This window comes from Dapis purpurea BLCC-M126 (genome assembly GCF_050015975.1).
In the GTDB taxonomy this organism is placed as follows: domain Bacteria; phylum Cyanobacteriota; class Cyanobacteriia; order Cyanobacteriales; family Microcoleaceae; genus Trichodesmium.
Map to the genome: position 1 here is coordinate 1 of NZ_JBNHER010000309.1, position 57,671 is coordinate 57,671.

General features: G+C 34.7%; 35 protein-coding genes, 1 tRNA gene and 3 pseudogenes (1 of these 39 running past the window's edge). 15 read left to right on the top strand and 24 right to left on the bottom strand.

The features are described 5' to 3' along the window. Positions 1 to 880: 880 nt before the first annotated feature. Entirely contained in the window at positions 881 to 1,870 is a 990-nt protein-coding gene (locus ACP6PL_RS28035; protein ID WP_426548625.1) for a hypothetical protein, read from the top strand. 705 nt (positions 1,871 to 2,575) lie between these two features. Here ACP6PL_RS28035 and ACP6PL_RS28040 read toward each other — a convergent pair. Beyond that, a complete protein-coding gene (locus tag ACP6PL_RS28040; RefSeq protein WP_426548626.1) occupies positions 2,576 to 4,501 on the bottom strand; it encodes an N-acetylmuramoyl-L-alanine amidase in 1,926 nt (641 codons plus the stop codon). A 1,003-nt stretch (positions 4,502 to 5,504) separates the two neighbouring features. Beyond that, positions 5,505 to 7,205, bottom strand: a complete 1,701-nt coding sequence (locus tag ACP6PL_RS28045; RefSeq protein ID WP_426548628.1) for a potassium channel family protein — start codon at positions 7,203 to 7,205, stop codon at positions 5,505 to 5,507. Between the two features lie 1,406 nt (positions 7,206 to 8,611). Here ACP6PL_RS28045 and thiL point away from each other — a divergent pair. Next, positions 8,612 to 9,637 carry a thiamine-phosphate kinase gene (gene thiL / locus ACP6PL_RS28050; protein WP_426548629.1) on the top strand — a complete coding sequence of 342 codons (1,026 nt, stop codon included), beginning with the start codon at positions 8,612 to 8,614 and terminating at the stop codon, positions 9,635 to 9,637. 253 nt (positions 9,638 to 9,890) lie between these two features. Here the strand turns inward: thiL and ACP6PL_RS28055 are convergent. After that, a pseudogene (locus ACP6PL_RS28055) lies at positions 9,891 to 10,049 on the bottom strand (RNA-guided endonuclease TnpB family protein); the annotation flags it as partial. A gap of 453 nt (positions 10,050 to 10,502) precedes the next feature. Next, positions 10,503 to 11,522 carry a type I glyceraldehyde-3-phosphate dehydrogenase gene (locus tag ACP6PL_RS28060; RefSeq protein WP_426548630.1) on the bottom strand — a complete coding sequence of 340 codons (1,020 nt, stop codon included), beginning with the start codon at positions 11,520 to 11,522 and terminating at the stop codon, positions 10,503 to 10,505. A 953-nt stretch (positions 11,523 to 12,475) separates the two neighbouring features. On the opposite strand from ACP6PL_RS28060, the gene murC reads away from it, so the two are divergent. The 4 genes from murC to ACP6PL_RS28080 all read left to right on the top strand — a co-directional run bounded on the left by murC (position 12,476) and on the right by ACP6PL_RS28080 (position 16,886). Further along, positions 12,476 to 14,080 carry a UDP-N-acetylmuramate--L-alanine ligase gene (murC, locus tag ACP6PL_RS28065; protein ID WP_426548631.1) on the top strand — a complete coding sequence of 535 codons (1,605 nt, stop codon included), beginning with the start codon at positions 12,476 to 12,478 and terminating at the stop codon, positions 14,078 to 14,080. A gap of 259 nt (positions 14,081 to 14,339) precedes the next feature. Continuing rightward, positions 14,340 to 15,311 (top strand): UDP-N-acetylmuramate dehydrogenase, encoded by a 972-nt coding sequence (murB, locus tag ACP6PL_RS28070; protein WP_426548632.1) that lies wholly within the window; start codon positions 14,340 to 14,342, stop codon positions 15,309 to 15,311. A gap of 520 nt (positions 15,312 to 15,831) precedes the next feature. Then, a complete protein-coding gene (locus ACP6PL_RS28075) occupies positions 15,832 to 16,176 on the top strand; it encodes a YbaB/EbfC family nucleoid-associated protein (protein WP_426548633.1) in 345 nt (114 codons plus the stop codon). A 215-nt stretch (positions 16,177 to 16,391) separates the two neighbouring features. Beyond that, entirely contained in the window at positions 16,392 to 16,886 is a 495-nt protein-coding gene (locus tag ACP6PL_RS28080; protein WP_426548634.1) for a low molecular weight protein-tyrosine-phosphatase, read from the top strand. A gap of 52 nt (positions 16,887 to 16,938) precedes the next feature. Here ACP6PL_RS28080 and ACP6PL_RS28085 read toward each other — a convergent pair whose 3' ends face one another. The 5 genes from ACP6PL_RS28085 to ACP6PL_RS28105 all read right to left on the bottom strand — a co-directional run bounded on the left by ACP6PL_RS28085 (position 16,939) and on the right by ACP6PL_RS28105 (position 21,078). After that, positions 16,939 to 17,634 (bottom strand): response regulator transcription factor, encoded by a 696-nt coding sequence (locus ACP6PL_RS28085; RefSeq protein ID WP_426548635.1) that lies wholly within the window; start codon positions 17,632 to 17,634, stop codon positions 16,939 to 16,941. A gap of 524 nt (positions 17,635 to 18,158) precedes the next feature. Further along, positions 18,159 to 19,745 (bottom strand): glucose-6-phosphate isomerase, encoded by a 1,587-nt coding sequence (locus ACP6PL_RS28090; RefSeq protein ID WP_426548636.1) that lies wholly within the window; start codon positions 19,743 to 19,745, stop codon positions 18,159 to 18,161. 53 nt (positions 19,746 to 19,798) lie between these two features. Continuing rightward, complete coding sequence (locus ACP6PL_RS28095) at positions 19,799 to 20,056, bottom strand: cytotoxic translational repressor of toxin-antitoxin stability system (RefSeq protein WP_426548637.1); 258 nt, start codon at positions 20,054 to 20,056, stop codon at positions 19,799 to 19,801. Between the two features lie 197 nt (positions 20,057 to 20,253). Further along, complete coding sequence (locus tag ACP6PL_RS28100; RefSeq protein WP_426548638.1) at positions 20,254 to 20,478, bottom strand: hypothetical protein; 225 nt, start codon at positions 20,476 to 20,478, stop codon at positions 20,254 to 20,256. Between the two features lie 354 nt (positions 20,479 to 20,832). Further along, on the bottom strand, positions 20,833 to 21,078 hold the full coding sequence (locus tag ACP6PL_RS28105; protein WP_426548639.1) for an HNH endonuclease: 246 nt from the start codon (positions 21,076 to 21,078) through the stop codon (positions 20,833 to 20,835). A gap of 221 nt (positions 21,079 to 21,299) precedes the next feature. On the opposite strand from ACP6PL_RS28105, the gene ACP6PL_RS28110 reads away from it, so the two are divergent. Then, positions 21,300 to 21,434: a hypothetical protein gene (locus ACP6PL_RS28110; RefSeq protein WP_426548640.1), complete on the top strand. Its 135-nt coding sequence runs from the start codon at positions 21,300 to 21,302 to the stop codon at positions 21,432 to 21,434. 76 nt (positions 21,435 to 21,510) lie between these two features. Continuing rightward, positions 21,511 to 21,816, top strand: coding sequence for a small RNA NsiR4-regulated ssr1528 family protein (locus ACP6PL_RS28115; RefSeq protein WP_426548641.1), 306 nt, complete (start codon positions 21,511 to 21,513; stop codon positions 21,814 to 21,816). A 315-nt stretch (positions 21,817 to 22,131) separates the two neighbouring features. Here the strand turns inward: ACP6PL_RS28115 and ACP6PL_RS28120 are convergent. The 3 genes and pseudogenes from ACP6PL_RS28120 to ACP6PL_RS28130 all read right to left on the bottom strand — a co-directional run. Next, positions 22,132 to 22,281: pseudogene (locus ACP6PL_RS28120) on the bottom strand (KGK domain-containing protein); the annotation flags it as partial. 331 nt (positions 22,282 to 22,612) lie between these two features. Continuing rightward, positions 22,613 to 23,062, bottom strand: coding sequence for a KGK domain-containing protein (locus ACP6PL_RS28125; RefSeq protein WP_426548642.1), 450 nt, complete (start codon positions 23,060 to 23,062; stop codon positions 22,613 to 22,615). A gap of 311 nt (positions 23,063 to 23,373) precedes the next feature. Continuing rightward, positions 23,374 to 25,866 (bottom strand): dynamin family protein, encoded by a 2,493-nt coding sequence (locus ACP6PL_RS28130; RefSeq protein WP_426548666.1) that lies wholly within the window; start codon positions 25,864 to 25,866, stop codon positions 23,374 to 23,376. A gap of 378 nt (positions 25,867 to 26,244) precedes the next feature. Between ACP6PL_RS28130 and ACP6PL_RS28135 the strand changes: the two genes are divergently transcribed. The 4 genes from ACP6PL_RS28135 to ACP6PL_RS28150 all read left to right on the top strand — a co-directional run bounded on the left by ACP6PL_RS28135 (position 26,245) and on the right by ACP6PL_RS28150 (position 29,539). Continuing rightward, positions 26,245 to 26,943, top strand: a complete 699-nt coding sequence (locus tag ACP6PL_RS28135; RefSeq protein ID WP_426548643.1) for a glutathione S-transferase family protein — start codon at positions 26,245 to 26,247, stop codon at positions 26,941 to 26,943. Between the two features lie 231 nt (positions 26,944 to 27,174). Then, on the top strand, positions 27,175 to 27,864 hold the full coding sequence (locus tag ACP6PL_RS28140) for a glutathione S-transferase N-terminal domain-containing protein (RefSeq protein WP_426548644.1): 690 nt from the start codon (positions 27,175 to 27,177) through the stop codon (positions 27,862 to 27,864). A 257-nt stretch (positions 27,865 to 28,121) separates the two neighbouring features. Beyond that, positions 28,122 to 28,247: a hypothetical protein gene (locus ACP6PL_RS28145; protein WP_426548645.1), complete on the top strand. Its 126-nt coding sequence runs from the start codon at positions 28,122 to 28,124 to the stop codon at positions 28,245 to 28,247. A gap of 122 nt (positions 28,248 to 28,369) precedes the next feature. Then, positions 28,370 to 29,539 carry an SUMF1/EgtB/PvdO family nonheme iron enzyme gene (locus tag ACP6PL_RS28150; protein ID WP_426548646.1) on the top strand — a complete coding sequence of 390 codons (1,170 nt, stop codon included), beginning with the start codon at positions 28,370 to 28,372 and terminating at the stop codon, positions 29,537 to 29,539. Between the two features lie 242 nt (positions 29,540 to 29,781). Here the strand turns inward: ACP6PL_RS28150 and ACP6PL_RS28155 are convergent, their stop codons facing one another. Together ACP6PL_RS28155 and dnaK are read right to left on the bottom strand one after the other, a co-directional pair. Further along, on the bottom strand, positions 29,782 to 30,786 hold the full coding sequence (locus tag ACP6PL_RS28155; RefSeq protein ID WP_426548647.1) for a DnaJ C-terminal domain-containing protein: 1,005 nt from the start codon (positions 30,784 to 30,786) through the stop codon (positions 29,782 to 29,784). Positions 30,787 to 31,175: 389 nt separating this feature from the next. Beyond that, complete coding sequence (gene dnaK, locus ACP6PL_RS28160) at positions 31,176 to 33,179, bottom strand: molecular chaperone DnaK (protein WP_426548648.1); 2,004 nt, start codon at positions 33,177 to 33,179, stop codon at positions 31,176 to 31,178. A gap of 1,236 nt (positions 33,180 to 34,415) precedes the next feature. Here dnaK and pds point away from each other — a divergent pair. Together pds and crtB are read left to right on the top strand one after the other, a co-directional pair. Beyond that, positions 34,416 to 35,861, top strand: a complete 1,446-nt coding sequence (gene pds, locus ACP6PL_RS28165; protein WP_426548649.1) for a 15-cis-phytoene desaturase — start codon at positions 34,416 to 34,418, stop codon at positions 35,859 to 35,861. Beyond that, positions 35,845 to 36,783, top strand: a complete 939-nt coding sequence (gene crtB, locus ACP6PL_RS28170; RefSeq protein ID WP_426548667.1) for a 15-cis-phytoene synthase CrtB — start codon at positions 35,845 to 35,847, stop codon at positions 36,781 to 36,783. Before pds ends, crtB begins: the two co-directional genes overlap by 17 nt. Before the next feature lie 729 nt (positions 36,784 to 37,512). Here crtB and ACP6PL_RS28175 read toward each other — a convergent pair. From ACP6PL_RS28175 to ACP6PL_RS28190, 4 genes are all read right to left on the bottom strand, one after another. Further along, positions 37,513 to 37,989: an RNA recognition motif domain-containing protein gene (locus ACP6PL_RS28175; protein WP_426548650.1), complete on the bottom strand. Its 477-nt coding sequence runs from the start codon at positions 37,987 to 37,989 to the stop codon at positions 37,513 to 37,515. Positions 37,990 to 38,972: 983 nt separating this feature from the next. Beyond that, complete coding sequence (locus ACP6PL_RS28180; protein WP_426548651.1) at positions 38,973 to 41,552, bottom strand: M48 family metalloprotease; 2,580 nt, start codon at positions 41,550 to 41,552, stop codon at positions 38,973 to 38,975. Between the two features lie 316 nt (positions 41,553 to 41,868). Then, a complete protein-coding gene (locus tag ACP6PL_RS28185; RefSeq protein ID WP_426548652.1) occupies positions 41,869 to 42,678 on the bottom strand; it encodes a hypothetical protein in 810 nt (269 codons plus the stop codon). Positions 42,679 to 42,838: 160 nt separating this feature from the next. Next, positions 42,839 to 43,672, bottom strand: coding sequence for a sulfotransferase family protein (locus ACP6PL_RS28190; RefSeq protein ID WP_426548653.1), 834 nt, complete (start codon positions 43,670 to 43,672; stop codon positions 42,839 to 42,841). 880 nt (positions 43,673 to 44,552) lie between these two features. Here ACP6PL_RS28190 and ACP6PL_RS28195 point away from each other — a divergent pair. Next, positions 44,553 to 45,260: pseudogene (locus ACP6PL_RS28195) on the top strand (transposase); the annotation flags it as partial. A gap of 1,126 nt (positions 45,261 to 46,386) precedes the next feature. Here ACP6PL_RS28195 and ACP6PL_RS28200 read toward each other — a convergent pair. The 6 genes from ACP6PL_RS28200 to ACP6PL_RS28225 form a co-directional block, all read right to left on the bottom strand. Further along, a tRNA-Leu gene (locus ACP6PL_RS28200) sits at positions 46,387 to 46,468 on the bottom strand. Positions 46,469 to 46,686: 218 nt separating this feature from the next. Beyond that, the gene (gene amt / locus ACP6PL_RS28205; RefSeq protein WP_426548654.1) at positions 46,687 to 50,322 is read right to left on the bottom strand and encodes an ammonium transporter; all 3,636 of its coding nucleotides are present in this window, start codon (positions 50,320 to 50,322) and stop codon (positions 46,687 to 46,689) included. Between the two features lie 734 nt (positions 50,323 to 51,056). After that, positions 51,057 to 51,857: a peptidoglycan-binding domain-containing protein gene (locus ACP6PL_RS28210; protein WP_426548655.1), complete on the bottom strand. Its 801-nt coding sequence runs from the start codon at positions 51,855 to 51,857 to the stop codon at positions 51,057 to 51,059. Positions 51,858 to 53,851: 1,994 nt separating this feature from the next. Then, positions 53,852 to 55,390 carry a carboxypeptidase M32 gene (locus ACP6PL_RS28215; protein WP_426548656.1) on the bottom strand — a complete coding sequence of 513 codons (1,539 nt, stop codon included), beginning with the start codon at positions 55,388 to 55,390 and terminating at the stop codon, positions 53,852 to 53,854. A gap of 559 nt (positions 55,391 to 55,949) precedes the next feature. Further along, positions 55,950 to 56,306, bottom strand: a complete 357-nt coding sequence (locus tag ACP6PL_RS28220) for a type II toxin-antitoxin system PemK/MazF family toxin (protein WP_426548657.1) — start codon at positions 56,304 to 56,306, stop codon at positions 55,950 to 55,952. Next, a protein-coding gene (locus ACP6PL_RS28225) for a Z1 domain-containing protein (RefSeq protein ID WP_426548658.1) crosses the window boundary here: on the bottom strand, positions 56,284 to 57,671 show its 3' portion. The gene runs 928 nt beyond the window's last position; 1,388 of the gene's 2,316 nt are visible here — the last part of the coding sequence; the start codon falls outside the window, past its right edge — the gene reads right to left on this strand; it ends in the stop codon at positions 56,284 to 56,286. Before ACP6PL_RS28225 ends, ACP6PL_RS28220 begins: the two co-directional genes overlap by 23 nt.

The following is a 57,671-nucleotide window of genomic DNA, read 5'->3' on the forward strand; positions in this document are numbered from 1 at the left end:
CCTCTCGGTTTTAACCAGAGGTAATTATCAATTATCCATTATCAATTATCAATTATCAATTAATGAACTCTCCTTGAAAAGAAGAGGATTGACGAACAGGAAAATTTTGATTTATTATCCCCTTAAAAGGGGAGGCTTTAAACTACAATATTTCGGTAATACCGTTTCACGAAAGTCATGCATCGAATGCGTAATTCTGAGGTTCCCTCAGAATTACGCACTTAAGACAGTTAAAAGTAAGATTTTTTTTGCTGCAAAAATTTGACGCTACATTAATTTCAGGGAATTATTTTAAATTTTGGGATAAGATTACTAATTTACCCTAAGTTGATTAAATTTGTATAACTACTTCTTGGGTATTTAATTAAACGAAAAAAGACTAAAAAATTCACTCTTTTTCGAGGAGTTGAATATTCGTGTTTCAAAATTACTCAATAGATTTAAAACTTCACTTTAGAGATTATAGTAAATAGGGAATAGGCAATATTAATTAGTATTAAACTGTAGCTCATCATCTTAAAAATTGCTGTACAAAAATAGTCATATTCACAACTATAGGTATGGTCAACAATTCGTCAAAAATCCACAAATATAGAAAAGCTCTGAAACTATCATCCTACTTAACTTTTCCCTGTTCCCTGTTCCCTGTTTTCTAATTCCAAGAGAATTTTATTCATAACCCAAATATGACTTCTATCTCAACTATTGAATTTATGGCAAATAGGGTGTACAATCAGCCAGAGCCACCAGACAAACTCAGAACAAGTTCCGAGCAAAACAACTGTAGCTATATTTAAGTTGTTCTTCATAAACTTTGATAAAATATTTTGAGTGTTAATTGATTGAGCCAGGATAATATTTTGGCATTTTTTGAATAATTATGGTATTACCAATAGTTAATTTCTATATTCCAAAATGTTATTTTCCTGTAGTAACTCCTAGGAATGTTGAGGATGAATGGATTGGATTTAATTTAGGAATTTATGCCTGGACTTTTCAAACTTATTTGCGTTTACAAGCTGATGGTTTTCCTTGTAAATTAGTTAGTGAACTACCATCTGAAGGAATAATTATTTTTCATCATCAAGCCTTAGAAGCTCATAAAATACCCATTAAACCAGGAAAAAATCAACTATTTATTTTCCTCAAAGCTGAATCAAAGTCTTATGGTTATGCTCAACTTCATGTAGTACAAAATCCCACAGAAGTGCAGAAAGTTAAAGACAGTTATTATCTGCCCCATTGGCCACAACCTGGATTAATTCCCCGTGACCCTTTAAGAGGCGATCGCTTTGAAAATATTGCTTTTTTTGGTTCTCAAGAAAATCTAGCTCCTGAACTGTTTCAACCAGCTTGGGAAAAACAATTAAATAACTTAGGTTTACGTTGGTATCCTGTTGTACATAGTTATCATTGGTCAGATTATTTGCACATCAAAAATCGGTGGAGTAATTATCAAGAAATTGATGGAGTTGTAGCGGTTAGAAGTTTTAAAAATATACCAGATTATTACAATCAACCAGCGACTCAACTTTTTAATGCTTGGTTAGCTGGAGTGCCAGCTATATTAGGTTGTGAGTCAGCTTACCAAACGGAGGGGAAAAAAAATATTGATTATTTAGAGGTAAATACTTCAGAAGATTTATTATCAGCTATTAAGCGGTTAAAAGCAGATATTAATCTTAGACAAAAATTAGTTAGCAATGGTTATAAAAGCAGCTTAAGTATTCACCCAAAAATTATTACTCGTAAATGGCGTGACTTTTTGATGCAAGTTGCTTTACCTGCCTTTGGAGAATGGTGCAATACTCCTCGATTTTTACAAAAAACAATTTTAAATAAAAGGTATATTTCCCTAATGTTTAAATAAAATGAAATAGAGATAATTTTAAGCAATATAAACGTCAATTTTATAAAGGTCAATTTTGTCAATTCAGTTATTAGTTAATACTTAGGGGTTGCTGATTAAATCTAAAAGTATTAACATATCAAGGCTTTATCCTTTGCATATTCTCTAAAAGTGCAAGGTTTTTGCGAAGCATAGCTCAAAATACTTATAGCAGTTTTCATTAATATAGAGTACAGAGATTTGGGTTTAAAGGAAGAAGGAATAAGGAAGAAGGAATAAATTTTGTAGTCTACCTTTGTGAAAACCGCTATAGATTTTGAGCAAGAGTTGCCGGGAAAAATTGAGGAACAAATGTATCCGACTACATCCTCGTGTCATTCCCATTTATCCTGACTCCTGTAGGGGCGATTTCCTAGATCATACTCCTAATTACACATTTACGACAGCATTCGGAACGAAATCGCCCCTACGAATCCTGGTTCCTACCCTCATCCATCAGACTTTTTTAGCAGCAAACCCTACTTAGCCTCTTCCCGAGAAACTTCGTTAACAGTATCTCCTGGAATAGGGAGACTTGAAATACTTAATTTTCTTTTTTTATCCCCTTCAAAGGGGAGGATTGAGACTTTATTTTATCGTGAAAATTTTTCAAAGATCAAAATTTAGGACTAATATTATGTCCAGTTGAATACTTATAAAGTAAGCATTCAGTATCACTATTTCAATTTATTCAGAATTTTTTACCCATTCCACAATTCCATCTGCTAATGCTTTTGCTAACTTCTTTTGTTCTTGAGAATTCATAATCCATTCAAACTCATAAGGATTAATCATAAACCCTAATTCCAATAACACAGAAGGAGCGATCGCCGGACGAGTTAAGGCTAAATTATTCCAAAATACCCCATAGGAAGGTCGGTCTAATTTTTCCACTAAATAATTATGTAAAAAAACTGCCAAACTATGAGCTTGAGGATGATACCAAAAAGTACCAATTCCCTGAGTTTTTAGGGCATTTCCATAATCAGGTAAAGCATTATAATGAACAGAAAGTGCTAAATCTGGCACTTGTTGATTAATCATTTCTACACGGTCTTTAGGATATAAATCCTCCTCCGCTTTCCGTGTCATATAGACCGAAGCTCCCCGATTAATTAACTCATCCTGTAATAGCTTTGACACAATTAATGTCACATTTTTTTCAGGATAACCATTCGGACCTCTTGCCCCTAAATCATTCTCACTCCCATGTCCGGCATCAATTAAAATTTTCATTCCAGTTAAAGGTTTATATGTAGAACTAATTCCACTTTTTACTGCCGGAGGATGTCGTAAAGTTAATAGTAAAGTTGTACCAACATATTGCAATTTATAACCCCATTGTTGGTCTGTTTTTAAATAAAATTTATATTGAACTGCCTGTTCATTTTCCACTGTTGAAGTTAGAATTGGTTGCCAGTCTAATCGCTCAATTAAGGGGTCATCATCTAAACGAATAGTATCAGTTTGAGCCGTAGTATTATGCAGAGTTAAAGTTAAATAGCGATCGCCTTGTTCGACTGTTATTGGCACTGGTACTTGCAAAGGAAATCTAATTTCCGTTGCACCTTGAACCTGGCGAGCAATAGCACTCCGAATTACCGAACGGGGTGGTGCTGCATCTGTAAATATCTTAGTCTCATTTGCTCTGATCCACCCCCCATAGTCAAGGCGTAAATAGTCTCCTTCTTTCCCTGTAATCAAAGCTTTAGTACCTTTTGGTAAGGGTGTCAAGCGGGAATAAGTGGTACTTGGTCCAGTTCTCGCAACTCCCTCTTCTACTGTTACTTCCGCTACCTCAAATACAGTTGGAGAAAGAATAGTCACTTTTCCCGGTGCTTTTTGAGTCACCGTTTTACCCCTCACACTTAGTTTAAACTCAGGTTGACCTAACTCTCCTGGTTTCTCTACTTTTGCACAACCTTGATAATATTCTCCCGCAGAAGGAACAGGTTGATTATCTCCTGTTAATACTGCTAAATTTCCTGGTAAATTTACTACTTGAAACTGAGAAAGTAAAGGAATAGTTTGTGCAGCTAATAATACAGAAATATTAGCATTTGGAGGAGCGATCGCCTGAAAACAAATTAATTCCCCTGGCATTCTGGCAATATCTTTTGTCGGAGTCAAAGAGTCTTGACTAAAAGCTATTCCTACTGGTAAAGGTGGTTGATTTGAATTGCGTGTTATTTTGAAAATAATCTCCTCATTTTGATGGCGTACAGTAAATATATTTTCCCCTATTTGTAATGGAAAACTAGGGGCAAAATGACCAGAACTACTACGCTCATTAATTGGTTTTCCATTAACAGTAACTTCCGCCTCTGGAGAAGCTGTACCAATTAAGAAAATTCGGTCGGAAGTAGTTTTATGATTTGGTGAAGGATAGGCAATAAATAGAGACTTTTCTGTTGATTCCGAGTTTGGTTGAAGTTGATTATTATCTTCATTATTTTGTGACATTGCATCATGTGACATTGCATCGGGAGAAATGGTAGTTATTACTCCTAAAAATATCATTAATCCTAAAGTTGATAAGCCAATAACTTTGCTAATTTTTTTTGGATTAATTGTTTGTTTTGTCGCCATTAGTAGTAGATTAAAATTTGCCATATTACTTTTTTCTTTTTACTAAATTTTTCTGGTTTGCAGTTTTAGTTATAGCAGTTTTTATTAAAATAGACTACAGAGATTTGGGTTTAAAGCAACAAGTTTTATCGCCTATTTTTGTGAAAAATACTATAAATTAATATTTTTTTTAGCTTTTTAGGAAAAAGTAGTAGTTAGAATATAATTTATCCTTTTTATTCATAACAAACCAGGGAAAGTATTAGATATCTCAAAATACTAACATCTACTCATACAAACCCGGTTTATGTACCTTTTTATAAAAATGATACTACTTAATTTAATATAATAAAATGAAAAATGCAGCACCCATATAAAAAGTACCACATTGTTTTATAGTAGATAGTTGAATTTACTTAGGGTTTGCTGAATAAATATGAAAGTGTTTACAGATAAAGATTTTGGCATTTTTAAGTCTGGAAAAAGTACGCTCGCTTTGAGTTGAAAAGCCTCAAAAAGTTAGTATTAACAGCAAGATTTGGACAGAGCAATTGAGGGATAATTCTTCCGATTGCCTTCTCTAAATTCGTTACTCCTCCTGTCTCCTGTCTTCCCCTCCTGGGAGGGGCAGGGGTGGGTTGTCTCCTGACTCCTACCCTCACCCATAAGACTTTTGAGCGCAAACCCTACCTAGAGGTTGATAAAATCAATCCAAATATTCTGTGATGTATGGTTGACAAAATCCTGAGTAATTCTTATTTTTTTCTATAAATAAAATAGACAATATTTCTAGATTGTCACTGAAATTATCTGACTTTTCAACTTATTTGAGAAATTTATAAGTTTACATAATATCATGTCTGGATAATTAGTGAATAATAAAATTTAAGAATTGACTGCTTCCTGCACCTGTAATTTTTTCTGTTCTTCTCTCCTGAATCCTGACGTTAGTCTACTCAACTAAAATATAGAAATTATAGATAAAAGTAAAATTGAAGTCATCGAAAGTAAATGTAAACCCCTAAAATTTATTTATGGGGTTTTCTGTCTATTCAACTACATTGCTTATTAGTTGTATGGGCGCATTTCTCCAAAGTTGATCTAGTCTATTTGCTGGCATCGTTAAGTACAAGACATCACCTGAATTAAGAGTCGCCGCCAACAAATCCCAACCATGGATTTCTTTGCCATTGCTTTCTATATACAAGGGTACAAAGTCAGCACTATGAGCCACGTCTTGAGTAACTTTGCCACAGAAAGGATGTCCTGGTGTAATTAAAGTGGCTAATGCTACCCACAAACTATCTGCTGTAATTCCATTGCCAAGAATCCTACCACCGATCGCTGCAGCAGCAAAAGCAGGAGCAGCTAATTCTGTGGGACTAAGTACAGACTCAAATTCAAATACTTGTTGTACCATTAAGGCCAAATGCGGGTCTTGATTTCTCACGACAACAGGTATTTTCGCCATCAGACCTTTAGCACTCAGAGCAATTTCTAAGTTAACAATATCATTACCTGTTACAGCTAATAGAGCTTCAGCTTTTTCAATATTGGCAACTTCTAACGTCGTAGATAAACTTGCATCTCCCTCAATCACAGGAATTTTCATCGATCTGGCAGTATTGAGAAATCGACACTTACAAGGATCGCGTTCTATTATTACTACTTCATAACCACTAGCAACAAGTTGCTGGGCAATATGTAAACCAATTCCACCAAACCCACAGATAATATAATGATTACGCAGAGGAATGCGAGCAGCATCCCAATATTCTTGGAAACGAGTACCTAATACAAAGTCATTTAGAAGTGCATAGCAAATACCTACGATCGCTGTACCTACAAGCATCATTATGGAAGTAAATATTTTAATACTACCTGGTGCTTGCTCTGCTATTTTTTCATTTCCCCCTGCTCCTGTAATCATACCAACAGTAAAGTATAGGGAATCAACAAAACTATTATTGAGATTAATACTTATATAAGTAATAGTACAAACTAAGACAGTTACTAAAAGAGCTAAATTGAGGATTACTGCTGATTTACTATGTCTCTGAAACTGTCTGAGTCTGGCAAATATTTTGAAGAAGTTATGAATCAAACTTTGTCTGCGGGTTCGCACACTAGGTTTGCTGGCAATAATCAGGCGGTCTCCTACTCGTAACTCTCGATCTTTTACTACTGCAGATACTAGATCGATTGGATCTGTGACTGGTATATAGTAAATTAACATCAGAGAACGATCGTCCCAAAGCGAACTAATCTTACGACCTAACCAAGGATGATCCCGATCGATCAATTCTTCGTGCATTGGCCAGGTCTGATTGTATAGACGTAGCTGACCAATAGCATGATTACCCAAGGCTGCAAAAGCAAATACTGGAGCTGCTAAAGCTGACACACTCATGGTTGTGTGGTCAGTTAGGGTATGGTCTAAGCGATCGCCCAAACTGGTGTTGAATAGACGGTTGATAATCCGAATTTTCGGATTTAGAATCCTTGCTAACATTAAGACGGCCAAATTAACAGACTCTTCTTTCCCTGCTAAAACCAGAGTATGGGCACTTTGAATGCCTGCTGCTAATAATGTAGATGCTGAACGAAAGTTGCCGACGATAATTTCTGAACCCTCTCCACGGAGTGGGCGGTCACTTATGCCAACAACTGTTGCACCCTGCTGTCTTAATAGACGAAATATTTTGTAGCCGGTACGACCCAAGCCACAGACTATGATTCTTGGTTTCATGGATCAGGAAAGTTATTAAAGTAATGTTAAGAAGTCGTCTTTTACCTTGTACTGTAAACTATCATTTATTATTTACACTGAAAAAAATGTAGCTTACAACACTATTTCTTCCGAATAGTTGTCTTGATTTTTGCCAATAACTCTGCTTTACAATGAACTTTTATTAATCTTTTACATAATTCTTAATATTTGTTAATTTGATTTATTAAAAATTAAACTTGGACTAATATTACAGTTACTTAATTTAAGATTTGCAGTATCTCAACTATTCTCTCAACTAACGATATACTTAGTTTATATAATAACAAAAAACAAATAAATATGCAAAAGTAATATTTATTTTTCCGACAGCAAAAATAAACATTTTAATTATATTGTTTTTACCAAAGTATCCTGTATAATTATTGCCTAAGATGATACTAAAAAATCCTAACATACTATAAGTATATTTCTGAATTATGGTGTAAAACTTATTGCTAAATCTAATATTTTTGTTTCTAGATATCTAGATGAATAAGAGTTCATTGTATTAATTATTAGTTTTGCTCCAGAATTTACCAGCCAAGTAAGATAATTTCTGGATTCTCTAAACCTAGATTCTGGTGAAATTGGCTAATTAACAAACTACCTATAAATAATCAAACCTCCCATAAATATAGTAGTTAATAGTAGTTAAAAAATCATTAATTGTGGGTAAGTAGCGATTATGAAATGATATGCAGCACTACGACTCCCTTTTGCAACTCTGCTCTCAACAAAAACCTATCCTACATACCGCAGGTTAATAGTGCTGTTAGAAGTTTTTTAAAGGCTATAGTGCTTATTATTTCATTATAATACTATATGGCGAACCCTAGTTCGAGTGTTTGTTAACTCTGTAATTGAATAGTCTGAAGATATGTCAAGTGGCTCAATGATTCCATTTGAAGTAGCAGTCAGCACTTAGTTAGCCTCTTGCTGAGGAACTGCGTTAACAGCTATCAGCTTCTCTGGTGTCTTTTAATTGAGTCCCCCCATTAACAAACACCACGCGCTTTTCCAAATATAGTGGGGGACTTATAGCTCTTTGCGCGGATAGTGAGGTACAGTTTAATACTAATTTTTTCCCTATTTCCAAAGTCCTAAAACTTTGTACCTCATCAACTACAAAACTGGTGTAAATCCTTGTATTTTTAGCTGATAGCTAAACGCTGGCAAGCAGAACATTCTGTAAGGAAAAGCTAATAGCTAGTTAATAGATTGATCGCGTTATTTACTGCGATCACAATGTAGCGTTTAGAAAGTTTCATCGATACGATTAGCTGAAAGAGAAGAATTGCCTTTTTTCCCATCTAGAAATTTTAAGGTTGCTTTATATACCTTACTGTAACTAAGATGAAAAAAGCGATAATTACGGATACATTCTGATGCTCAAAGTTAAAGATATTAGTGAACAAGGACTTTTAAAAAGATTACACCGTTTTTGCCCAGAGGATATTATCGGGGATGATGCTGCTATTTTACCAACTCAACCCAATAAATCATTAGTAGTAACAACTGATACACTTGTTGATGGAATACATTTTAGCGATCGCACAACTTCCCCCGAAGATGTAGGTTGGCGCAGTGCTGCTGCTAACTTATCCGATCTTGCAGCAATGGGAGCTTTTCCCATTGGAATTACGATCGCTCTTGGTTTAACTGGGGATACACCTGTTACTTGGGTTGAAAAACTCTACAAAGGTATTTCTGAATGCTTAGAGCCATACAATACCCCTATAGTTGGTGGAGATATTGTGCGATCGTCAGTTTCTACTATCTCAATTACTGCTTTTGGAGAAGTTGATCCTTTTTTTACTATTCTTCGTTCCAATTGTCAACCCCAAAATGTGATAGTGACTACTGGAGTCCATGGAGCATCAAGGGCTGGATTAGAACTATTACTTGCTCCAGAAGTAGGTGCATCTCTCACAGAAGCAGAACGTTCTGGCCTAATTTTAGCTCACCAACGTCCCAAACCAAGATTTGATATTTTAACAATTTTATGGGAATGTTTATCTTTAAATAGTTTTAGTAGGGAAGAGGATAGCAAAAACCCGATCCTAGTAGGAGGAATGGATAGTAGTGATGGCCTAGGAGATGCAATTATTCAAATTTGTCAAGCATCTCAGGTGGGGGCTAGAATTGACAGAAATCAAATTTCTATTCCCTCTTCTTTGACTAAATTTGTCTCATCTAAAAAAGCATTAAACTGGGCACTATATGGAGGTGAAGATTTCGAGCTAGTTTTATGTTTACCACCAGTTTATGGGCAAAAATTAGTTCAAAAAATTGGAGTAGGTGCGGCTATAGTTGGTACAACCACAAATGATACAGATATCTTATTAGTAGATAGCCAAGGAATATACCCAAATGAGCAACTTACACTTAGCCAAGGATTTCAACATTTTTGACATATTCCTGACGTTGCGCTTATGCGACGAAACTGGAATCTTCATTCACTGAGTACAGTTTTGATAAAGGTGATGTTTTCCCCCTGTATTGACCCGAATCATAATAAAATACTTCATGCTTGTCAAGGAGAGAAGAACGTTTTATTTGTAGAGATACCAGACTAAAGTTATTGATTGTGATGTTATAGTTCATAAAACTGAAATTATGTGAAACATTTAACCTACTCAAATCAGTCAAATCAACTAATCAGAACTATAGTATAAAATTACCTTTGACAGTGAAGACAGTTGCCTGCAAAGTATGAACCATAATATTTCGTAGGCCATTTATATCTCTAGGAATTACGGCCTTATATTCAGGACATTTGAAAACTTTTGAGCCTCCCAGTTTTTCATAAACATGACAACAATTAGTACAAGTTTTTCAGGTATGGGATTCATTACAAATAACAACAATTACACATCTACAAACAGATACTTGAATAAAGTGTTGTCCAAATTTGTAATGAATCCACAAGACCATATTTCTGACCAACTTACCATTAATTTTTCTAGTTTACTTTACCACCATATTTAATGTTTCAAAAGTAGGTAGAAAAATTAATTTATAGCTATTTAGAAGCAAAAAAGTAGCTTTATTATGTAAATCCTTACTTTTTTTAAAAGTTGTGCAAAATTAATTGGATATAAAATTCACCCTAAAAAATTGTTTAACAAGAGCTAAATATACAATTAATTTTGCCTAAGTAGTTATATCACAAGCTTGGTATTGATTGGTATTTATCCCCACCTAAAATTAAAAATTTTTAGGTGAAGATTTCTGCCAATATTCTGTTAAAACTCAGAAAATCAACACTCAAAAATACTATGCAGGCCAATTTTGTGCTACAACTTCAGCCAAGTCTACAACACGCTGACTATAACCCCACTCATTATCATACCAAGCAATAACTTTTACCATATCGCCATCCATAACCATTGTTAGACTAGCATCAACAATCGAAGAACAATCATGCCCACGATAGTCAATGGAAACCAGAGGTAGATCGCTGTATTCAATGATTCCCTTCATTGGTCCATTAGCAGCTGCTTCTATAACTTCATTTACCTGTTCAGTAAAGGTATTTTTCTCAACTTGAGCCACTAAGTCTACAACAGAAACGTTAGGAGTAGGAACACGCATCGCGATACCATTTAACTTACCTTTCATTTCTGGAATTACTAGAGCCACTGCTTTAGCTGCACCTGTAGAAGTTGGCACAATATTTACCGCTGCAGCTCTGGCCCGTCGTAGATCTCTGTGACTAGCATCCAAAATACGTTGGTCCCCAGTATAACTATGAGTTGTGGTCATTGTACCTTTGATAATACCAAAGTTATCGTTTATCACCTTAACAACAGGAGCTAGGCAGTTTGTTGTGCAGCTAGCATTACTGATAACATTGTAATCTTCATGCTTATAATCCTGGTGATTAACACCTACCACAAAAGTCCCAATTTGTCCACCCTTACCAGGAGCAGTAATTAAAACCTTCTTAGCTCCTGCCTGTAAATGCTTAGAAGCTCCTTCTTCAGTCACAAATACACCTGTAGACTCAATGATTAAATCAATACCCCAGTCTCCCCATGGTAAATTTAAAGGATTACGGTCAGAAACACATTTAATTGTTTTGCCGTTAACTGTAAGAGAATTTTCATCCGCACTAATATCCACACCTTTTAAAGTGCCCAACATTGAATCGTACTTTAGTAGATGAGCATTAGTTTTGGGGTCGGAAGTATCGTTGATAGCTACAAGATCGAGTTGGCTATCTGTACGAGTGAGCAAGCAACGTAAAAAATTCCGTCCAATCCGTCCAAAACCATTTATGGCAACTCTAATCACTTTTTTACCTCCTAACAAAAGCTTGTAAAATTTCAATTTTTAGACAGTTCCACACACTGATAAAAAAAGTTTCAGTATGGGTTTTTCGGTAAATCTATCCATTTAAGTGGATATATTCCGAGTTAATCGATTGATTCCCCCTGCTGCCCCACTGGTTACTTATTGATAGTTTGAGCAGTTTCAGATATTTATTTCAGATTTAAACTCTGCTATAGCTTGATTCCACATCCCTTACTTTTAGAGAAGTGATATGAATTTCAGCCAGGAGAGCTTAAAAGAAAATTAACCTTGAGCATTATCATACAGCAAAATGGTAATGTGGTAATTTTTTTGTAGGTTAATTACGATCCCAAGTAATTTATTAAAGTAAATATTAAGTTGATTTAAAGATCAATTTAATGAAAATTATACGAAGCGTCATAAACTAACAGTTTGAATTTGTATAGCAGCCGCCAGGGCGGTTAGGACATTCTCAAAACTCTCCAAATTAGTCACGGTAAGAATTTAACTTCTGACTTATCACTTCAGCGATAGAAACATTCTATAGAATCTCCCTATAACTCCAACCAATGTCCTAGATTTTAACAAGCAAATGTTGCTCAAGTTAAATAATAAGTAAGGATTTTTCATCATACTACATTCTTCAACGGTTTGTTGTCCAACTACTAACCTTGAATAGTAATTTTTTTGGTCTGATTAGTTAGGATAAATATTTGTTTTTTTGGAAAAAAATCCTGATGATTAATCCTCGATCTGTTTTTCAGATATGTCCGGAAAAATATTGGCCAGTAGGTAAATATTTGATATAAAACAAACTAATCACGAGAGATAGAGACTATTCACGAAGCTAACGAGTGTTTTTGCGAAATTACTGCTAAACTCTATCTAAAAAAAAAAATTCCTGGTATGATGTCGCGTGTTAAGGACGCGGTGTGGTGTGTAAGGAGCAATTAATGAGTAAATATGTTGATTTAAGTGGTAAACCATTTCATTTTATTGGTATTGGTGGTATTGGAATGTCGGCTCTTGCTTACATTTTAGCTAAACGTAAGTTGCCTACTTATGGCTCCGATCTCAAATCAAGCCATATAACAAGGCGCTTAGAAGCAATAGGAGCGCACATATTTTGGTCTCAAGAAGCCAAAAATTTAGAGTTATTTCAACAAACTATTGAAGAACAAAATTTATATCTGTCAAACAATTCTAACTCCCATTTATCTCATACTGATCTCCGTGTAAATACAGGAGAAGTAATGACAAAAAAACACAATCTTAGAGTAGGAAATAACCAAGAAATTGATCAACTACCACAAGTAGTTTGTTCAACAGCAATTAATACTACAAACTCCGAGTATAAAGCAGCCGTTGAACTTGGATGTCCAATCTTCCATCGCTCAGATTTATTGGCAGCTCTAATTCATGATTATCAAAGCATTGCTGTAGCTGGAACCCATGGCAAAACGACAACTAGCAGTTTAATTGGGTTTATGCTTTTAGAAGCTGGTTTAGACCCCACTATTGTTATTGGTGGAGAAGTAGACGCTTGGGAAGGCAATGCTCGTTTAGGTAAAAGTCCTTATCTGGTGGCAGAAGCAGATGAGTCAGATGGCTCTTTAGTTAAATTATCTGCCCACATTGGTGTAGTCACTAATATTGAGTTAGACCATCCAGACCATTATGAAAGTTTAGAACAAGTTGTTGAAACTTTCCAAGTGTTTAAAGGAAACTGTGAGAGTCTAGTCGGTTGTATCGACTGCTCAACAGTTAAAGATCAACTTCAACCAACTATTAGTTACAGTATTAATCCCGAAAGTGAGGCTGACTATACAGTAGATTGTGTAGATTATCAAGCTAATCTTACCTTGGCTCGTGTTTGGGAAAGAGGCCAATTTTTGGGAAAATTACAATTGGGGTTATTGGGTAAACATAACTTAAGTAATGCTTTGGCTGCTGTGGCAGTGGGTAGGTTATTAGGTCTAGAATTTACAGCTATTGCTACAGCGATCGCTAAATTTGAAGGTGCTCATCGTCGGTTTGAAAATCGGGGAGAATATAACGGTATTGTATTTATTGATGACTATGCTCATCATCCTAGTGAAATTAATGCAACTCTGGCTGCAGCTCGCTTACGGAAAACTCAGGAATCAAATCCAAAGTCTGATATATTCACAACAAATTTACCCCTCATTAAACCAAATAACTTATTGCCAATCGAAAGAGTGATTGCTATATTCCAACCTCATCGTTATAGTCGTACTCAGAGTTTTATTTCAGAGTTTGCTAAGTCATTTAATGACGCTGACATGGTGATTGTTACTGATATTTACAGTGCCGGAGAATCATCTGATGGTCAAATTGATGGCCAACAAGTAGCTGAAGCAATTTCTAGTTACCACCAACAGGTTTATTATCAACCATCTTTAGAGTTAGTGAGTAAATTTTTGCATGAAGTTCTACAACCAGGGGATATGGCAATATTTCTGAGTGCTGGCAACCTGAATCACATTATCCCAGAACTCATGGAATATTATCAACTACCTCACTACCAGGTCGTGTAAGCATGAAATAGCTTAATACAAAAGATTAAGTTGAGTTAAATAGTACCAATTTGATCAAAGAATGTTACAGGCTAAAGGTTTATTGCAGAATTAGGAAGCAGCGATAGTGACAATTCCTGAATATATCTTCACTGTACTATATGACTTATAGTACCGATAGGATAGCTCGTCCTCCTAGCCGACTACCAATATGTAGCAAATATTTATCTAATTGGTATAACTCTAAAACAGTAAATTAGGATAATTCAAGTTATTAGTTATGACCATGACTCTCTCTTATCACATAGCTAGTTCAGCTCAAAGACCACAGTATAAATCTATCCCATTATTAGGAACAGATTGTGTAATTAGGTCTAATGTTCCTCTGGCTCCTCTAACTTCTTTCCGAGTCGGAGGGCCTGCTCAATGGTATGTTACACCAAAAAAATTGGATCAACTACAAGCAAGTTTTCAGTTTGCTAACTCTGAAGAATTACCAATAACTCTCCTAGGAGCAGGTTCTAATATGCTAGTCAGCGATAGTGGTTTATCTGGATTAGTGATTGGTAGTCGTAATCTCCGTCAAATCTCTTTTGAACAAGAAACAGGTCTTCTAAGTGTGGGAGCAGGTGAATCATTACCACGTCTTGCTTGGAAAGCAGCAAAAATGGGCTGGCAAGGTTTGGAGTGGGCTGTTGGTATCCCTGGCACTGTTGGTGGTGCTGTGGTAATGAATGCCGGGGCACAAGGTAAATGTATGGCTGATATATTGGTGAATGCCCATGTTGTTTTGCCTAATGGTCAGATAAATATTTTGTCTGCTCAAGATTTGGAATATAGTTATCGCTATTCTAAGCTGCAAGGTAAATCTATTTTTGTGGCTCAAGCTACTTTCCAGTTACAACCAGGAGAAAAGCCTGCTCTACTAACAGCTATAACTTCTGAAAATTTTCACAAGAGAAGAACTACTCAACCTTATCACTTACCAAGTTGTGGTAGTGTTTTTCGGAATCCTGGACCAAAACCTGCTGGTTGGTTAATCGAACAAGCTGGACTTAAGGGCTATCAAATAGGTATGGCCCAAGTTGCTCACCGCCATGCTAACTTTATTCTTAACTGTGGAGGAGCTACAGCTAACGAGATTTTACAACTGATTTACCATGTTCAAGAACAGGTGGAAAAGCAGTGGTCTTTGTTATTAAAACCAGAGGTAAAAGTTATAGGAGATTTTTCAGAAGTAGCAAGTTTTTAATACTAATAAAGGATAGCTTGAGTTTGATAGTAGTTGCATAATTTAAAGGTACAAATAAAATAGAGAAAATGAAGGAATTATCGTTGCCAAGATGATTTTTATGCCAATAACTTCAGATCCCCAACAAAAAATCAATTATGATCGTTTTTTTATTGGTTAAAGTATCTGAAATAAGTAGCATTTTCAGATTCCCCACCTTCTGGAACCATTAATTACTAGGCTTAAGGCAGTTGAACAACAATAAAGAGCTTTTGGTTAAGATTATTAATGAATTATCTGAGAAAATCTTGGATAAATTAGGAAAATAAATGTCAATTTATTCATTATAATCAAGCGCTAAAAATCTATATGTAGTGTTATGATTTTTATGATAGATGCTATGATGCTATAGCTGTGTAGGTTAGCATTTTAATCAGCTCCTACTCAAGCACAAAATAAAATTAGATTCTGTATCAATGATTGAGAATCTATCAATGGCAACAAACAAATACCAAATAAGACTTACCATAGAAGAGTAATTATGTCACAAGGAAAAGGTTTTGGCTTCGGCTTAGGTAAAATGAAAGAACTAACTGAAGCTTTTAAAAAAGCTCAACAAGTTCAGGAAGGAGCCAAACAACTTCAGGAAGAACTCGATCAATTAGAAGTTGAAGGGGTAGCAGGTGGCGGCTTGGTAAAGGTTTTTTTGAGTGGGAACCAAGAGCCAAGGCGAGTAGAAATTTCACCAGATGCACTGGGGGAAGGAGCAGAGGTAATTTCTGAATTGGTGACAGCAGCAATGCTAGATGCTTATACTAAATCTACTGCTACTATGCGTGAACGTATGGAAGATTTGACAGGTGGTTTAAATATTCCTGGATTATAGTTTAAATAGTAATAATGGCTAGGACAGTTTTTAAGTTAGGTAACTACAAAATATTGTAAACTAACTGATAAGCTATATCCTAGTCTTTTCAATTTCTGAAGAATTAAGAATTAAGAATTAAGAACTAAAAAAGGTTAATTTGTTAATTTAATAATTCTGGATTCTAAATTAATTTAATAATTCTACATTCTGGATTCTAAATTCTAAATTAATTTATGTCTTATCAACTATTATTTGTTTGCCTTGGTAATATCTGTCGTTCTCCCTCGGCAGAAAATATTATGAATCATCTGATAGAAAAAGCTAATTTGAGTGAAGGTGTAATTTGTGATTCTGCTGGTACTGGAGGTTATCATATAGGTAGTCCTCCTGATTCTAGAATGACTTATGCAGCTAAGATGAGAGGTATTAATCTGAAAGGTTCAGCTCGTAAATTTCAAGTAGAAGATTTTGATAATTTTGATTTAATTCTCACAATGGATAAGGAAAATTATCGGGACGTACTTCGCTTAGATAGCGCTAGTAAATATGGGGATAAAGTAAAGTTAATGTGTGAGTTTTGTCGATATTTTGATGTTAAAGAAGTACCCGATCCTTACTATGGTGGTTCAGATGGATTTGATTATGTGATTGAGATACTCTTAGATGCTTGTGAAGGACTATTAGATTATTTGATAAATCAAAAGAAAATAGTGGTTAGCGATCGGTGAATTTCAGATAAATAATCTGGAAAATTATTGACTAAATTTGTTTTGATTAAGATTAATTAGACAAGTAATTTTCCATAGTAAAACGGACTAATTCAGCCCGATTGTTAGTATCAGTTTTTCTGAATAAACTACTCACATATTTTTCAATAGTCCTCGGACTTAAATGTAGGCGATCGCCAATTTTAACATTAGAAAGACCATTAAGTAAGAGACTTAAAACTTCCTGTTCTCTAGCTGTCAAACTAATCTGAGAATTTATAATAATTGACTGAGATACTGCTTCTGAATAATCTGATTTTGATAGCTTTTCTGTTACTAAAGATTGATTATTAGTAGATAAAGAATTAGGTATAGGTGAACCTTGGGTGAGCAGAACATATCGCTCTAATAAAGAGCGGACTACTGCTCCTAACTCTACTAATTCAAAAGGCTTTGGTAAATAAATATCACAACCCAATTGATAACCTTTCACTCGATCCTGTGTACTTGTATGAGCAGTTAGAAAAATCACAGGAGGAAAGAGACGAAAATTTGGACGTGCCCGAACTCGTCTTACCAGTTCATAACCGTCCATTTTTGGCATAGCAATATCAGTAATAATCAGATGAGGCTGAGATTTCTCGACTACATCCAAAGCTTGTTGACCATTTTCAGCTTTTACAACTAAGTAACCAGATACCTCTAGGTAGTCACTGAGACATAACCTAGTTCCCAAGTCATCATCAACAACAAGAATTGTTAAGGGCATTGTTTCATTTAAAAACCTTCTTTAGTTTGGAAATCACTCATTTCAGTTATCAGTTAGCCTCCTGGAGAGGAACTATTAACACAGTTTTTCTGGCTGAACTAGGAGGCTTTAAATACTGAAGTTGATTTTTTTATCTCCTTAAAACGAGAGGCTATTGACCTGATTTTTTTAGTCAGCTTTAGCTAGGCGATAAAATTGGAGACCTACTTCCTGATTCACTGAAGAGCAATGCTCTTCTTCCACAAACTTATAATCAGTGTGAATTCCACAGTCTTTTTAGGGTAAAATAAGCTTAAGTATATACAACTATAGGTTTGAAAATATATATAAGTATATTTTAGGTAATACAGCAAATTCCAAGTATGTGAGGTACAAATATTAACCTTTATACTTTTGTAGTGCGGGTATATTGCCCGCTAGTAGTGTACCTGACTGAGATGAAATTTGCTATATTTAAGCTTATTTTTTTACTCCCTACCGCTAATGCTCAATGCTAAGAGACAAATTTATTATTTACTATTCTATTAAGTATAACTTACGGCTAAACTAGCTGGTTGCCCAAGATTTCCATCAAAAACAATACCTCGCTCGTTAGCTGCCAAATGACGCAAAATCTTGTAAATGGTTTCTATTTTATCAGCAGCTCCTGCTTTTTGAGCTAATTCTTCTAAAGATAGAGGAGATCCCTCTTGCTTGAGAATATTTATTACCTGTTGTTGTAATTCTAGAACTGTAGCTGCAGCTTTTTTACCAGCTTCTACTCCTGGTTGGTGATAGGCATTAATATTAACTAGAGATCCATAAAAACCAACTGCTCTCTCATAAAGGGCAATTAATGCTCCTACATTATAAGGATTAACTTTAGGAATAGTGACTGTAATAGAATCTCGCTCATTTTCATAGAGTGCTTGTCTAGTACCTTGCAGAAAACCGGATAAGTAATCTCCAGAAGTTACCCCTGCTTCTACTTCAGGTGAAGTACCTTGACGATCTTCTAGAACTTCGATAAAAGTGACAAAGAAATTAGATACACCGTCTCGCAACTGTTGTACATATGCGTGTTGGTCTGTGGAACCTTTGTTACCATATACTGCAATACCTTGATTGACTACCTTGCCATCTAGGTCTTTTTCTTTACCTAAAGATTCCATAACTAACTGCTGTAGATAACGACTGAATAGCAGTAGGCTATCTTTATATGGTAGAACTACCATATCTTTTTCCCCATGACCGTTACCTACAGCGTACCAACTCAAGGCTAATAAAGCAGAGGGGTTGGCTTTGATTTCATGTTTGCGAGTAACTGCGTCCATTTCTTTTGCCCCAGCAAGCATTGCCCGGATATCAATTCCTTGCAGTGCTGCGGGTAGCAAACCAACGGAGGAGAGTTCGGAAGTACGTCCACCTACCCAGTCTGCCATGGGGATAACATCTATCCATCCTTCAGATTTAGCAATTTTACCTAGTTTACTATTAGGGGTGGTGGTGGCGACGGCTTGATTGGCAAAGTTTAAGTTTTGAGATGCAAAGGCTGCTTTAATTTCCATCATACCATTGCGAGGTTCTGGAGTCCCTCCAGATTTGGAGATGACTATAACTAGGGTGCTTTTGAGGCGATCGCCTAGTTTGTGGAGTACTCGATCTATACCTGCTGGATCTGTGTTGTCTATGAAGTGTATTGCCATTGGTGGGTCATCAAGACCAAGAGCTTCTGCGACAAATTGGGGGCCTAGAGCTGAACCACCGATACCAATGGACAGAATATCTGTAAATTTGGCAGCATTGGATGGTTTAATTTCTCCACTATGGACTTTCTTGGCAAAAGTTTCAATTTGTTCAATAGTTTGGACAATTTCTTGTTTGATTTCGGGAGTAGGAGCAATATCAATATCTCTGAGCCAATAGTGGCCAACCATCCGGTTTTCGTCTGGGTTAGCGATCGCACCTTTTTCTAAAGCTTCCATATCTTGGAAAGCTTTTTCAAGTTTAGGCTTCATTGTCTCAACAAAAGAGTCGTCAAATTTAATGCGACTTATGTCAACGTAAAATCCTAATCCTTCGTGGTAGTAAAGCCAGTCAATATAGCGTTCCCAGAGTGCTTTTGATTCCATAAAAATTAGTGTATTTAGTATTTTTTCTAGTTTCCCATCTGTAGTTTAGAAGACTAGATTTCTGGCTTTGGTAAAATACGGATAAATTTAACAATTTGGCCTGTTACTTCTATACCAATCAGATAATTGTCCACAGTAAATCTGTAGAAAATACCACTAGTTCCAAGTTGTCTTAGTTCTGGCAATTCTTGTAAATAATTTATTTTACTAAATTTGATAAAAACAAAATCATATACTTGCTGGTAGGCAACAGATTCTATGACTTTAAGGTCTTCGATAAAAGACCTAGCATAACGAACTTCTAGGGTCATTTCAGTTATCAATTATCAGTTATCAGTTAGCCTTCTACGGAGGAACTTTGTTAACAGTATCTTTGGCTAAAATTGGAGACTTTAAAACTAAGTTTACTTTTTTCGTTACCTTCAAAAAAGACGCTCGATACCCTATATTTTTGTCACAATAATATTATTTTTCTATTCTAGTTTAATAAATAATGCTTGTTTTTAGTTTAACTATCTTCTTTGTCAAAGTATAATATTTGCAAGGCTTCTTCTTTAGTGAATATATCTCCTGGTTTATGACTTTTTTTAGATTTTTGAATGGCTGTCATAATGAAGCTGTCATAATGAAGTGTTTGTAAATATTCCCAAGCTTTTTCTAATTCTACATCAGACATTTTTTCAATTAAAGAATACATCTTTATTTTTAGAAGACCGATAGTTTTTGATTTCACTATATGTTTCTCCTCTATAGCAATCCTATTTTAGTTGTAATATTTTGTGGTAGTTAAGAGTCAGGATTCAGGAGTCGGAAGTTAGAATTCAGGAGTCAGAAGTTAGAAGTTAGAATTTTAAAGGTTTTGGGTTAAAATCAACTGTTATAATAATTTTTATAACCAATTTAGGATTGGTATATTTATTTTATAGCAGTTTATTACTTAATGAAGTAAATATTTTAATAGTTTTAGGGAATAGGTAAAATGGGGAATAAGCAAAAAATATTTACCCTATCAGTTGTACCACATTAATCACTGAATCTACTATATATTTTACTAATAAATTAAATTTTTTCTGAATGCCAATTTGCTTTAATTACTAAACTTTCGTTGAAAGCGGGGATCGAAATGATGTTTCTTTTTTGAGTTGCATTTGTAACAGAGGGTTTGTAGATTACTAATATCATTACTACCGCTTCTAGCGATGGGGATAATATGATCTATAGTAAGTTTTGTTTCCGTTGAATTTTTACCACAACTTTGACAGTGGTAGTTGTCCCGCTCAAAGACATATTTTTTAACTGCTAAAGGAATTTTTATCCGTGGTGTTTTGTTCATAATTCATTTCCCAGAAAATTAATGAAATTAAATAATTTGATTATAGCGTTGATCAGTAAGCTTGAGGTATAATTGTCTTTTTTCTTTCCTTTTCCCTGTTTCAAACCCAGATTTTTTGAGTTCACTAGAATGAGAATTACTATATATCACTAATTAATCAATTATCATAATGTTAGATTTATTCAAAATATATCGCATTTGTAAATAAGTAATGCTTTTTTATGTCAAAAAAATTAGTAATTTCAATAGCAAGTATAGCTAATGAGTCGATCAAGTTGCATTTTCCTAAGAGTGAAATTGTTTTAGCTTGTCAATCTCCAGATATGAAAAAATTGACGGAGTTTGCTATTGCTTAAATTTAGATTGAATGGATTTGAAAAAATTACTCCTTGACCAGATAAAATAATTATGTAAACTCAATAATTCATGGCTATGTCTTCGGAAATAAATTCTACACCTACATCAACTACTGGAGCAGATGCGGTTGATGAGGCGATCGCTAAAGGAATAGATTTAGATGGGTCTCCTATTCCATCAGCAAAGCTTGACCTTTATCATCAGGTTATGGCATTAGAAGGTCAACGACAAAGGAGCGGGGTTAGTAATACAATGCGCTCTCGTATTGTGCGTATTGGGGCGAAGCACATTTCCCAAGACGAGTTAAATAATATGTTGAAAAATGCAGATTTTGCTGAATTGAAGGAAAAGGAAATTGCCTTTTATTATGCTGGGAAATAGAAATAGTTTCTAGATAGAAAGTAGGGGTTTGGTCTCCAAACCCAAAAGTATTTGTTAGTAGTTGTGCTTTAGTACGAGAAATTTACCAGCGCTAAAGCGCAACTACTAACTAGGAAAAAAATTTCCTACATAAATTAATTTTTCTTCAGAAAGTTTCTACTAATTTTTTTGACTAAATTTTTGCCGTAAGTCATCAAGTGGAGATACTTCAGGTTCAAGATATTCTGAATTATTATTGTCAGAATTTTCTGCTTCATTCTCTGACTGACTTGATTCATTTTCTTCTGTTTCTTCTTCAGGTTCATCAGGGCAAAATTATACAGTAACTTTGATTCTAATTCTTCCCTTTTCCCAACCTTTTGCACCGATTTTTAATACTTCATTTTTACACCAATCCCTAAATAGATTTTTTCTAAATTCTTGGTAATCTCTAAAAGAATATATTAAGTATTTTACGATCCGCTCTTCTACTTCTTGACTCTGGAATGTTAATGGTAAGTCAAATAGTTATGACCAAAAGACCCAACTTCCCCTGGTTTTAGTGGTTCAAATTTAGGTTCTATATCAGTTATAATTTCCTGATTGCTATCTAAATTTTCTTCAGTCATGTTTATCTCCTATTTCACTGAAAAAGTTTCTACTAATTTTCCTGAATAAACTTCTGTCGTAAGTCATCAAGTGGGGATACTTCAGTTTAATTTTCCATGTTAACTTATTCTTTCTTATCTTTGACAGAATAACAAATATGTATGGCGAGAAGATATCTTACACAAATCAATTTTACTCCAAAAAGTTTCTACTGATTTTCCTGATTAAACTTCTGTCGTAAGTCATCAAGTGGGGATACTTCAGTTTCCACTTCTTCTGAATTATTATCGCCAGAATTTTCTCCTTGATTCTCTGACTGACTTGATTCATTTTCTTTTATTTCTTCTTCAGATTCATCAGGGTAAAACTTGACATTAAGTTCCACCTTGATTTTCCCTTTTTGCCAACTTTTAGCGCCCGGTTTTAAAACTTCACACTCTAGACCATCATAATCATCATAAAATAGTTTATTTTTTATTTCATTGTTCCGAATATCTACTCTTCTCTGAATTACAGATATTAATTGATAATTGATTAGATATAAATATTTAAAGTTGTTTCCATCTAAACCTAAATATTTGTATATCTGTTCATCAAGTTCAACAACCTCTTCTCCCTTTAAAACAACAAACTCTTGATTATCTGAATTTTCTACCATTTTTAATTCCTCCGTTTCCAATAAATTATTTAGCGAGTAATTGTAGGATGCCTCAAAAAAACATCCTACACTTTTCTGAGATAAAAAAATTACCGAAAATTTAAGGTATAAAGCCTCTCCTTTTAAGGAGAAAAAAGCGGTAGAGGGATGGCGAGGTCTCCCGCTCTTGCAGAGCCGCTAACGCTTTTCATGTCGGCTCTTAGCCGAAACGCCATATCCAATCTACCAAGAGAAGAAATAATATTTCCTTAATTCAATCCTCTCGGTTTTAATAATAGGTAATTATCAATTATCCATTATCCATTAATGAACTAACTATTCAAATTCATCTGCCGACGTAAATCATCAAGAGGCGACACTTCCTGACTCTCCAATAATTTCTCATCCTCACTATTTACCACTTCTAAATTTTCCTCACTTTTGCCAAAATCAAACCCAGAAATAATTGGCAACTGTCGCTCATTCAAAAACATAGTCTGTAGACAACTATTAATATAATAAACTGCCCGATGATAAACCTTAATCTTCTCCTCAACTTCAGCTTGTAAACGCAAATTTCTTTGAATTTTTTCCCCAGCTTCCGTCTCCAAACTTTGCTCTAAATATTCCCGCGCTTGATTATATTGCTGCATAATATCTTCCCCTTGTTTTTCAGCCATCGGTAATAAATTAGTCTTCAAAGTTTGATTCACAGTTTGTCGGAAAGTTTGCCGAATAGTCTGAGAAACTTTTGGCTCAAAATCCAACTTTAACAATTGTCTAATTGCTGGTTCCGCCTCTACCATAGTGCTACAGTCAAAACTTTGAGAAGTCTGTAATAAAGTCTGCCGAAACTGATAGATAGAAAAAGTTCCTTCATCATAAAAACGCGGACTTTCTCGCACAAACCTGTCACATTCTATTCGCGCTGCACTTATTAATGCTGTGGCAACTACTTTTTCTACTTCTTTTAAATGTTTTTCAATTCCTCCATCATTCCCTAACAAACGATAGAGTTGTCGATAATATTCTGACTTGCGAACTCCGTCAATTAAACTTTGGAAAAATCCAGTTACTACTGACTGGGTAGAGTCAACTAAAATATCCTCTAATTGATTAGCTAAATAATAAAGTGCTTCGACTAAAACTGCTAATAAAGGTGCCGTTGCATTTCGTGGATGATTAATAGTTGCCCGACTATAAGCAGCTTCTACAGAAAAAGTATCTAACAGTTCATCTAAACGGCGAATCATGCGAGATTGGAGTTGATTAAAATCTGCTTCAAAACCATCACATTTATTTGTAACTAGCAAATTTACTTCCTCAGTAATATGTTGATTAAATCCTTCACCCACCTCCTGGAGTTGAGAATTTAATAATGATAATTCCTGAGCTTTCATAGCTTCTATTTCTTGAGGTTGACTTGCCAAGTCTCGTTGAGTTGCTAAATAATTTTTCTGTAACTGTATACAGATACTTTGTAAGTCATCTGCCAAATTTGCAAATAATTGTGGGCGTTTTTCCTCCTTGAGATAGCGAGTAATTCCATCCCGAAATTCTTCTATTCCACTATCAATAATTAATTGTTCGATTAATGGTTTACCCCACTCCTCTAAAATCCTGACATAATTTTCATTAGGTGACTCAAAACCATTAATACTTACCCGAAAATTACTAGGAAGTTTCCGAGAAGTTCCACAATAATTATTAAAAGCATAAACAAATTGTGGTGTTTCTTCCTCTCCATCTAAACCTTTAACACTATTGGCAAAAATACTATCTAAACCAAAGCGATCCCCCTTACTTGTTTCTTTAAGTAAGCTGCCATAAAAACCTAATAACCCACTGGTTTTATAAATCCTTTCGGTATCTCGAAAATCAGAAATAATCAAACTTTCTAATCGCTGCCTAAGTTGAGAATTGTACCAAGTTTCATCTATACGATTAAAGACATAAAAAACCCGGTCTCTAATACCAGGATTTTCTCGCATTTTTTCCAATAATTCTGTTTCCTCAGTTGTCATATCTCCCGCAGCAGCAGGTTTTAAAACACAAACAACTGCCGAAGTTTCTGAGTTTTCTATTTTGTCATAAGTAACTTGAGCATCTTTCTCTACAGGAGCATCAATTCCTGGGGTGTCAATAATGACATTTCCATCTTCTAATAAAGGATGATGACAATAATATTCTACCTTCTTCAACACAGCACTATTCATTCCTCTTCTGGCATAACTCGCTGCTTCTTTGAGATTGGAAAAGTTAAACTGTTCCATTGAATAAATAGAATTTTGAGTCAGATGAATAAATTCTTGATTTGCCTCAAAACCATCCACTAATAATTTTAATGCTTTTGCTTGTTTAGCACGTTCTGATTTATTTTCCCCTCCTTCATTTTTAATAATTGCATTGCATTGTTCCCGAATAATTCCAATTACTTCTGATTTTTCAATATTCGCACTGGGATCTAAATCTAATTGCTTTCGTAAAATTCCTACTTGTTCCTGAATTTCAGCAATACTTAAAAATGTCAAAACTACTCGTTCTTTTTCAGGTTCGGCATATTCGATATAACATTCTGTTCCTGTGGCGTGACCTTCCGCACTATAAAGTAATTCTCTCCCTAATAAAGCATTGATTAACATCGACTTTCCTGCACTAAAAGCTCCAGCAAATACTATTTCAAATTTTGGGGAAATTACTTTATTTAAGGAAGAGCGAACTGCTGTTGTATCTTGTTGTCTAAGAGTAGGTTCTTGATGTAATAATTTAAGTAGGTTTTCTACCTGATTTTGCAAGTCTTGATATTGAGTAGGAATTAGGTTCATTTTTGCCTGATGGTCTTGGTAATCCCCTACTATTTTAGTATATAAGTTCAAGCAAAATATCAGCATTCAGCTATCAGCTTTTGAACGTAATAACTTACTAAGGTTAGCTGATGACTAATTTCATTTACTGCGGAATGTTTCGCAAACATATTTCAGTCTTTGGAGACTAATTCCTTACTTCCAAGATAATTAGTTAATAACTTATAGCTGACCGCTTAATGCTGACAATTATTCATTGCTAAAAAGTAGCAAATTATTGTTATAATAGTAATTTTATTTATCAATTTATTTATTTTGATAAATAAATAAGTTTACTCAAAAACAAAGATGCTGATAGAGTTAATCATGTAGTTACAATTTCTCAAGGTCAAAGAATCTATGGCAATTAAACTGTACGACCTAGTTACTGCAGAAGAAAACAGAGCTTTTAGTCCCTTCTGCTGGAGAAGTCGCATGGCTATAGCCCACAAAAATTTAGAAGTAGAAATTATTCCCTGGCGACTGACAGAAAAAGAGGCGATCGCTTTCTCTAATCAGGAAAAAGTTCCTGTAATTGTCGATGAAAATAAGGGAGATAAAGTAGTTACTGACTCTTGGAACATTGCTAACTACTTAGAGGAAACTTATCCAGATAAACCTTCTTTATTTGGCAGTGCTGAAGCTAAAGCTGAAACTATGTTTATCGACTCTTGGAATGGCAGTTTATTGGGAGTTTTAGTGCCAATAATTATATACGATGTATTTGAAAATCTTGACCCTAAAGACAAGCCTTATTTTCGAGAAAGTCGTGAAAGTGTTTTTGGTAAGTCTCTAGAAGAATTTAAAGATGTGACAGAAGACCAAATAAATAATTTCAGAACTTTTATAGAGCCTTTAAGAAATACAATCAATCAGCAACCTTTCTTAGCAGGAGAAAAACCAAATTATGCAGATTATCTAGTATTTTCAAATTTTCAATTTGCTCGTGCTATATCTCCAAAAAAACTCTTAGAAACTAGCGACCCAGTTTATACTTGGCGAGAAAAAATGCTAGATTTATTTGATGGAATAGGACGCAAAAATCTGGGTTTTAATTAGCAGTTATACCTTGATTTAGAAGCTGTCTAAACATCTATACTATAAGTCAGGAGTGAAATCGTTAATAATTTAACTTCAGACTTCTGGCTTCATTAATCAGTTATGAGTTAAATCTTTTTTCTAGCTTGCTGAAAATAATATAGATAGAATTTAACTTCAGACTTCAGAATAGCTGTCTCTTGACTTCTTTTTGAATATAAAATTAGACAAAAATTGGAGATTTTTTAAATTATGACTCTTGATTTATATTACTGGCGGACTCCTAATGGTTGGAAAGTGAGTATTATGCTCGAAGAAACAGAAACTCCCTATAATTTAATTCCTGTTAATATTATGGCTGGAGACCAATTTAAACCAGAATTTCTCAAAATTAGTCCTAACAATAAAATGCCCGCTATTGTTGACCCCAAAGGTCTTGATGGTAATCCTATTTCTATCTTTGAATCAGGAGCTATTTTGCTTTATTTAGCAGAAAAGACAGGTCGCTTTATTCCTAAAAACCCACGAGAACGCTACACAGTGATTCAATGGTTAATGTTTCAAATGGGTGGTGTTGGACCGATGTTAGGGCAAACTCATCATTTTCGCCAATATGCACCTGAAAAAATTCCTTATGCTATTGAAAGATATACAAATGAAACATCTCGTTTATATCGAGTATTAGATCAACAACTATCCCAAGTTGAATATGTAGCAGGAGATTATTCTATTGCCGATATCGCAATATATCCTTGGATAGTACCCCATGAAAAGCAAGGGCAAAATTTAGCAGACTTTCCTAATTTAAAGCGATGGTTTGAAACTGTTGGTCAGCGACCTGCGGTGACTCGTGGTTTAGCAGTTTTAAGTGATAGTCCGGTGCAAAATATGGATGATAAAGCAAGAGAAAATCTATTTGGCGCTCGTCAGTTTCAGCAGTAATTTATAACTATCAATTTTTATTGGGTGGGAATACCATTTCACGGAAGTCAAAAGTTAAAATCTAAGATTTTATAGGATCAAAACTTTAACGTGCTGGGTAATTTCAATAAATTATTTTACATTTAAAGTGTGAAACTATTTTTGACATCTTTAAGGTCAATTGGTATTAGTATTTTTCTGCCCTAAAAATTATGTAGAGACGTTAGATGAAGCGTATATACAAATTTAATTCAGACTGCTAAATTTTCTGTGAACAAATGAAAAAAACTTCTACTTCAGGATTTCCTAAAGTAGAAAAACGCCTTTCCTATCACTTACGAAACTTCCTCGAAAAATACTATCCCCTAGAAAATAAACAACGATTCACAGATTTAAAATGGTAGTTGAAAGTTATATAGGTACTCTCATATCTATGCAGATAGAACGTTCAGAATTAGTACCAGAATTTGCTGCGGATATAGCTGTTGCTTTGAATGGTTTATAAAATCATAGTTGTGCAGAACAAATGTTAGATTTTGTCCAAGAATCTTGGCTAAGTTCCCGTTATATTTCGGTAGATAATGACCTGGAAAAATTGGATGTAGTAGCTGAGAGTTTACTACCTCTGGATGTGGAATTTATTACTCAAATTAATTGGTGTATCGTTAGTTTGGGTAAAGATCAAAAATTGAGTATAATAGACTCTTGTTATCAACGGAAAATTCATAAATTTAATCAAGAAAAATGTCAGGATGCTGTTATTTATTTTGGTTATGTTGTAGATTTTAATCCCGAATTTATTCATGCTTATTATCATCGAGGTTTGACTTATATTAAGTTGCAAAATTATCTAAAGGCAGTTGTAGATTTTACTAAGGTTCTAGAGTTAGATTATAGTCACGCTCTAGCATATAATTATCGTGGTAATACTTATTATAAATTGGCAGAATATCAACAGGAAATTGATAATTATGACCAGGCAGTAAAGTTAGGTTTGACTGAAGCAGTTAAACACCGAGATGTTGCTTTGAATATTTGGCAAGAAAAACAATGGGAAGCTGAGGAAAAAAGACAGCGTGAAAAAATTAAGCAACAACAACAAGCTCAAGAAAAAATGCGCCTCGAAAAAATCAGGCGACAACAACAACAAGCTCAGGAAAAAATATTACCTGAAGAAATAGGAGAAGTGTTTACTTTTGAGGTAGTTACTGTCAACAACTCTGGTACAATAATTAATCGCACCTCCGGTAGTGCCAGACAAAAAATAGAAGATTTAGATAATGGTATTAAATTAGAAATGGTTTATATTCCGCAGGAGAGTTTTCTAATGGGTTCCCTAGAAGATGAAAAGGGAAGAAATAATAATCAAAGTCCGCAACATCAAGTTATTCTTCAACCTTTTTATATGTGTAAATATCCTATTACTCAAGACCAATACCAAGCCATTATAGGAAAAAATCCTTCTCACTTTAAAAGAGGAAACCGTCCAGTAGAAAGGGTAAAATGGTATAATACTATAGATTTTTGTCAAAGACTATCTGAGAAAACAAGAAAAACTTACACATTACTCAGTGAGAGTCAATGGGAATATGCTTGTCGTGCAGGTATGACTACTCCTTTCTATTTTGGCCTAACTATTACTCCTAATTTAGTTAACTACGACAGCAACAATACTTATGGCAACGTCCCCATATGATGATTATGAGCGATCGCCTCAAATTAGAAATTAATTGATTAATTATCATTTTATGGAGCTTTAAAAAGCATCCCAATAACCCAATAAAGAGATTAGTCAGTTTAGGTCTCCGAAAAAATCGTGATATAGTGAATAAGTTTGATTTAACTTGTACCTATACATGATTATTTATTCAACTTAAAAAATGTCCTAGATTATAACCTAGAATAGAGATGATGAGATTTAGAAAGTCTAAAGCCAAATCAAATAGGCAAATCTTTCCGTGGTTTAAACCTCTCAATCTCCCGTAACTTCTGATATATCTCCAACTCCTCTTCGGTAGGTTCCTTCGGAGTGACAATCTTAATCTCTACTAACTGATCCCCACGCTCGCCCCTCCCATCAGGATACCCCTTACTAGCAAGTCGTAAACGTTGGCCAGAAACAACCCCAGCGGGCAACTTCATCTTCACCCAACCATCCAAAGTCGGGACTTCAATATCACCACCTAAAACAGCCTCGACAGGAGTAATAGGCAACTCACAAAAAATATCTGCACCTTGCAACTGATAGAAACCATGAGGAGCGACCGTAATCTTTAGATACAAATCTCCCCCACCAAGACCTTGATTTTTCAGACGAATTCTTTGACCACTAATCATAGCTGCTGGCATATTTACCTCTATCGAACGCCCATCTTCCAAGCGTATTTTCTCAATCCCTCCCACATAAGCCTTTTCCAAAGGCAAAGTCAATCTAGCCTCAATATCCTTTTTTGGTTCCCGTTCCGTTGCCTTATAAACAGCCTTTTTCTGACCAGGGCGATAAACACTTGATGCCTGAGTTCTTCTTGGTTTTGTTGCTGTCGCTGGAGTTCTAACTTCCCGACGACGACCCAATAATTGGTCTACAAAAGTATTAAAATCTGAAAAATCACTAACATCAACATCTTTGTCTGACTTACCTCCATTTCCAGAAAGATTATCTCCCCAATTTCTAAAATCAGGAACCCGCACCCCCATCCTATTAGCAATTCCCTTCGGTTTCCAATATCGAATAAACTTATCGTACTCTATCCGTTTCTCTTCATCTGATAAGATATCGTAGGCTTCATTGATATCCTTAAACTTTTCCTCTGCCTCTTTACTCCCTGGATTTACATCTGGATGAAATTGTCGCGCTAGTCTCCTATATGCTTTCTTAATTTCATCCACTGAAGCATCTTTAGAAACATCTAGAATCTGATAATAATTCCGAAAGTTTTGCATCTACTAACTTAAACTTATAAATAGTTTTAACTATAAATATTTTCTCTGACTCCTTCAACCAAAATGGTAACAGATGTTAGAATTCTCACTTAAAAGCCAAAATATAGCAATTACAGCACTACACAAATAGTATAGGACATTGGTCAATCCTGTTGGCGGATCATTGAACTAGGAAAAACTCACTCAGAGATTACTTTTAACTCTCTTGATGCCCATTCCCTTAAGTCTTACGCCAACGCGAGGTCGTACCGCTCTTGACTTACCCCTAGCGCTATACCAATTCATTTAGGAAACTCTAAAATATAGTCACAGTAAGAATTTAACTTCTAAATTCTGAATTATAAATTCTAAATTCTGCTATCCCCTGTCCAATCTAATATCTACAATGTTTAGAGCCAATCATCATCATCGTCCCAATCTTTACTTTGATAAGAACGACTAGGGCGATTAGAACTGACTCGATCAGGAGGACGACTGTAAACTCTAGTTTCATAATCATAACGTTCCCTGGGTTTACGATCATCACCAGATATTGTCCGGCGCACAGAGCCAAAGAAATCATCATCACCTTCTTCGGAGGTGTAAATTGAAATCTCACGCTTCAAATCATAGAGAGCATCTTGTAAATCAACCCCCACCTGATCGATACCCCGCTCATCATCCTGTTCCAAACTATCCCGCAGTTCCCTAATCAACATCTCAATTCGTTGACGACTTCTAGCCGCAAACTGCATCCCATAATCTAAGGCCACCTCTCGGAGTTGTCGTTCCGCCTGAAAGGCTAAAGCCTCAGCCCGGTTACGCTTATCTACCCGCTCCCGTTTAAGTCGATCTGCTTCAGCAAATTTTTCCGCATCCCGAATCATCTGAGTAATTTCCTGCTGACTTAAAGTAGAAGCCCCCTGAATAGTAATACTTTGAGACCTACCAGTAGTTTTATCCATTGCCGTTACCTGCAAAATTCCATTTGCATCAACATCAAAAGCTACTTGCACCTGGGGCACACCACGTGGTGCAGGCGGGATACCAGTAAGCTTAAATTTTCCCAGAGACTTATTATCAGAAGCTATTTCTCGTTCTCCCTGAATAACATGAATCTCAACTAAAGTCTGATTATTTTCTGAAGTAGAAAATATATCAGAACGTCGCACTGGAATAGTAGTATTCCGAGGAATGAGTTTTTTCATCACTCCCCCAATAGTTTCTAAGCCCACAGACAATGGAGTGACATCCAAAAGTAACACATCTCGTACATCACCACCTAAAATGCCAGCCTGAATAGCTGCTCCTACTGCCACAACTTCATCAGGGTTAACTCCCTGATTTGGTTCTCTATCTATCAGAGAGTAAACTAAATCTTGAACAAAAGGAATCCGAGTTGAACCACCTACTAATACTACCTCATCAATCATAGAGGGACTAATACCAGCATCTTTTAAGGCCATTTTTACAGGACGTCGGATTCTAGGAATTAAATCTCCACAAAGCCCTTCAAATTGGGATCTAGTCAGCCTGGTTTCCAGATGTTTAGGGCCGTCTTCTGTGGCAGTAATAAACGGGAGATTAATTTCTGTTACACCGACCCCAGATAATTCAATTTTGGCTTTTTCTGCAGATTCAGTCAGCCTTTGTAGAGCTTGACGGTCATTCCTTAAGTCTATTCCTTCTGCTTCTAGAAATTGTTCAGCTAACCAGTCAACTATTCTTTGATCAAAGTCGTTACCACCCAATTGGGTATCTCCGCTGGTAGCTTTAACTTCAAATACTCCATCTCCTACTTCCAAGATTGAAACATCAAATGTACCTCCCCCCAAGTCAAAGACCAGAATTACCTGATTTTCTGTATTTTCTAATCCATAAGCCAGAGATGCTGCTGTTGGTTCATTCAGAATACGTTTAACTTCTAGGCCCGCAATAGTCCCTGCATCACGAGTGGCTTGTCTTTGAGAGTCATTAAAATAGGCTGGTACGGTAATTACTGCTCCTGTTACCTCCTCTCCCAGATAGCGACTTGCTTCGTCTGCTAGTTTCCGCAGTATCATAGCGGATACTTCTTCTGGAGCAAAATCTCGTTTCATTCGAGGACATTTGATTTTGATGTTGCCAAATTCATCCCGACGAATGGTATAGGGAACACGCTTTGACTCTGGGGATAGTTCAGAGTATTTACGTCCGATGTATCGTTTGACTCCGTAGAAGGTATTCTGAGGATTCAGAACTGTTTGCCTTCTGGCCATTTGGCCCACTATTCTTTCTCCTTCCTTCGTGAAGCCAACTACAGATGATGTTGTCCGCATTCCTTCTGAATTAGCTATCACGATTGGTTTTCCGCCTTCCATGACGGATACTACGGAGTTTGTTGTACCCAGGTCTATGCCGACTACTTTACCCATGCCTTAGTTTATTGTTCTGTCCTTTTATTAATTATTTTATCTTGTCAAATTCTCTGGTCTTTTGAGGATTGCCTCACCATCTCCATTATTCAAGGCACTCTCAGAATAGGGAAGACATATAATGGAGAATTTAAAAATGCCATCCTATAGTTTACCACTAATACTATCTATCTATAATACATAGATGTGGGACAACCAAACTTCTCGTAACCATTGGTAGATAAATCAGTCAAATTTTACCCTCTTGACATCTTCCCGATACTGCTATTAGAAAACAAGTGGTCTTCCATTTTCATGTCGCTTTGCGTTTTCCTTTCCTGCGGAATGCTACGCAAAAGGAACATGAAAAACGAAATTGTAAGTTAGCAAAACATAACTGATAGGGCATTTATGCTTCCATACACCTGCCTCCAAGGTCTAACCTCTTTTTGGTGGTCTTATGGTCACTCCACAGTACCTCGCCAATCTGATGCCTCCTCTAGACACTGCTAACCCAGCAAACTTATGGCCTTTAGTTTAGAACATTACTGTAAAAACCACAATATTGATTTGTTTTCATCCCGATACTCCCCTCCCTTCCAGGACAGGGCGGGTCTTCAAGCAACGTTATCAAGATTTACGCACTACCGCTATATATAGCGTATAAATTCGTCATTATTCCGTATACAATTACTACAATTAGTACCGTTGCGTAAGTCCTGATTATGATAAGCAACAAAAAATTAACTACACATTTATACAAGCTGAATTCCTGGTCTTCTAAAGATCGCAGAGAATTAAAATAGGTAAATAACTTTGTTTAAGTACTTGGATCTACATATTGCCTATTGCTTCTTCCCTATTGCCCCGACTAAAGGGACTTAAATCTGACTTGGCCTTTTGTTTTTGCCTGCTGTTAGGTAATAAAAAATACTAATTTATTTATAGATTTGTAGATTTATTTTTTGGGGATCGACTCTTTAAACCTTTGTCTGTTAATCTTAATCTGTTATTAATTGTTAAACAGCCAACTCAAGTATTCTTACATTTTATTAAGATAACACAATTCTATTACTAATTTCGCTGTACTATTACCACACTTAAACTATTTTGTCAAAATTTAGAGGCAGAAGGAAATTTATGTTCAGAAAAATCAAAAATAACTTAATTAGGTCTTGCTGAATTTTGTAACAACTTGTAAAGTTATAATAATAAAAAAATAAGTAAATTTAATTTAAGAGGTTTAAACCCAAGCAAATGCGAGTAGCGATCGCCGGAGCAGGTCTAGCAGGTCTTTCCTGTGCTAAATATTTGACAGACATGGGTCATACTCCAATAGTCCTCGAAAGGCGGGACATACTCGGAGGTAAGGTGGCAGCGTGGAAGGATGAAGAGGGAGACTGGTATGAAACTGGTCTACATATATTCTTTGGTGCTTATCCAAATATGTTGCAGTTATTCAAAGAATTGAATATAGAGGATAGATTGCAATGGAAACAGCACACAATGATTTTTAATCAGCCAGAAAAACCAGGAACATACTCTAGATTCGATTTTCCCAATATTCCAGCGCCTTTAAATGGGATAGTAGCTATTCTCCGCAATAATGATATGCTAACCTGGCCAGAAAAAATCCGGTTCGGTATAGGTCTGATCCCAGCAATAGTCCAAGGCCAAAAATATGTGGAGAAAATGGACAAATACAGTTTTTCAGAATGGCTGAAAAAACAAAATGTTCCTCCAAGAGTGGAAAAAGAAGTATTCATCGCCATGTCAAAAGCGTTGAACTTTATCGGTCCAGAAGCAATATCCTCGACTGTAATTCTCACAGCTCTTAACCGTTTTCTCCAAGAGAAAAATGGATCTAAAATGGCATTTTTAGATGGTTCTCCCACAGAACGATTATGTCAACCACTGGTAGAATATATTACAAAGGGAGGCGGGGAAGTACATTTAAACGCACCGATAAAGGAATTTCTGCTAAACGATGATGCCACAGTCAGTGGATTTCTAATTAGAGGATTAGATGGAGCAGAAGATAAAGTTCTGACAGTTGATGCTTATGTGTCAGCAATGCCAGTCGATCCTCTAAAGGTAATGTTGCCAAAACCTTGGCAGCAGATGGAATATTTCCAAAAGCTCAACGGTTTGGAAGGGGTACCAGTAATAAATCTCCATCTGTGGTTTGATCGTAAGCTTACAGATATAGACCATTTACTGTTTTCCAGATCGCCCCTACTAAGTGTCTATGCAGACATGAGTAACACTTGTCGCGAATATGCTAATCCCAACCGTTCGATGTTGGAATTGGTACTAGCACCAGCCAAAGATTGGATTAGTAAATCCGATCAAGAAATAGTCGCAGCAACAATGGCGGAGTTGGAAAAATTATTTCCGGCTCACTTTACAGGAGAATCTCCAGCTAAGTTGTTGAAATATCATGTTGTAAAAACGCCCCGCTCTGTATATAAAGCTACTCCTGGTCGCCAAGACTGTCGCCCTTCCCAGGTAACACCAATTGCAAATTTCTTCCTAACAGGAGATTATACAATGCAGCGTTATCTAGCTAGCATGGAAGGAGCCGTACTTTCTGGCAAGCTGACAGCGCAGGCGATCGCTAAAGCAGCTTCTACTCACCTTGAATCTCATGCAAACCTGCAACGAACAACTCCAAAGCCAGCAAAGAATGCTGCAACGGTCTAAATCTTCCCAACGCATGACTCGTTCACCCCTGGTATCTCTAGAAGAATCTTATGAGCTGTGTCGTCAAGTCACAGCCAAATATTCTAAAACTTTTTACATGGGTACTCAGTTAATGCCAGAGGCTAAAAGTAAGGCGATCTGGGCAATCTATGTCTGGTGTCGTCGTACAGATGAATTGGTAGATGGACCAATGTCAAATACCACAACCACAGAAACCCTGCAAGAGTGGGAACAACATCTTGAATCTATCTTTGCTGGCTATCCGTTAGAAGATGCAGATGTAGCATTGGTAGATACCTTATCTCGATTTCCCATAGATATACAACCGTTTCGTGATATGATTGCAGGTCAGCAAATGGATCTCTACCGCAGTCGTTATCAAACATTTGAGGAACTGAAACTTTACTGTTATCGAGTCGCAGGTACCGTTGGTTTAATGACTATGCCAGTCATGGGAGTAGAAACATCAAGTTTTGCCACTCCCTGGAACCCCAGCCCAAAAATGCAGTCTCCTGTATCGGAAGCGATCGCCTTGGGAATTGCTAATCAACTTACAAATATTTTAAGAGATGTAGGAGAAGATGCTCGTCGAGGTCGGATTTATCTTCCTTTACAAGAATTAGCTTTGTTTGATTATACCGAAGAGGATTTATTGAATGGTGTAATTGATGATCGTTGGCGAGAGTTAATGAAATTTCAGATTCACAGGGCGCGTAAGTTTTTTGTTGATGCAGAAAGAGGTATTAAGCGTTTGAACGCTGATATTCGTTGGCCTGTTTGGTCAGCTTCTATGCTTTATAGTAAGATTTTAGATGCTATTGAGCGGAATCAATATGATGTATTTAATCGTCGAGCTTACGTTTCTACTCCTCGCAAGTTAGTATGTTTGCCCATAGCATTTCTGAGGTCAAAAGTCTTATAAGTTCTAGGAATGTATTGTTGAACAAACAGCTAGTGGGAAAATGTTTAAATTTGCATATTTGCGCAATTGATAAGCTATTTAATTCAACTTCGGATTAATAGTTACAGAAATTAAACAACCCATGAATTTTTAAAACTACATAGGACTCGATCAAAAGGTCTTTTGGTGAGGGAAAGGAATTGGGAATAGTTTTACTATTGACTTTTCTGCATTTTTCCTTCACTTGACTGGAAGTTATGACTTTTTTTTGATTTTTATTTAGTCTTGTATCTTAGTCTTTCTTTCAAGCTAATTCAGCACTTAAACCTCTGATACATATAGGTTCTAGATTTATTCAACAGACTCTACATGTTATATAATACGTTTAGTTTTGGTTTAGTATATATGGTTTCTTTGCGTAAGTTATGAGTTATATATGTTAGGAAATGTTAGGGAAAAAGCCTTTGATTTATTAAATTGAAGGCTTTTTCACTTATCAGTTAACTGTTAAGTGTTTCAATATTAGATTAATACTAAATCTGGTTTAGGGCTTGGGTAGTCCTAAAGATATCAGGATCTGGGTTACTAGATCCCTTCAATTTTCATCAGGTAGACGAGTAAAATCATTACTTGTTTACCATACCTAAATTTGGATCGCAATTTTGTAGATATAGCTCTAGGCATAGTTACAAAACTATATCTACAATAATCTCAGCTTGATAATATTTTTGAGTTTACTCAACTGAATTCCTAAGAATTAGTGCTAGCTGCCAAACGTTGCTTCAACTCTGCTAAAGCATCAGCCCAACGGGGATCGGGTTGAACTGCATCATTACCACTAGAGCTAGAACTACTAGCAGTTTTAGACGATCCTCCTTTGTCCTTGTCACGACGGGATTTTTTACTCTTGCTAGTATTGTTTTTGCTGATTGGTTTAGGTTCAGCTTCAGTATTTTCAGACTCACCCTTATTCTTAGCGCGAGGTAATGCTTTTTCAATCTTTAAAGGAGTTTCTTTAAACTGATAACCGTTATACTTTTCAATAATTTGGTCAGCTTGTTCATCATTTTTAACTGTCACAAAACCAAAACCACGACATTTACCTGTTTTACGATCTGTGATCAGTTTAGTAGTAACACTATCGCCTTCTTCTTTAAAAACTTCTTGAAGTTCTTGACGTTCCATTACCTCTTTAGGCAAATTACCAATATACAAACGAATTGACATACGAAAATTCCTCCAGACTTTGAATTTTACTTGTTTAAATTACAACAAACGAAAACTTAGTCAACTGAGATTGACTGAACACAAAACAAGAGCAGAATCAAAAAAACTGCTCTGGACTTTGGAAATGTGAAGAACTTTGACAAATACCTCTATTCACCTTTACTACAGATAAAATTATTTCCAATTTTCCATTTTGGTCAACTGTGCCAAATAATTTTATTTTGTCAGGTTGTTCTTTAGACTTTTTGATCATCACTCAACAAACAAAACTATAGGCATTACTCAATTACTTCTTTTTGATATTGATTTGCTAAACACTTATCGCCCCAACTTTTAAATATAACTTCAAAGCCTGCTAAACTCAAACAACCTAATTGCTAATATGATATTAATTTCAAGTGTACTCCCTACTTGGTAAGGGCTAAAACTTAATCATAATATTTGACTTATTTTTCAACCAAACTGGAAATGCTTACAGCTTATCTTTCCTTTGTTAACAGGCTAGTATCTTAACTACTATAAACTTACCATAATCCTAAGTCAATATCTACTATTTTTCTTAAATTTAACTATTTACTTGTATCTATTTACTTGTATCTTTGAATAGTCAGATTAAACTGTTCAGTAATCCCTACTTTTCCGATCACAAAATTTATGAATCGCTAAAAAACCAGCCGACAGTTGTGGCTGGTAGAACTTGCTGTGTTGGGAGATTGACACTTGCCACTCAAAAAGTCTGATCTGTTATGACTTCAGTAGAGGTTTTCTGTATATTAACAGACCATATTTACTAGGGTGATGCTTACTTTTAACAGCATACCTTTACCTTATTCAATATGTAATATCTCTACTAATTTGGCTCTATCAGACTAAAACTTCTGAGGTAGGCAAAATTATGAGGTCGCTTGGGTTAAGCTGCTCAGTGTAAATAAATGTAACATAGTCAATTCAAGAATGCAACTTTTCTTTACATAATCTGATAATTAAAATCTGCCCGTATAAACCATATAAGCTCCCCATATAGCAAGAGTAAAAGCTACAATTGTTGACCAGATAGGATGATTACTGTTAATAGATTGACCATTTTCAGATTTTAGAGCATTGATATCTATCCAAGGAGTAGCTCCTCGCCTCCACCAACCAGTGACAGTTATAGACTTACCAACAAAATCACTAGGACGATCGATATTAGGCCATAAGTTACCAATAGGACCAAAGTTATTAGAATAATGCAATCTGACCAGACCTTTTGTTGTTTTTAGAACCAAATCTTGTCCCAACCAATTAATCATTCCCCTCTTGCCCAGAAGCTGACCTTTCAACTGAATTCCTTGACTATCTAATGGCAAAGCTTCTGGATCGGTTAACAATTCTAACAAGTCAGGATTTTGCCAAAGTTCAGTCCGCTTTATATCAGGAAAAAAGTAATTAATCCTTATCAAAATACCAATACTAAAACCAATAGCTAAACAACCAACTAAAATGGAAATATCTCCAAATAACCAATCTAAACGCCAAAGACCAATAGTAGATAAAATTACACCTATCAACCACAAAAAAATAGCAAAACCTAAGCCTATTAACGTACCATAAAATGGCGCTCCCTGAAGCAAAAGTTTCTGCCAATTAAGATTTTGTGGAGTTGAAATCTTATTTTCCTGAGTAGTAATTAATCGATCTTTTGTAGTTACATCACCATTTATATTTCCTAAATTCAACTCTGTTTCTAGTTTCCAGAAATTAGCATAGGAACCTAGTATTTTTAAGCGATAACCAAGCAAAGGATGACTATTATTAATCTGTAACCATCGACGATATGGGTTAAAAATATCCCAGTTAAAAATAGATTCAAAACCACTATATGAGACAATACTACCAGTAGTAATAGCTTGGTTTATTCCTACTGGCATTAAGATTTCAAAACTTTCTAATAAATTCCTAATTTTGCCTTGATTTTTAACATCATCAGCCATACCAATTGTAATTTTCAGAATAGCTCGTGTGAGACCATTAGGATTACCAGTTAAATTACAAGCTAGGCGATCGCTATAATAAACTCGCTGACGAGACAACCATAAAATCGGCAATTTTAGCAACCAATATAAACCATAACTAAAAGTCGAAATTATTGCAGCAAATACTCGAAAAACGGATACTAATATAGGCAGAAAAGATTTGATAAATTCTGGTAAAAAATCGGGTAATTGATGATTTATCAAATCTAATATCCAATCTGCCAAAAAAGTTAATTGCCAATAAATAGTGTAGGGAATTTGAATCATCAAATTAGCCATAGACATTAATCGAAAATCTCCATTTTGAATATGACTAATTTCTCTAGCATAAATAGTAGCAATTTCATCTTCTGCTAGATTATCTAACAATCCTTGACTAACAACTATTCTGTAAAAACGAGGCAACCATCCATAACTAAATGCTATAGGAACATTTATTGGTAATACCTTTAATATAATTCCTCGTATTTTTTGTTTTTTAGAAAAATTACGGAGCAGTTTATTTGCTTCTTTACTGTAATTAATTAGAGTAGTTGTTGGTAGAGTTTGGAGACCATAAGTAAGTATTAATAATCCATCAATTAACCAAGGAGATAATATAAATAATCCGAGCAGAAAGATTATAAAATTTCGGGTTGGGTCTCGATAAAAAATTTGAATTGGTCGAATGTGTGGGAGCCAAACTAGAAAATCATTTGTAGCATCTAAGGTAAACTTTAGTATTGTAAGACTTAGCCAAAATATAGCAATAGCTACAACTATTTGTTCTAGCCATAAAATAGTTAAATTAGGAGATTTAAGGCGACGACCTCCTTTTGCCCTTCCTGCTTCGCGCCATTTCAATTTAGCTAAATTTTCTGGTTCATCTGAAGTAATCTCTGTTGATATTTGATGTGATTCATTTGTATTTATTGAATCCGAGTTATTTACTGTGCTTAATAAAGCGGGTGATTGATTTTTACCTGCTTCTATATCATTTTTATTTGACTGAGAATTATTTAGGGAATTTGAGGTTTGACTAGATTTTATTTCTGAGATATTTGGATTTTCTGCGATTGGTTGAAAACCTATTTCTACAGATAAATCAATATTTTGTTTAGAGATGTAATTGCTATTTTTGACAGACTTAGATTTATCTGAATTAGAATTAAAAGGCACAAATCCTGTTTCAATAGGTTGTTGATTTTGGAGAGATTTTTCTGACGCTTTAGGGGGAGGAATTGTTGATTTTTTAAGATTTTTAGAGGGGTCTTGCTTTAATAATTCCTTGAGATGACGATGAGCAAAACTTTGAATTTCACTATCAGAAATTTTAGTAAGATCGCGACACAAAGAAATAGCTCGATCTGCTTGTTTAGTTTTTTCATAAGCAATGATTAAACCCATCTGAGCTTTTAATTTTTGCTTGAGAGATTCTTGTTGAGCAATTATTTCTAGGTGAGCGATCGCCTGTGGATAATTTTTTTGCTTAAGAGCAAGTAATCCAGTTTTTAGAGATGGCTTTTCTGGCACATTTTTATCTGTGGCAGAAGATGTTTTATCTATCATTGACTGAATTTTTGATGTTGATATTTTTATGAATTAGTCATATAAAATTCTGTAGCATCGGTATTATTAAAATTCATAAAATATGAAAAAGGAAGGAAAAGGTATTTAGCAAAGCTTACAGAGTATAGACAAAATAAAATGGTACGATTCTGCCCCAACTGTAATTAATATAATCTGCTAAAATGTTGAACCATTTTAATCTTTTATTATTTCCATTCCTTTTTCTGAATCCGACTTTTAGCTAACTAGCTTTAGCTACTTCCTATTCTAATTTTTTATGCAAATCTGTTAGAGAATAGCGAAACTTCACTACCCCCTACCCCATTCTCTTTTTAATTATTCCCAATTTTATCAGTAATGGACCTAAATAATGTTTCCATGTATAAGGTTTAAAGACAATACATTTTTTTAAATGGGGAATCCAAACTCGATGGTTATTAGCATTTAAGTTAATTAAATTAGCGATATTTTCTATGTTACGAGAATAGCCATGCAGAATTTTAACAGGTTCAGCAAACGCATTAATAAAGCAAAATCTAGCATTCCATTCATTAGGTAAAGGATACATTCTTGAGGAAGAATAAAGTAACACTTCGGCGAAAGAAGTTTGGTCACTTTCTCGTAAATTACTATTAGATGAAAGCTTGCTTGTATAGAGATTAATCCATTCTTTAAATAAGCTATCGTTAGCTTCATTTTTTCGATAAAAAATTACCCCTGTATTTAATGGTTTACAAGGAATTTTTTTACCGGATTCTAAAATTGGATAATAAGTATCAACCGGTGCTGGAACTAGGGCTAGGTCAAAATATTCTAAGATATCAAAGCCACTTTCACAGTCACTCGCAAAATAAGTATCTGTATCGGCAAAGATAGTTTTTTCGTAAGGTGATAAAAAATATAAATGTTTGACTTTGAATAGCAACCCTTCATTTCTACAGGTTACTTGTTCATCTACTGGAATAATTCGGTCAAATAAGTCTTTATCATCAGGGTCCTGATTACAAGCTAGAGATATTTTGATAGATGGATTAATTTTTTTTAAACTTCTAGCAGAATCACAAGCTTCGTCAATATATTTTTTGCCTGCTGCAACATAAAAAACACCAGAATTTGAATTACTCATTAGTTAATATCCTATTTGATTTGATTAAGGAATAAATATGTAAATACTGTTCCTGATAGCGATCGACAAGTAGCGATTTTTGATGTTTATATCCCGATGGTGAAAGGGATTGACCACATAATATTACTACTTCTAGCCAACTATCATTTTCCTGAAAATTTTATAGCTTTATATAGCTATATTTCTGCATAACAGGCTGACAAATTAAATTAATTTTATGTATATCTTCAGAATTTAATTCTGCCTGTAAATTGTTGGCCCTTGTTGTATTAATTGGTCTATCAGTTCTCGTTCCTCCTGCCAAAGACTTACCGGGATTTTTTTGGTAAAAATTTAGTAGATCGTCGCTCCATTCAATTTCCAAAAAATTAGTAATTTTCCCTAATGTTTCTTTTTGGTTTTGGATTACTTCTTCATATTTAAACTCTAGAACTTCAAATCCATTATTTTTCAGCCAAGTTGGATATTGGTTTTTATATAACCAATAAATTGCAGCTAACTCAATTTTAGATAACTCAGGTAAATTCCAATTTTCTAACTCTTGACCAAAAAAAGGTTTAAGTCTTTCTATTTCTTGTATAACACATCGGTCAATCCAATCTCCTTGTGAATTAACAAGCTTCAGCATTGAGGAAATAGTGCTATGGGGGTTTCTCATCGGCCAAAGTATTTTGGCATGAGGATAAAATTTCTTTAAGAAAGAGAGTTTATGGGAATGCTCTAGCATTTTAAAGCATAAATAATGATTAGTTATTTTATTAACAGCTAATCTTTGAGCAGAGGGAAAAGGATATGGACTAGGAAACTCTGTTTCATCTACACAAGTAATCTGGGGATGTGCATTCAAAATAGATAGTAACAAAGTTGTACCACTTCTTTGACAGCCAAAAATAAAAAATAAATTCCCAGAAAGTATGGGACTAAAGTATCTTAAAGTAATTAGATTTCTAAGATGATACTTGAATTGCTCAATCATATTTAAGTAGGTAAGCATTAAAAATTATCGTTATCACAAGGCAGAAAGGGGAAGGCAAAATCCAAGAGTTTTTTTGCTTCTTAACTTAGATTATATTTTACTAACTTTCACCAGTCAAAAAAAAATTATTCTGACTATCGGCAATTTTCAATATCATTTAATTTAAGTTGCTAGAGTTTATTTGAGCTAAAACACAGTCCTAATCAAAAGAATGCTTGGGACAATAGATTATTTTACCTTTCAAAAGTTCAATTTATTAATTTAGCTGAAATTATTGTAGATTGTCTAATTAAAATTTGGGAACTGTGAACTTGAAACTAAACGATACTCCCACATTTTAAGTAATAATTTAGTGATAAGGAGTCATATTGTAGTAATAAAAATGAATCAGGAAGTTTTGCTGATATATTTCAGTAATTTTTAATTTCCTAAAATATCTCAATACTAATTCCCGCATTTATCAGAAAAAGTGTAATTTCTAAGTTGGAAAGCTATATAAATTCTGGGTTTGAGCATGGCGATCACTCTTGTCTAGAAAACAACACTGTTTAGTTAGAGTTAACCATAAAATCATCATCAGTTAGTTGGGAATCAACAGTCAAATTAATCAACCTATTTGTGTTGCTAATCAAAAACAGTAAAACAACTTAAAATTGTAGTTTTATTGATAATAAAAAACATTCAAATGTTAACATAACAATTAAAACATGAATAAGTAAAACAGTACTGTAATCAAGTTAATTACTCTTAAAGGAAGAAAAGTAATTGCTAATCTTGAGAGAGATAAAATCACTTTATATTCTGGAATTTTGTTGATATTTAAGTTAGACAAAAAGCTAAAAACAACGAAAAAATTATCTCAATATTTTCGTGATTATACAAATTAATCTTATGTAGAATATTCAAATTATGTGAACAACAAGAGGGCGTTAATTATGTGATAGCTCTGAGTACTCATCCTAAATTAAAGTTATGAGAAACATAATTAATTACAAAAGCTAAAAATAGTCATGAACAAAAACTTGAAGCTCTTATTGAATTAATAGACAGTCTTTTTCTGAATAATGAAGAGCTAGAAATAGTCAGAAAATTAATTCCCAATTTAACTTGGTTTCGCTCTTTAGATTATCAAATTGAGAAGTCATGGAGTCGTCAAAGAAGAGTTATCACAAAAGTTGGTTATGGCAGTGAAGGGTTAAAAATGCGTCATATTTTTACCTCCTTACCTGCATCAAAAATTGCACCATCTTTACTTTATACAAATAAATATTGTCCCAGAGGGGAAATGGAAAATCAGCTCAAAGAACAACAATTAGATTTATTTACTGACCGGACTTCAACACAGACATTTGAAAGTAATCAATTAAGACTTTGCTTATCTTCTATGGTCTATGTTTTAATCCAAGCTTTTCGTAAGTATTGTTTAGCTAAAACCTATTTTGCTAAGGCTAAGGTGGGAAAAATTCGCCTGAATTTCCTCAAGTTGGGATCTAGAATTACTGTTCGTTTCAGACTAATTTTAATCGTGATAACTACTACTTGTCTCTATCAAGATATCTTTGCAATTGCTTACTCTAGAATTAAAGCTATTCAAGATACAAATTGAGTTTTTTTACTCAACTTGGGAACTAAATAGTTATGGAAATGACTGATAATATAAGCGCTCTTTGTTGTCGTGCAAATCTGGGTTAATCAACTCTTTAAAATTAGGTAATACTGAAAAATTTTGATTATAAAGATTGAATTTTATCTAGGTTAACTTCAAAGTCAATCTGATTTTTGAAAAAGCTCAATTTTTGACATCCAAATCAGTTTTTCAAATTAGTTTTTGAGACATGCGGGTATAGTATATTCAATATCAGTGTTTAAACAAATATCAAAAATATCAAACCTAGCTTCATGTAAAATATCTACTAATCTAATAATCGCTCCAATTGTTCCAGAAAGTTAAAAATCCCCTTCTAATCCTCAATCGATTGATTCACAATACTCTTCTAATTTGCTTGTTTGATTTTCCGTAGCTACTAAAATTTTCATTGTGCTTTGATATTTGGTAATACTTATTTCGTTCAATCTTCCTGAGCGTGTCAGCTATAACTAAATTTATAATTAATGCACTAATGAATAAACTCTTAATTCTTAATAATTAATGTTTGTATATTGTGACACCAAACACAACTATATAGGGTTTGTTTAATAAAGTATAGGTGGTAGGAGTGAGAGTCAGGAGTCAGGAGAAATAGGGAATTTAGAGTAGATAGGAGTAAGAATTGCTCACTAATTTTTCTGTCCTTAGTTTGCCCAGTTTGCCCAGAATACTAACTTTTTTAGCGTTAAGAGTTGAAAACCTCACTTCCCATAACAATAGGAATCAAAAAAAGCTCAAGTATTTACCTATAAATGCTTTGAGAATTCATTAGGTAGCCCTTATTAGCCTTCATTCTTCTAAAGAGTAGGTGATTAGGTTATAGATTTAATATATAGTAATCCGCGCAATAGATAAGTTTTATGTAACCTTTTGTCATATAAATTGAAGTGCGAAATGTGGGTTATGGGTTTGTCCTGCTCAATGCTCCATCTCCCACTTGTATCCATGTCCAAGGATACATAGCAAAACTTTGAAGATTTGCTATTATTCGCTTTCTCCTACCTTTCCCGTAGGTTTAATATAAGAACTGAAGGAAAAATACTCTACATTATCTTACCTTAAGTCCTATGATATTTTTCCATAATGCGGATGAAGGGACTTGAACCCCCACTTCCGAAGAAACTAGAACCTAAATCTAGCGCGTCTACCAATTCCGCCACATCCGCATAATTTCAATATAACACACAAATCAAAATTTTTTCCATTTACTCATAGTTTTTTATTATATAGGGCTTGCTCACTAAATCTCAAAGCATTAACAATAAAGGCAAGTACCTTATTTGGGTTTGAAAAAAGTGCCAGATTTTCAATCTAAAACGCTCAAAAAGTTAGTATTTTTGGCAGACATAGGGTTAAAAAATTACTCCCCTACTCACCCACTCCCTCACTCCCCCACTCCATTACTACCCTCCAAAATATAAGCCTTCATCTGCCCCTTACCTTTTATATCAATAAGTCCCCGTTCTGCAAACAAAAATTTGTGCTGCAATATCTGATAAGTTGTCTCTGTAACTTGGATGACTCCTGGTATACCATGAGATTCCATACGACTAGCAATATTTACAGTATCACCCCATAGATCGTATATAAATTTTTTACGTCCAATCACACCAGCCACTACTGGGCCAGTATTAATACCAATCCGGATACGAAAATCTCGTTGATGTTCACTAGCAAAATGGGCGACTTCCTCCAGCATATCTATAGCCATAAGAGCGATCGCCTCAGCATGATTTTCCATTGGTTTGGGCAACCCACCCACAACCATATAAGCATCTCCAATAGTTTTAATTTTTTCCAAACCATACTTTTCTGCTAATAAATCAAACCTAGAAAAAATCTCATTTAACCAATAAACTAATTTCTGAGGATGAGCACAACTTGCCAACTCGGTAAACCCAACTAAATCTGCAAATAAAACTGTAACTTCGGCAAACCCTTCTGCAATTGTCTCTTGATTTTCTTTCAATTTATCAGCGATAGGTTTAGGCAGAATATTTAACAATAATTTCTCTGACTTTTCCTGTTCCAAAAGTAAAGCTTGTTCTGCTTTTTTCCTTTCAGTTATATCACGACAAAGAGCCAAAATTAAGTTACCATTGCCTGCTTTTAACAAACCGAGACGTATCTCTACTGGAAAAGTTTTACCATCTTTGCGTTTATGAATTCCTTGCACAGTTATAGGTACACCATAAGTCAATTCTTGCCACTTGTTATAAATCTCTTCTGATAAAAAACTTGCTTCAATATTATCTACATAAAAATTCAATAACTCTTCGCGAGTATATCCTAAACCTTGACAGGTGCTTTGATTTACATCAATAATTTTTCCTTGCAGATCGTGAATAATAAAAGCATCTGCTGCTTGTTCCATAACAGCTCTGAATTTTTCCTCGCTTTCTCGCAGAGCTGCTTCTGCTAGTTTCCGCTCAGTTATATCTCGTATAGCACTTACTCTATGTTGATTACCACGATAAAAAAATACTTTGGCTTCTATTTCTATAGGAAAAGTAGAACCATCTTTTCTAAGTCCAAATACTTCATAGGGTTTTTCATATCCAGAACTCAGATTTTCCCATACTAAATCTCTATATTTTGAATCAATTAACTCCAATCCATTCATCCCAATTATTTCCGATAATTCATATTTAAACATTTTAATAGCTGCGGTATTTGCATCTACAATTTCTCCTTGTTCGTGAATAATAATTCCTTCAAAAGTTGCTCTAGATAAACTCCGAAATCTTTGTTCATTTTGTTTAAGCTTTACCTCTGATTCCTTTCTTTCAGAAATATCTCGAAAAGTGCCGGTGTAGAATTTTTTTTGATTTAATTTAGCTTCCCTCAGAGCAATTTCCATGGGAAATAAGGAACCATCAGTACGAATACCAACTAACTCATATAGATTGCCAGTCTCAGCAATTTTAGATATAAGTATTTCTGTATAATATTTTTTTTTCTTAATTTTTTTTTCAATCTCTGATTCTGTTTGACTATCTGCTAAATGTTCCTCTACTAAATGAAGAAAACTAGGAAAAGAAGATTGCCAATTTTCAGGTTTAATATCCTGAAAATCAAATCTATAACAAGCATCTATAATTTCCTTAGTCGGAGAGGATATTAAGTCTGAGTTAAGCCATAATTTTAATGGTTCTACTATTAATTCTTTTACTTCCCTGAATAAATCATCACTATCTATTTTTTCCATCGTTAATGGATTAATAGTAAAATCAAGTATTTGATGAATAGGGATTCCTACTAAATCTTGACTTTTGTAGCCAAAAGTTGTCTCGGCACTAGGATTTACACTAATAATTTCTAGCCCTGGTTTAGTGAAAGTAATAATTGTATCTGTAGCGACTTTGATAATAGCATCATTTCTAGCAGTAACTTCCTCTAAAGCATCCATAACTTGATTATATCTTTCAGCAATTTGACCAACTGAAGTGAAAGGTTCTACAGGCACTCGTAAACTTAAATCTTTTGTGCGAGCTTGAGAATTCATTACTCGAAATAAATCTAATATTTCTGTTTTTGCATGATGTTCAGAAACATTTAAACCAATATGTTCATCTTCTCTAGAAACTCGAAATAAAAAAAACTTATTTGTAATTAATAAAATTGCATAGACAGCACAAAATCCTAATAGAAAAGCTGCACAAACTCCTAATAATTGAACTGTAAATTGTTGACTTAAACTAAGACCAGTACCTAATACCTCTGCCTTTCCAAATAAAGCTACTGCTAAAGTTCCCCAAATACCTGCACCAAGATGAACTGGAATAGCTCCAACAGCATCATCCACACGAATTTTTTCTAAAGCTTGCTCTACCAAAATACTAACTACCCCACCAACAATGCCAATGACAATGGCAGAAAAAGCTGTCACCGCATGACAAGCTGCTGTAATGGCAACTAGACCTGCTAAAGTTCCATTGATGAGTAGTTCAACACCAGGAATTCCTCTGATATACCAACCAATACCAAGAGCAGTCATCATTCCTGCTACACTGGCAAGAACTGTATTGACAATAATCCCTGCCACTTGTCCATTTAATGCCAGGGTACTTCCACCATTAAACCCAAACCAACCAAACCAAATTAGCATTGCTCCCAAAACTGATAGGGGCAAGTTAGAACCATGAATTTTTTCTGGTGGGCGATCCCGAGGAAATCTGCCAGTACGAGGCCCAATGACTAATAAAGCTGCCAAAGAAACCCAACCACCAATACTATGAACAACAGTTGAACCTGCAAAGTCAATAAAACCACGTTGTCCAAGCCAACCTGTTAATACACCTGCATCAACTCCATTCCAGACCCAATGACCAAATATGGGATAAATAAAACCTGAAACTACGGAGGCAACAAATAGATAGGCAGAAAATTTCATCCGTTCAGCTACGGCACCAGAAACAATAGTTGTAGCTGTGCCACAGAACATTGCTTGGAATAAAAAGAAGGCCGCGTCAAAAGGTTGCAGATCGGTTGCTAGGAAGAAATTACTATGGCCAACTAATCCAGCAGAAGAAGCTCCAAACATAAAGGCAAAGCCAAAACCCCAAAAACAGGCAACTGAAATGCCAAAATCAGTTAAATTTTTAATAGCAACATTAATGCTATTTTTTGACCTGGTAAGTCCGGATTCTAAACACATAAATCCAGGCTGCATTAGAAATACTAATCCAGAGCAAAGTAAGAGCCACAAAATATCAATTGCTTCGTAGGTAGGCTGAGGTTGTGAGGTTGATATATTATTAAATCTGGGTTGATTTTTTCTGTTAATAACAGTTTGATAATTATAGAAGTTTTGGGGTTTGATAAAATATTCTTCTGAAGATTGAGAAAAAATGGATTTTTCTGGTTGAAACTTATAATTTTTCCAGACTTTACCTTCTTTGATCTGAGTTAGTTGCTGATGATTATCTATATAATATGTATTTATTAGTGACCCGTGTAAAATACTTAATGTTAGAGCCAGAAAGAATAAAATAACCCCTAAAATATATTTTCGACGCATGGATTCGGGTCTGAGAAATTTATTTAAGTTAGTTTTTTAGTCAGCATTTAGCCGTCAGTTGTCAACTATTATAGAGATGAAAAGTTTGAATTAGTATTAAGAAATCTCTAAAAAATTAAAATTATGGGTAATCAAAGACATGAAATAAACTGAGACTTTAACCGATCAAATTATACAAATTGTCTAGACTGAATTACCAAATTTTTCGTTGATTTTTAGAGCTGAATACTTACGTTTTTTAGAGGAACATATTATTGATGGATATTTGATATAAATATAACAGATACTTAAGGTTTAAAAAGTAGAATATAATAATTATTATACTGAAAAAATAAAAAGTTATAAGTGTTAGGAAACACTTTAACAACTTAACATAAAAGAATAAAAAAGAATCTACTTAATAACTCGAATAAAGACTGTATTTAAATTCAATATAGAGGATAATTTTTAATTTTATTCAAAGTTTTTTTTGCCAGTATTTAAGCATACAGAAGTCTTAATATTGAATTTAGTAGAATAGATGCTCTGAAGTTAAAGCTGATAATATATCTATATAAGTATATCATATTTTGAGTTGTAATATACTTAACATTCATAGATACAACAAAGCAATCAGCGAAAAATATAAAAATCGCTGATTGCTCTTCATAAAGTTGACATATTTTTGCTCGAATTATGGTCTGATAGGTAGTCAATTATCAGACAGTAAAAGGATGAGTTAGTAAAATTGACTCTTACTTATGATTGAAAGCTGCCCAAGTCTTTTGATTAACTATCCCATCAACCTTAATTCCTTGAGATTTTTGAAATTCTTTAACTGCTCCTGTAGTTTTCACTCCAAATACTCCATCAATTGGCCCTGGATTAAAGCCCATTTTTTCCAGACGAATTTGTAAAGTTTTGACTTTAGAACCCTTGTCTCCTTTGGATAATATTTTGTTTACTTTAACTACTTGATTTTGCCTTGGGATTGGTAATTTTTCTCTTTGAATTGTTTGACGAGAGGCAAATGATGGTTGGGCTAAAGCTGTCCAAGTAGCCTCATCAACAATACCTGTGACAGTAAACCCCGCGGACTTTTGAAAAGCTCTTACTGCTTTTGTGGTACGGGCACCAAACACGCTATCTATAACACCTGGGTCAAAACCTCTAGCTTGTAAACGTCTTTGTACTGCCCATACTTCTGCACCTCGAGAACCCTCTGATATATTCTTTTGATTTTTTTGTTTTTGGGGAACACCGGAATAGAAAGGTTTAGAGAATAGTTCAGGTTGAGTAGGTTTACCAGAAAATTTAGAATTTCCTGGAATAAAAGGTCTCAGAAAAGTTTGATTTTTTTGTTTTTGTGGCAATTTACTTTTGATTCTATCTGGTTGACCAAAGATAGAATTATTGGAATTTAATTGACGAATTAAGCTTCTTTCTTTTTCTGTTGTCAAAGATTCTGTTTTATTAGAGGCAATTGCCCTGTTGGGGGTAAAACTAAACAGGGCGACTAAACTTAATAGAGTAGTAATAGTAGGGACACGCATCATAATAATTTTGTTGTGATGATTACTGTTTTTGGCTGAAAACCCTGATTCTTCATCAAATAACTTTCCTGACTTTTGCAATTCAGACTTTAGCTACAATTAGTTAAGGTTAAAAACCCACTATAGCTATATAGTTAATATTATCATCTTCTATAGGTTTTCAATGATATATGAAACAGAATACTAATTTCTCATAACCAGGAAAAATATCTTGAGACATTTTCTATTATTCCCTGTTGTCATTAATCCTAGTTTATATCTCAGCCTATAAATATTATATATGAAACTTTTTGTATATTTTTTTGTAGATTTAGTTATTGTTAATTACTTGAGTTAATCTGATTATCCGGAATGAGTAATTAAATACTTACTTGTTATCACCCCCTAGGTATATCATACCAACTGATAATTTTATCAAACAGGATTTATTGGGAACACCTTAACTGTTAACAGAGAATAGAGATTTATCTTCAATAATTAATAATTAACAATTAATAATTACTTCTTAAGTAGGTAGGTATAATTAAATATTGAAAAAATTGTAGGGGCTAGCTTCATCGAAAGCCTTGAAATTAGTGCAATGCAATGTAGTTTATTTATGCTCACTTACTTATTAAAAATAAGAATATTGGTTGAATTTTTTCAAATTTTAGATGTGAAATAATTCTTTGAAATTACTCTAGAGTCAAAGTTTTTATTTGATAAAAACTTACTTGTAACTTTTAACTGTTTTGAATACGTCTTACATTTTGAGGGAACCTCAGAATTACCCACTCGATGCATGACTTCCGTGAAACGGTATAAATAGGGAGTAATTATTATCAGGATTCCCTATTTGTAGCAAATATTAATCAAAATAAGAGTCAGTCATGCAACCCCTGCCTTTTCAGACAAAATGTTTTTGAAGGGTTGCTCAAACTCTCCGTTACAAAAACAATTTTTTTCTTCTGACTTTTTACTTCTGAGTTCGTTAAAACGGGCAGTATAATAATTTTTTAAGCACAATTAAAATGACTCAATTTTAAGTATCAAGGCTAAATTATTTATGATTTGTTTACTGACTACTCAGTGATATTTTCTATAGTTAGATTTTCTATTTTCTATCTTGGTAGGCTTTTCCTTGAGTCTGCAATTTAGGTGGTATAATATCTCTGTTTGTTACCAATTAAAGTAAGCTGTTTTGCATTTATACCACTTATTTGTTGTGTGTCTCTTTAAAATAAAAACAGTTATTACTTCCGACTTCTGACTTCTGATTTATAACTTGCTAAGACACATTTTAAATTGGTCTTAGCTTATTTCTACTTCCACAAAATCTTGAATTATTAAATCAGTAATCAGCAAAAATATTATAGCAAAAATATTAATCTCAGCTTTATTCCCTATTTTGAACAAACTTTTTATCCCATATTCCGCACGTCAAGTTGTAGCATTGAAAGTAGTATAAAAATCGGGAGATTGGTAAGATTTATACTGTATAGATCCTATTCATTGACCTTTCTGTTGAGTCAAACACCAAGCATAAATACTTGATGGAGTCAGATAATTAGGGTTTACTGAAAAAGAATGAAAGTGTTTACAGATAAAGCTTTTGGCATTTTTAAGTCTGGAAAAAGTGCTCTCGCTTTAGGTTGAAAAGCCCGAAAAAGTTAGTATTAACAGCAAGATTTGGACAGAGAAATTGAGGGATAATTCTTCCGACTGCCTTCTCTAAATTCCTTACTCCTCCTGTCTTCTGTCTTCCCCTCCCAGTTCCCCTCCTGGGAGGGGCGGGGGTGGGTTGGGTTAGGGGTGGGTTGTCTCCTGACTCCTACCCTCACCCACAAGACTTTTTCAGCAAACCCTAATTAGCTATAATCATTCCCTATTGACTATTGACTACTTCCACTTAATACTACATTTTGAAGTGCGGAATGTAAGTTTTATTCAAGCAATAAATTGACTATTGACTACTTCCACTTAATACTACATTTTGAAGTGCGGAATGTAAGTTTTATTCAAGCAATAATTGGAAGTTTAAGATCATATATATTGCTATATTTATCTTGAATGTAACGAATAAACGGGTCAATACTTAGAGGTTTGCCTGTTACCCGATTAATTAGTTCATTTGCGGTATACTTACGACCATGTTGATAAATATTATGTTTCAACCATTTATGCAGAAGAGTAAAATTACCTCGTTCAATACCAAAACTAATTTCAGGGTCAAATTTAACTGAAGCTTCATAAATTTGAGCGGCTATTAAGTTCCCTAGAGTATAGCCTTGAAACATTCCGCCAACCATGTCTCCATACCAATGTACATCTTGCATTACCCCTTCACTATCATTGGCAGGAAAAATACCTAAATCTGTTTTATAACGTTCATTCCAGGCTTCGGGAAGGTCTCGAATAGATAACTTCCCCTCTAACATAGCCAACTCTAAATCAAATCTAATCATCACATGAAGATTGTATGTCACCTCATCAGCATCAGTACGAATGGGCGACTTAGCCACCTTATTAATAGCCCGATAAAATTCGGAAACAGAAATAGGACTAAGTTGTTTGAGGAAAATCCCCTGTAGTTGGGCATAAAAACATTCCCAAAATCCACGACTACGACCCACTATATTTTCCCATAATCTGGATTGGCTTTCATGGATACCACTAGAACTTCCTTCAGCAAGGGGAGTGCCCTCTAATTCCAGAGCAATTCCTTGTTCATAGAGAGCATGGCCTACTTCATGGATGGTACTAAATAGGGCTTCAGTAAAGTTATCTTCATACACACGGGTGGTAATACGAACATCTCCAATAGAAAAGCTAGAGGTAAAGGGATGAGGTGTTTCATCTTGTCGCCCCCGTTGAAAGTCAAACCCAATACGTTCAATAACAGTATGCCCAAACTTTAGTTGTTGTTCTTTTGGATAATGTTGGTACAGACAAGAGTCTTCTATGGGTAGGGCTGAGGTAATAGCTTCAACAATAGGTACTAATTTTTGGCGCAGCTCGTTAAATAGAGGGCGGAGGATGGAGACTGTCATCCCTTCATCTACAAAGTCGATGAGGGGATCGGCAATATGTTTGTAGGGAAAAAAGCTAGCTAATTCTTGGCTCAGATCTAATGTTTTTTCTAAGTACGGTTGTACTAGGGAGAAATCTTTGAGTGATTTGGCTTTAACCCAGGTTTCATAAGATACAGCTTGATGTTGACAGAATTTGGCCATAAATTCTGAGGGGACTCGGATGGCACGTTCATAGTCTCGGCGAGTAACGCGGATTAGACTGGCTTCGGTGGAATCGTAGGGGAGGCTTTTTTCGTAGGGGCGGAGGTCTTCGAGGAGTTGACCTATGGTTGGGTGGGTAAATTTTTCATGGGCAAATTCTTTGAGGGTAGCTATTTGTCGGCCTCTGGCATAAGTTCCTCCAGTGGGCATATAGGTGGTTTGGTCCCAATTTAGTACGCAGGCGGCGACTTCTAAGTCTTGTATTTGGGTAAGACGGTTTTTGAGTTCTAGATATTTAGGTTCACAAAGACTAATAGTTGACATAATGACAATATAATGTTATTTATCGCGAGTTTTATTTAATTTTTTGCTTATTAGGTGGGGTTAAATATATTAAGTTTATGGTAAACTGCATTCTACCTAAATTCAGTATTAAGTATAGGCAAGTTTACATTTTTGATTTTGTTTAGGAATCAGGAGTTAGGAGTTAGGTAGGAGAGCTGTGGGATTGGCGAGGTACAGAATTTTAAAGGTCTTCCGTTAAAATTAACTATTATAGGACTTACGCAGAGACCATGTATGTAGCGCTAAAAACTATAACGTTATAGTTTTTGAACTCTATATATAGTACCTTTGCGTAAGTTCTGTATTATAAAAGTTTTTACAAGTAAATTCTTGATACCAACCTACTTAATTGTCGATAAATGTGAGGGTAAGTTTTCTGTGTGGCGATCGCTTTTCTAGAAGTGAGAAGTCAGAAATAATCTATGAATGAGTTAGAGAATTTATACCGCAACCTATTTGTGTTATGCTTGATAGTTTATTGCTGAGTTTCTTTTCGTCAATTTTAGATATCTAAGGAAGTTAATAAGTATTATAACCATTATTCAGTCAGAAATTTATAAAGCTTCTCAGCAATTTCAGTTTGTGTATTTGATGATAATTTACCAATCTCTCGCCGAATCAAAGAAGTACGAAGAGTAATCATAACATCTAATTTAATCACAGAAGATTTACGCAAACCAGAAAGAGTAAAATCTGGATGATTAGTATCTAATAAAATATGAGTTTCTAGAAATTTAGTAGGAACTTTACTTGTGATAAAAGCTAGAATAATATGATTATATTGCCCCACTGGATTAGTGAGGCAAACAGCAGGACGCACCTTAGTTGATGATAAATCATCAAAAGGAAAAGGTACTAAAACTATTTTGCCTTTAGTAGGTGAAGGGTTTGCCATCTTTTAATGTATATATATCTTCTTCCGGGTCTTTCAGAAAATCAAATACTGGATTTGTAGCTGCTGCGTACAGCCATTCTTGTTCATTTATTTCCTCTGTTTGCCAGTCTAATTCATCTTCAAATTCTTCAAATACTTGGGAAGAATTAAACATGAAAACAAACTTATGCTTAGGCAAAATTAAAGTAGGAAGATAAAGTGGTTCGTTATCCCAATCTTTTTTCTTTTCACCTTTTTCATACATTACCAAAAGTGTCGGAATCTCTGTGTATTGTTCTCTAGGTTTACTTATCCATTTACTTTGTGAAAAACCCGAACCTTGCCAAGGTCTAGGTTTATTTGACAAGTCAAGTCCTAAACCTTTTCTGCCTCGACGGATATTCAGTCTTCCCTTTTTTATACCCTCTACTTTCATTTGTTCTAAAACTTCTTGAATGCGTCTATCTTCCCAAGAAGATCCTTCACATTCACGGCTAGGCATATATTTAAGAATTTCTGCCAAAAAATCTATCTCTACCTCATAATATTCTTCATCACCTTTATATTTATCTAGTAATTTATCCAAATTTTCTGTATTTTTCCTAACTTCTGAAGCTTTCCAAAATGGGTCTCGTGGAAAGATTGCAGAACCTGGTGTAAAAGCAACTATTTCTTTAGGATTAAGCACATTAGAACGAGTTGGTTTTAGTGTTTTCCCAACCCAAACAGGCTTAACTTTAATATTACTTGGATCTTCTCCAATTGCCTGACGCATTCCTTCATCTGCTTCATGGATAGAACCAAAATCTTCTAGTATATGTTCGGGTAAAAATAGCCTCGTTACATCCTTAAGTTGTTGACGATATCCATACATTCTTGCGTGCTGATGAACGGTATCCATTATTTTTTGTTTCGCATCACGTCCGTAGTAAGTTATCATTAATCCCTCTATAGTTACACCCCTCCCCAATCTATTACCACCAATAAGAATATTCATACCTGGATCGTAATTTGGTTGTTTATCTGGATTATTAGCATTAATAACTTTTGCTAATGTACTTTTTACTTGATGTCTAAGCTCTTCTATGAGATTTTCTATAGGCGGTAAATTAGCAGTTTTACTCAATTCTTTATAGGCTTCATTTAACCACTTTTGTGCTTCTTTGTGCTTAGTAGCAGATGATTTTTCTCGAATTGCTTTGTCAAGTTCTATCACGAAGTTGTTGATAATTTTTTCTAGGTTACTATGATTATCTTGCTTATAGCAAATATGAGCCAGAAAAGAATATATTGCATCTTCGTCTCCTGACTGCATTTTATACATTGAACCTAGAAAAAAACAGCACAAAGCTAATCTTAAACCCGGTGGAATATTCCAATTATTTC

What these genes read in the sequence shown, in the direction of transcription:
- dnaK (WP_426548648.1), bottom strand. Translation starts at nt 33,179, where the DNA reads ATGGGTAAAGTAGTCGGCATAGACCTGGGTACAACAAACTCCGTAGTA.
- ACP6PL_RS28045 (WP_426548628.1), bottom strand. Translation starts at nt 7,205, where the DNA reads ATGAAACCAAGAATCATAGTCTGTGGCTTGGGTCGTACCGGCTACAAA.
- ACP6PL_RS28190 (WP_426548653.1), bottom strand. Translation starts at nt 43,672, where the DNA reads ATGCTTACCTACTTAAATATGATTGAGCAATTCAAGTATCATCTTAGA.
- ACP6PL_RS28135 (WP_426548643.1), top strand. Translation starts at nt 26,245, where the DNA reads ATGGCAATTAAACTGTACGACCTAGTTACTGCAGAAGAAAACAGAGCT.
- pds (WP_426548649.1), top strand. Translation starts at nt 34,416, where the DNA reads ATGCGAGTAGCGATCGCCGGAGCAGGTCTAGCAGGTCTTTCCTGTGCT.
- ACP6PL_RS28155 (WP_426548647.1), bottom strand. Translation starts at nt 30,786, where the DNA reads ATGCAAAACTTTCGGAATTATTATCAGATTCTAGATGTTTCTAAAGAT.
- ACP6PL_RS28220 (WP_426548657.1), bottom strand. Translation starts at nt 56,306, where the DNA reads ATGGCAAACCCTTCACCTACTAAAGGCAAAATAGTTTTAGTACCTTTT.
- ACP6PL_RS28040 (WP_426548626.1), bottom strand. Translation starts at nt 4,501, where the DNA reads ATGGCAAATTTTAATCTACTACTAATGGCGACAAAACAAACAATTAAT.
- ACP6PL_RS28145 (WP_426548645.1), top strand. Translation starts at nt 28,122, where the DNA reads ATGAAAAAAACTTCTACTTCAGGATTTCCTAAAGTAGAAAAACGCCTT.
- ACP6PL_RS28095 (WP_426548637.1), bottom strand. Translation starts at nt 20,056, where the DNA reads ATGACCCTAGAAGTTCGTTATGCTAGGTCTTTTATCGAAGACCTTAAA.
- crtB (WP_426548667.1), top strand. Translation starts at nt 35,845, where the DNA reads ATGCTGCAACGGTCTAAATCTTCCCAACGCATGACTCGTTCACCCCTG.
- ACP6PL_RS28210 (WP_426548655.1), bottom strand. Translation starts at nt 51,857, where the DNA reads ATGATGCGTGTCCCTACTATTACTACTCTATTAAGTTTAGTCGCCCTG.
- ACP6PL_RS28035 (WP_426548625.1), top strand. Translation starts at nt 881, where the DNA reads ATGGTATTACCAATAGTTAATTTCTATATTCCAAAATGTTATTTTCCT.
- ACP6PL_RS28085 (WP_426548635.1), bottom strand. Translation starts at nt 17,634, where the DNA reads ATGCCCTTAACAATTCTTGTTGTTGATGATGACTTGGGAACTAGGTTA.
- thiL (WP_426548629.1), top strand. Translation starts at nt 8,612, where the DNA reads ATGCTCAAAGTTAAAGATATTAGTGAACAAGGACTTTTAAAAAGATTA.
- ACP6PL_RS28125 (WP_426548642.1), bottom strand. Translation starts at nt 23,062, where the DNA reads ATGGTAGAAAATTCAGATAATCAAGAGTTTGTTGTTTTAAAGGGAGAA.
- ACP6PL_RS28130 (WP_426548666.1), bottom strand. Translation starts at nt 25,866, where the DNA reads ATGAACCTAATTCCTACTCAATATCAAGACTTGCAAAATCAGGTAGAA.
- amt (WP_426548654.1), bottom strand. Translation starts at nt 50,322, where the DNA reads ATGCGTCGAAAATATATTTTAGGGGTTATTTTATTCTTTCTGGCTCTA.
- ACP6PL_RS28105 (WP_426548639.1), bottom strand. Translation starts at nt 21,078, where the DNA reads ATGAACAAAACACCACGGATAAAAATTCCTTTAGCAGTTAAAAAATAT.
- ACP6PL_RS28080 (WP_426548634.1), top strand. Translation starts at nt 16,392, where the DNA reads ATGTCTTATCAACTATTATTTGTTTGCCTTGGTAATATCTGTCGTTCT.
- ACP6PL_RS28115 (WP_426548641.1), top strand. Translation starts at nt 21,511, where the DNA reads ATGTCTTCGGAAATAAATTCTACACCTACATCAACTACTGGAGCAGAT.
- ACP6PL_RS28175 (WP_426548650.1), bottom strand. Translation starts at nt 37,989, where the DNA reads ATGTCAATTCGTTTGTATATTGGTAATTTGCCTAAAGAGGTAATGGAA.
- ACP6PL_RS28110 (WP_426548640.1), top strand. Translation starts at nt 21,300, where the DNA reads ATGTCAAAAAAATTAGTAATTTCAATAGCAAGTATAGCTAATGAGTCG.
- ACP6PL_RS28075 (WP_426548633.1), top strand. Translation starts at nt 15,832, where the DNA reads ATGTCACAAGGAAAAGGTTTTGGCTTCGGCTTAGGTAAAATGAAAGAA.
- murB (WP_426548632.1), top strand. Translation starts at nt 14,340, where the DNA reads ATGACCATGACTCTCTCTTATCACATAGCTAGTTCAGCTCAAAGACCA.
- ACP6PL_RS28150 (WP_426548646.1), top strand. Translation starts at nt 28,370, where the DNA reads ATGTTAGATTTTGTCCAAGAATCTTGGCTAAGTTCCCGTTATATTTCG.
- ACP6PL_RS28090 (WP_426548636.1), bottom strand. Translation starts at nt 19,745, where the DNA reads ATGGAATCAAAAGCACTCTGGGAACGCTATATTGACTGGCTTTACTAC.
- ACP6PL_RS28185 (WP_426548652.1), bottom strand. Translation starts at nt 42,678, where the DNA reads ATGAGTAATTCAAATTCTGGTGTTTTTTATGTTGCAGCAGGCAAAAAA.
- ACP6PL_RS28180 (WP_426548651.1), bottom strand. Translation starts at nt 41,552, where the DNA reads ATGATAGATAAAACATCTTCTGCCACAGATAAAAATGTGCCAGAAAAG.
- ACP6PL_RS28140 (WP_426548644.1), top strand. Translation starts at nt 27,175, where the DNA reads ATGACTCTTGATTTATATTACTGGCGGACTCCTAATGGTTGGAAAGTG.
- murC (WP_426548631.1), top strand. Translation starts at nt 12,476, where the DNA reads ATGAGTAAATATGTTGATTTAAGTGGTAAACCATTTCATTTTATTGGT.
- ACP6PL_RS28215 (WP_426548656.1), bottom strand. Translation starts at nt 55,390, where the DNA reads ATGTCAACTATTAGTCTTTGTGAACCTAAATATCTAGAACTCAAAAAC.